This is a genomic window from Citrobacter sp. U14242, assembly GCF_046555775.1.
GTDB lineage: Bacteria > Pseudomonadota > Gammaproteobacteria > Enterobacterales > Enterobacteriaceae > Citrobacter.
On sequence record NZ_JBKGLW010000002.1, the window covers coordinates 1 to 53,277 of the forward strand.

The window sequence follows — 53,277 nt, forward strand, 5'->3', positions numbered from 1 at the left end:
CCTGAATTTCAGGATTTTTCTCTTCAACCGGACCGGCTGTTTGCGTGAAGTGATTCACATCCGCCGTGTCGATGGAGGCGCATTATAGGGATCCCATTTTTTAGCACAAGTGTTTTTTGGATCTTTTTTGCCGAATGCTTGTTTTTCACTCCTTTCGCTACATTCCTGTGCAATTTGGCTGATTTTTGATAACTAAATCACTTGCACAGTCTCAATAATCCAACCAAAGTCTTCATTACCGCCCTATTTTCATTGAGGTAAACATGTCTGATGTCCTGCGTCCTTATAAGGATCTTTTCCCACAGATCGGCGAACGCGTCATGATCGATAGTAGTAGTGTTGTCATTGGCGATGCTCGTCTGGCTGATGATGTCGGGATTTGGCCACTGGTTGCGATTCGTGGCGACGTGAACTACGTACAGATTGGCGCCCGTACAAACATTCAGGATGGCAGCGTGCTGCATGTCACACATAAATCCACATCTAATCCGCAAGGTAACCCTCTAATCGTAGGCGAAGATGTGACTGTAGGTCATAAGGTCATGCTGCACGGCTGCATCATTGGCAACCGCGTTTTAGTTGGTATGGGATCGATTTTGCTGGATGGCGTAGTAGTAGAAGATGACGTCATGATCGGAGCGGGAAGCCTGGTCCCGCAAAACAAGCGCCTGGAGAGCGGATATCTGTATCTGGGAAGCCCGGTTAAACAAATCCGCCCATTAACTGATGAAGAGAAAGCAGGCCTACAGTACTCTGCTAACAACTACGTAAAGTGGAAAGATGAGTATTTAAATCAGGGTAACCAGACCCATCCTTGATCGTCATCCTGCTGGGCCAGGATCAATGCTTCCGCCTCTTCTTCCAGATCCCAGCGATATTCGCGAAAAGTCTCAAGCCACTGTTCAGGCGTGTCGCCGCCAAAGCGATGCGCCAGTGTCTCTCCTTTTATGGCACATTTTAGCTGCATACCATGAACCATCGCCGGGAAGACGACGGAATTAATATCCGCCACCCACTCTTCCCTATCAGGAAATTGAATGGCCTGATTCATGCAGAAAGTTCCTGTTGCAGTGTTTTAATCACTGGCTCAATCTCCGGCAGTACACCATGCCAGAGCAAAACAGCATGTGCCGCTTGCCCCACCAGCATTCCTAAACCATCGGCACAATGTTTTGCACCATGTAATACGCACCAGGAAAGGAACGGGGTATTTCCCTTCTGGTAGAACATGTCGTAGCAATAGACCGAAGAGTGAATAAGCGATGCAGGAATGGCTGGAACATCGCCGCTAATACCACTGGAAGTAGCGTTGATGATCAGATCGAAAGTGTAATTATCCAGCTCATCCATTCCCACCGCCTGAACGCTACCGGTATGGGAGAAGATCTGCGCCAATTCTTCGGCACGCGAGGCGGTACGATTAACAATAGTCACCGCGCAATCCATAGACAGGAGAGGCAGCAACACACCGCGGGACGCACCACCAGCCCCAATCAGCAGTATGCGAGACCTGGGATGAATGAAAGACAAACGCTCAAGGTCGCTAAGCAGGCCGATACCATCGGTGTTATCACCCAGTAAACGCCCATCCTCAAGCCGTTTTAGGGTATTGACCGCTCCAGCCAACGATGCCCGCTCTGTTAGTTCATCAGCACGCGCAAATGCCTCTTCTTTAAAGGGAACGGTAATATTGGCGCCCTTCCCCCCATCAGCAAAAAAGGCATTGAGCGTATTCACAAAGTTATTGATGGGCGCCAGCATCCGACCATAAGAGTGATCAATCTTCAGTTGCCGGGCAAATTGCTGATGAATAAAAGGCGATTTGCTGTGCGCTACCGGATTACCAAAAACAGCATAGGCTTCTTTCATATTACCCCTGTCGAAACTGTTCACCCGTCAAAGCATCTCTGATTTCCGAGGGATTCAAACGTCCGCCGGTATTACCTTCAACCACTGGAAAATTTTCCCCGAACTGCGCTCGTACTTCCTCTACCGTTCGGCAGGGTGGCAGTCCACTCAGATTAGCACTGGTGGAAACTAATGGCTTGCCATAAGCCTGACACAATGCAACCACCAGCGGGTGATCCGTGACACGCACGGCGAGCGAATCAAAACGACCGGTCAGCCAACGCGGCGTTGTCACAGGTGCCGGGAAAACGAAGGTGACAGGGCCTGGCCAGCTCGCGAAAACAGCTTCACGTTGAGCATCTGTAAGCATGCTGTCATCAATATACGGTTTGAGTTGATCAAAATTTGCCGCAATCAAAATCAAACCTTTATCTATTGGACGTTGTTTGAGTTCCAACAGACGCGTTACTGCCGTTTCGCTGTCAGGATCACACCCGACACCAAAAACGGCTTCTGTTGGATAAGCGATGACATTTTCTTGTTGCAGAACCTCTATCGCGGCAGCGATGGGGTCCGTGGGCAGGTTTTTATTCACTTTTTTATTCCGCCGGGATCGGCTTTCCACATTGTTTACTGGCACAGAAATGCTTCACACCCTGCGCGGTTTTCTTTTCGATGAGTAGCGGATAGTGGCACTCTGGACACTCTCCGGCTAACGGTTTGAAGTTAATGACAAACTGACACTCCGGATAGCGATCGCAGGAGTAAAAGGTTTTGCCATAACGTGAACGCCGCTGAACCAAATGGCCCGTCTGGCATTGAGGGCATACTATTGCTGTTTCATCAGGCTTATCGATAAGCTCAGTGTGATCGCAGGCTGGGTAAACACTGCACCCAATAAACATACCGAATCTTCCCTGCCTCAGCACCAGTTCAGCACCACATGCAGGGCAGAATTTACCCTCCAGAACTTTGACTATATGTCCGTCCGCAGATGATTTCAGCGGACGGACATAATCGCATTCTGGATAGTGTGAGCAACCGAGAAACGGGCCGTGTTTCCCGGAACGAATAACCAGTTCAGCCCCACATTGTGGACAGGGCTCGTTTTTACGCACCGTAAACAGTGCTGATTTAGCCATAACAACTCATACTGAATGAAGATTGATTAATGCAGCATACCTTCATTCACCTCAAAGAGTAATTCTTCCATTTGCTGATAGGCATTTTCGCAGCCCGGAATGTTGAACAGAACCATCAGGATCACCCACTTCAGGTCTTCCAGATCAAACTCAGCCGTATCCAGCGCAAGTACGCGCTCTATCACCATTTCTCGCGTTTCGAGGTTTAGCACCTGAATCTGCTCCAGGAATAGCAGGAACCCCCGACAGCTCGCATCCAGCCGATCGCATTCTTCTGCAGTATAAATACGTACAGAAAGGGGATCTGATGCAAGCTGCATAGGTTCGGCAAGGCCGTCCTGATAATCAGCAAGCTTTTCCAGCCACAGTAACGCGTTGTAGATGTCTTCACGATCAAAACCAGCGTCGGTAAGATCCCGTTCCAGTTTGTCCTGATCCACACGCAGCTCAGCTTCGTTATGGATATATGTCTCAAACAAATACATTAGTACGTCGAACATGGCTTGCCCTCCTCAATCGGACATAGCCGCCGGGTACAGCTGCGATCCATCCTGCTAACTCCAGTTCGAGCAGTTGAGCCACTACCTCTGGCACAGGTTGGCCGGCACGTTCAGCGACGACGTCAACAGGTGTTACCTCATCTCCTACGTTAGCCAGGAGCTCTGAAAATGGCAATGCCACCTCTTCGTGATCCGGCGAATAAATTGATTTTTCAGGCTCATCTGGCAGCCATTGCAGCCCATATTGCAAACTTTCCAGTATTTCCTCTGGTGCTGTCACAAGCATGGCTCCCTGCTGAATAAGCCAATGGGGACCTTCACTTCCCGGGCTCCCTATCGGTCCAGGCAAAGCAAAAACATCCCGTCCCTGTTCCAGTGCACAGCGTGCAGTGACTAATGAACCGCTACGCTGTGCCGCTTCAACAACCAGTACTCCCTTACTTAGACCACTAATAATGCGATTTCGTCGGGGAAAATGACGCGGTAAAGGGAGCATATCCAAAGGAAATTCAGACACCAGCGCGCCTCCGGCCTCTATCAAATTTTCAGCAAGACGAACATGTTGTCGCGGATATATAGTTTTCAGACCATTTCCCAGTACCGCAATACTGGCCCCGTGTGTGTTTATCGCTGCAGTATGCGCCACACCATCAATCCCTTTAGCCAGTCCGCTAGTGATCGTCACACCACATGCTGCAAGCTTTTCACAGAACAACCGCGCCCATCGTTCGCCATACCAGGAGTGCTGCCGACTGCCGACAACAGCAACTTGAAATGAGTGAAGACACTCAGGGCGACCAGCAATGAAAAGTACGCCAGGGTAATCCTCAATAGCACGCAGCTGCGGCGGAAAATACTTACTGTCGGCAAAAACCAGATGATGATGGGGTAACTCAAGCCAACGCAGCGTTTTTTCCAGTGACTGCTCAGAAAAGGCCTGAAAACGTTCGACCTGGCGAGGAGTGAGCCCTGCATGCCGAAGTATCGTATTGTTAATACTCGGTTGAGCAATAAGCCAGTGCGCAATGCGCACCATCTCATCACCATACAGTTCATTCACTTGTGCTAAACGTAACCAAATCTCAATATGGGTCATCCCTGTTCCCCCTGCCACAAGCCGTCCTGGCAATCTTTGCGATTGGTCACTGATGCTGTCAATCGGAGGGGGTTTTGTCTAGAATAGAGGTAATAATCTTTCCAACTCCTGAACACAACTCTGGATAACTATGTCAGTTTTGCAAGTGTTACATATTCCGGACGAGCGTCTTCGCAAAGTCGCAAAACCGGTTGAAGAAGTGAATGCAGAAATTCAGCGTATCGTTGATGATATGTTCGAAACGATGTACGCCGAAGAAGGTATTGGTCTGGCCGCAACACAGGTCGATATTCATCAGCGCATCATTGTTATTGATGTCTCTGAAAACCGTGACGAGCGTCTGGTATTAATTAACCCAGAGCTGCTGGAGAAAGACGGCGAAACGGGCATTGAAGAAGGTTGCCTGTCTATTCCTGAACAACGTGCATTAGTACCGCGCGCTGAAAAAGTAAAAATTCGTGCGCTTGATCGCGACGGCAAACCTTTTGAACTGGAGGCCGATGGCCTGTTGGCTATCTGCATCCAACATGAAATGGATCACCTGGTCGGTAAACTGTTTATCGATTATCTGTCTCCGTTGAAGCAACAACGTATTCGTCAGAAAGTTGAAAAACTCGACCGCCTGAACGCCCGAGCTTAAGGACAAGAATCAACGTGTCAGACTCACTACGTATTATTTTTGCGGGTACACCTGACTTTGCAGCGCGTCATCTCGACGCGCTGTTGTCTTCTGGACATAACGTCGTTGGCGTGTTTACCCAACCGGACCGCCCTGCGGGGCGTGGTAAAAAGCTAATGCCCAGCCCGGTGAAAGTGCTGGCGGAAGAAAAAGGGATACCCGTATTCCAACCTGTATCTCTTCGTCCCCAGGAAAACCAACAACTGGTTTCTGATCTGCACGCAGATGTAATGGTGGTGGTGGCATATGGCCTGATTCTGCCAAAAGCCGTACTGGACATGCCGCGTCTGGGTTGTATCAACGTTCACGGTTCTCTGCTTCCACGCTGGCGTGGGGCCGCGCCGATCCAGCGTTCATTGTGGGCAGGCGACACCGAAACCGGTGTAACCATCATGCAGATGGATGTCGGTCTGGACACTGGCGATATGCTGCATAAGCTGTCCTGCCCAATTACGGCAGAAGATACCAGCGGTTCGTTATACGACAAGCTGGCAAATTTAGGGCCTCAGGGGCTGATTGAAACGCTAAAACAGCTTGCTGCTGGCACACTAAAACCAGTCGTTCAGGATGAATCTCTGGTTACGCATGCAGAAAAACTCAGCAAAGAAGAGGCCCGTATCGACTGGTCACTTTCGGCCGCTCAGCTGGAACGCTGTATCCGCGCCTTTAACCCGTGGCCAATGAGCTGGCTTGAAATAGAAGGTCAGCCAGTGAAAGTCTGGAAAGCTTCTGTTATTGCTACGGACACACAGGCTGCACCAGGCACCATCCTCGAGGCGACAAAGCAGGGCATCCAGGTCGCAACAGGCGACGGCATCCTGAATCTCATCGCTTTACAGCCTGCCGGCAAGAAAGCGATGAGCGCACAGGATCTGCTCAATTCGCGTCGGGAGTGGTTTGTGCCTGGGAATCGTCTGATCTGACGGTTCATCTCTTTTAAAGCCCGGAGCCTCCGGGCATTTTTATTTTTGCGCTTATGAAAAAACATCTTAATTTACGCAGTATGGCGGCCCAGGCTGTCGAACAGGTTGTCGAAAAGGGCCAATCGTTGAGTAACGTACTGCCCGCCATGCAGCAAAAAGTAGCCGACAAAGATAAGGCGCTGTTGCAGGAGCTTTGCTTCGGCGTCTTGCGAACGCTCTCCCAACTGGAGTGGATGATTCAACAGTTGATGGAACGTCCGATGACGGGCAAACAGCGCACGGTCCACTATCTGATTATGGTTGGCTTCTACCAGCTTTTGCATACTCGTATTCCGCCACATGCTGCGCTGGCTGAAACCGTCGAAGGTGCAGTCGTTATCAGGCGACCTCAGCTAAAAGGGTTAATTAACGGTGTATTACGCCAGTTTCAGCGCCGCCAGGAAGAACTGGTCACCGAATTTGCACAAAACGAACTGCGTTTTTTACACCCTTCATGGCTGGTTAAGCGTATCAAAAATGCCTATCCACAGCAGTGGGAAACGATTCTTGCAGCCAATAACCAGCGACCGCCGATGTGGCTACGTGTCAATCGTAACCACCATACGCGCGACGCCTGGCTGGATCTACTTACCGAAGCGGGATTAACCGGCTTCCCGCATCCGGAGTACCCGGATGCGGTGCGTCTGGAAACGCCGGCTCCTGTGCACGCCCTCCCAGGTTTTGACGAAGGCTGGGTGACCGTCCAGGATGCTTCTGCTCAAGGATGCGTGACCTATCTGTTACCGAAAGACGGCGAACAGATCCTCGACCTGTGCTGTGCGCCGGGCGGTAAAACCACTCACATTCTGGAAGTTGCCCCGCAAGCTAATGTGATGGCTGTCGATGTCGATGAAAAACGGCTGTCACGTGTCTATGACAACCTGAAACGCCTTGGTATGAAGGCAACCGTTAAACAGGGCGATGGTCGTTACCCCGAACAGTGGTGCGGCGAACAGCAGTTTGATCGCATTTTGTTAGATGCACCGTGCTCTGCCACTGGGGTCATCCGTCGCCATCCAGATATAAAGTGGTTGCGTCGCGATCGGGATATTGCTGAACTCGCCCAACTACAGGCAGAAATACTTAATGCGACCTGGGCACATCTGAAACCGGGTGGCACGCTGGTTTATGCAACCTGTTCTATTTTGCCTGAAGAGAACCAACAGCAAATCTCTGCCTTCCTGGCACGTACGCCAGACGCTCAATTAAGTGAAACGGGTACGCCGGAACAGCCAGGGTGTCAGAATTTACCGGGTGCAGAAGAAGGTGACGGTTTCTTTTACGCTAAGCTAATCAAGAAGTGATGAAATAACGGGTCGCAACTGATGAAAATTATCATTCTGGGCGCAGGGCAAGTTGGCGGTACGTTGGCTGAGAACCTGGTCGGAGAGAACAACGATATCACGGTAGTCGATACCAATGGTGAGCGTCTGCGCAGCCTGCAGGACAAGTTTGATCTCCGTGTTGTGCAAGGTCATGGTTCTCATCCCCGTGTACTGCGTGAAGCCGGAGCTGACGACGCCGATATGCTGGTTGCAGTGACCAGCTCAGATGAAACCAATATGGTTGCCTGCCAGGTAGCGTACTCACTCTTTAATACCCCCAATCGTATCGCCCGAATTCGCTCGCCGGATTATGTCCGCGATGCAGATAAACTGTTCCAGTCTGACGCAGTGCCTATCGATCACCTGATTGCGCCAGAACAGCTGGTTATCGATAGCATTTATCGACTGATTGAGTACCCAGGCGCGTTGCAGGTGGTAAATTTTGCCGAAGGTAAAGTCAGTCTGGCAGTGGTCAAAGCCTATTACGGCGGACCATTGATCGGCAATGCACTGTCGACAATGCGCGAGCATATGCCACACATCGATACCCGCGTTGCGGCGATATTCCGTCATGACAGGCCAATCCGTCCGCAGGGTTCCACCATTGTTGAAGCGGGTGATGAAGTATTCTTTATTGCAGCTTCACAGCACATTCGTGCTGTAATGAGTGAACTTCAGCGTCTGGAAAAACCCTACAAGCGTATTATGTTAGTGGGTGGCGGTAATATCGGTGCTGGTCTGGCCCGACGTCTGGAAAAAGATTACAGCGTCAAACTGATCGAGCGCAATCAGCAACGGGCATCCGAGCTTGCAGAGAAATTGCAAAATACGATCGTCTTTTTCGGCGATGCCTCGGATCAAGAGCTGCTAGCTGAAGAACATATTGATCAAGTTGATCTGTTTATCGCGGTAACCAACGACGATGAAGCTAACATTATGTCGGCCATGCTCGCCAAACGCATGGGCGCCAAGAAAGTCATGGTGCTGATCCAGCGTAGGGCATATGTTGATCTGGTCCAGGGTAGCGTGATTGATATTGCAATTTCACCGCAACAGGCCACCATATCTGCACTACTGAGCCATGTGCGCAAAGCTGATATTGTCGGCGTTTCTTCGCTGCGACGCGGTGTTGCGGAAGCGATTGAAGCTGTCGCGCACGGGGATGAAACGACATCACGAGTTGTCGGTCGCGCAATAGACGAAATTAAACTTCCACCCGGTACCATTATTGGTGCGGTAGTGCGAGGTAACGACGTGATGATAGCCAATGACAACCTTCGTATTGAGCAGGGTGATCACGTTATCATGTTCCTGACAGACAAAAAGTTTATTACTGACGTCGAACGACTATTCCAGCCAAGCCCCTTCTTCCTGTAAATATCTGGGCGCTTATATAGCGCCCATTTTATTTCCCTTTATTTTTCATGGTCTAATAAATTTTCCTTTCAGCAATACATAAATGGAAAATGTCTTAACATTTGTTAAACTTATAAACGTCAGCTGCATAGGGAGAATAAAATGAGCATTATTAAAGAATTTCGCGAATTCGCGATGCGCGGGAATGTTGTCGATTTGGCAGTAGGTGTCATTATTGGTGCGGCATTCGGTAAGATTGTTTCATCGCTGGTTGCCGATATCATCATGCCGCCACTGGGGTTGTTAATTGGTGGGATCGATTTTAAACAGTTTGCTTTGACATTACGCGATGCGCAGGGAGATATCCCGGCTGTCGTTATGCATTACGGTGTATTTATTCAGAACGTCTTTGATTTCATTATTGTGGCGTTTGCAATCTTTATGGCGATCAAACTGATCAACAAACTGAATCGTAAAAAAGAGGAAGAACCTGCAGCACCGCCAGCTCCCTCTAAAGAGGAAGTATTGTTAAGTGAAATTCGTGACCTGCTGAAAGAACAGAATAATCGTTCCTAAACGCTCACTAAAACAAGAAGGCCAGTGGTAAAAAAGTGATTCACTTTCTTGCCACTGGCCTCCCAGTTACCCCGATTGCCATGCTTACCTTTACGCAGATAACTACCTTTCCCTTTTTTATTCTTCTCAACACGCTGCCTGAAAAGTGGATCATGCAGAAGCGCCTCAATGGCGTTGTCCTTTATCTGCCCCTTAGTATGCTGATAACGGCTCATAATATCTCCAGCTTGTGGTAACAATTTACGCCGCGAGTGTAGACCCGCCCATTCAATAAATCAACAGCCTGCTATCGTGCCACTGGCACCTTGTTCAAGTGCCTCCAGAATAGAACAATAGACGCTGCTGTGTGCCTTTCCGCAACATGCATCATTCAATCGCTGCAACGATCGTTGCATCGTTTGAAGTTCGGCTATACGGGCTTCGACTTCCTGCAATCTATCCTGAACGATCCCTTTTGATTCCTGACAGGTATGGTGCTCCGGATCGACACGGATCGAAAGTAATTCACGAATAGACTCCAACGTAAAACCTAGCTGTCGCGCATAACGAATAAACTTAAGGCGTTGCAGATCACTTTCTGTATAGAGTCGAAATCCGCCTTCAGTACGTACTTCATGCTCCATCATCTGCTGCTTTTCATAGTAGCGGATAGTATCAGGTGTCACGTCGGCCAGTTTTGCTAATTCACCAATCCGGTACATACTTCCTCCGTTATTCAACATTAATTTTATGCAATAGTTTATCCGCGTATTCACCACGCAGAAACTCAGTGCTGAGTCCAGCCTGCCGAAGTTTGAGTTCAAGTAGCGACAGGCGCCGACTCACATCCTGATAACGAGGATCGTCCTGGCGAATACCTGCGAGTATATCAAGCAACTGTATCGCCTCTCTGCGTTGTTCGAGCTCAGGAGGAAGGCACCCAGAATTTTTTAATAAACGGTACCCGGCCCGAAGCTCCGGTGGGACATGAGAATCATCGTCGAGAGTAAGCGGCTCGCCTGTACCCGGTAAATCATCGAACTCGCCTTTAGATTGTGCATCAATGATATGGCGCTCTGCCCACTGGTCCAGTAACCACATACAACACCCCAGAGGATGAACAAAAAGAATACAGATATTGTAGATAAGTAGGGATCTTGCGGATATAAAAAAACCCGCCGAGGCGGGTTTTTTTACGTTACTACAGATTACTCTGCAGCAGCTTCTGCTTTCGATTCAGAGCGATCAACCAGCTCGATGTATGCCATCGGCGCGTTGTCACCTGCACGGAAGCCACACTTCAGAATGCGAGTGTAACCACCGGCGCGGCTCGCGAAACGCGGGCCCAGCTCGTTAAACAGTTTTGCCACGATCTCGTTATCACGAGTGCGGGCGAATGCCAGACGACGATTAGCTACGCTATCAGTCTTGGCAAGAGTAATCAGCGGCTCAACTACGCGACGCAGCTCTTTCGCTTTCGGCAGAGTCGTCTTGATGATTTCATGACGAACCAGTGAACCTGCCATATTGCGGAACATAGCCTGGCGATGGCTGCTGTTGCGGTTCAGTTGACGACCACTCTTACGATGGCGCATGACCTTATCCTTCTCAGTAAAACCTTAACCTGTGATCCGGTTACTCGTCAGCGATGCTTGCCGGTGGCCAGTTTTCCAGGCGCATGCCCAGAGACAGTCCACGGGAAGCCAGCACGTCTTTAATCTCGGTAAGAGATTTTTTACCAAGGTTAGGCGTCTTAAGAAGCTCAACCTCAGTACGCTGTACCAGATCACCGATATAGTGGATAGCTTCTGCTTTGAGGCAGTTAGCAGAGCGGACAGTCAATTCCAGATCGTCAACAGGGCGCAGCAGGATCGGATCGAATTCTGGTTTTTCTTCTTTCACTTCCGGCTGACGTACATCACGTAAATCAACGAAAGCTTCCAGTTGTTCAGCCAGAATGGTTGCCGCACGACGAATCGCCTCTTCAGGATCGATTGTGCCGTTGGTTTCCATTTCGATGACCAGCTTATCCAGGTCGGTACGCTGTTCTACACGCGCTGCTTCAACATTGTAGGCAATACGCTCTACAGGGCTGTAGCATGCGTCGACCAGCAGACGGCCGATTGGGCGCTCATCTTCTTCCGAATGAATTCGGGTAGAAGCCGGCACATAACCACGACCGCGCTGAACTTTGATACGCATGCTAATAGATGCATTCTCATCGGTCAGGTGGCAGATCACGTGCTGTGGCTTGACGATTTCGACATCCCCATCATGGGTAATGTCGGCTGCAGTCACAGGGCCAATGCCAGATTTATTCAAGGTAAGAATAACGTCATCTTTACCCTGAACTCTCACCGCCAGCCCTTTCAGGTTGAGCAGGATTTCCAGGATATCTTCCTGAACGCCTTCTTTGGTGCTGTACTCATGTAGTACACCATCAATCTCAACCTCGGTCACCGCGCAACCCGGCATCGATGAGAGCAGAATACGGCGCAGTGCGTTACCCAAAGTATGGCCAAAGCCACGCTCTAAAGGCTCAAGGGTCACCTTGGCGTGCGTCGAACTCACTTGCTCGATATCTACCAGGCGCGGTTTTAGAAACTCTGTCACAGAACCCTGCATTGTGTCCTCTCTTTGGTACTAAGCTTTACTTGGAGTAAAGCTCGACGATCAGGTGTTCGTTAATGTCCGCAGACAGATCAGAACGCTCCGGCTTACGCTTGAACGTACCTTCCATCTTGCCAGCATCAACTTCCAGCCAGGTTGGCTTTTCACGCTGCTCAGCCAGCTCCAGAGCGGCTTTCACGCGAGACTGCTTCTTCGCTTTCTCACGAATGCTAACAACGTCATTCGGACTAACCTGATAAGAAGCGATGTTAACAACACGACCGTTTACCATAATTGCTTTATGGCTGACCAGCTGACGTGCTTCTGCACGAGTGGCACCGAAGCCCATACGGTATACAACGTTGTCCAGACGACCTTCCAGCAGACCCAACAGGTTTTCACCGGTGTTGCCTTTCAGACGTGCTGCTTCTTTGTAGTAGTTACGGAACTGACGCTCCAGCACACCGTAGATACGGCGAACTTTTTGCTTTTCACGCAACTGCACACCATAGTCAGACAGACGCGGTTTACGCGCACCGTGCTGGCCAGGAGCTTGTTCAATTTTACACTTGGTATCGATCGCGCGAACGCCAGACTTAAGGAATAAGTCAGTGCCCTCACGACGGCTCAGCTTGAGCTTAGGACCCAAATATCTTGCCATTTTCTTTCTCCAACAATCCTAGAAACGACAGCGTTATACGCGACGTTTTTTCGGCGGACGACAACCGTTATGAGGGATCGGAGTCACATCAGTAATATTAGTGATGCGGAAACCAGCGGCGTTCAGAGCACGAACAGTAGATTCGCGACCTGGACCCGGTCCTTTGACCATAACTTCCAGATTCTTGATACCGTATTCTTTTACGGCGTCAGCGCAACGCTCTGCTGCAACCTGAGCTGCAAACGGAGTGGATTTGCGAGAACCACGGAAACCGGAACCACCGGCTGTTGCCCAACCCAGTGCGTTACCCTGACGATCAGTAATGGTAACGATGGTGTTGTTAAAAGAAGCATGGATATGAGCCACGCCGTCAGAGACTTGTTTTCTTACACGTTTACGTGCACGAATTGGTGCCTTTGCCATTATTCAATCACCCCGATTATTTCTTGATCGGTTTGCGCGGACCCTTACGGGTACGTGCGTTGGTCTTGGTACGCTGACCGCGAACCGGGAGACCACGACGATGACGCAAACCGCGATAGCAACCAAGGTCCATAAGGCGCTTGATGCTCATGCTAACTTCACGGCGCAGATCACCTTCAACGACAAATTTGGCAACTTCGTCACGCAGCGTGTCGATTTGTTCTTCAGACAGCTCACTGATCTTAACATCTTCAGCGATACCCGCTGCAGCCAGAATGGCTTTAGAACGGGTCTTGCCGACGCCGTAGATCGAAGTTAATGCGATCACAGCATGTTTCTGATCAGGAATGTTAATGCCTGCTATACGGGCCACTATGCACTCCTACTATTTAATATGTACGCACCATGCTGAAAAGCCCGTTTTCAGGATACTCAAATGGAAACGCACAGACATACAAAAGATTGGCTGGCTAATCTAGCCAGCTCAACCCAACTTTGCAAGAAAAATATGCGAATAAATCAGCCTTGGCGCTGTTTATGCTTCGGCTCGGCACTGCAAATCACACGGATGACACCATCACGCTTAACGATTTTGCAGTTACGGCATAATTTCTTGACGGAAGCACGAACTTTCATTTTTACTCTCCGTAACTTCTCGGGCGACTGTTAACGGCCGTAGCCTTTCAGATTCGCCTTCTTCAATGCAGACTCGTACTGACTGGACATCATCAGAGTTTGCACTTGAGCCATAAAGTCCATAATCACGACAACAACGATAAGCAGTGAGGTCCCACCGAAGTAGAACGGTACTTTCATTGCATCACGCATGAACTCCGGGATCAGGCAGATAAAGGTAATGTAGAGCGCACCAACCAAAGTCAGGCGGGTCATTACTTTATCGATATACTTCGCCGTTTGCTCTCCCGGACGAATTCCTGGTACAAATGCACCGGACTTCTTCAGGTTATCTGCTGTTTCACGCGGGTTGAAAACCAACGCCGTGTAGAAGAAACAGAAGAAGATGATTGCAGACGCATAGAGTAACACATAAAGCGGTTGCCCAGGCTGCAAATACAGCGAAATTGTTGTCAGCCAGTTCCAACCAGTCCCGCCCCCGAACCATGACGCGATGGTTGCCGGGAACAGAATAATACTGGAAGCGAAGATTGCCGGGATTACCCCCGCCATATTCACTTTCAGCGGTAAATGTGTGCTCTGTGCAGCATAGACACGACGACCTTGCTGACGTTTCGCGTAGTTTACCACAATACGGCGTTGACCACGCTCAACAAATACAACAAAGAACGTCACTGCAAATACTAATACTGCAACCAACAGCAACACGAGGAAGTGCAGGTCGCCTTGACGCGCTTGCTCGATAGTATGGGCAATGGCTGGCGGGAGTCCCGCGACAATACCGGCGAAGATAATGATTGAGATACCGTTGCCGATACCACGTTCAGTAATCTGTTCACCCAACCACATCAGGAACATAGTCCCTGTAACCAGACTTACAACAGCGGTGAAATAGAATGCAAAGCCTGGATTCATCACCAGGCCCTGCATACCAGGCATATTCGGGAGACCGGTAGCAATACCGATCGACTGGAATATTGCCAGCACCAGAGTACCGTAGCGGGTGTACTGGCTGATCTTACGACGACCAGACTCCCCTTCTTTCTTAATTTCTGCCAACGTGGGATGAACCACCGTCAGCAGCTGGATAATGATCGACGCCGAAATATACGGCATGATCCCCAGAGCAAAGATAGAAGCACGGCTGAGAGCACCACCAGAGAACATGTTAAACATTTCAATGATGGTGCCTCGCTGTTGCTCAAGCAGTTTGGCAAGTACAGCGGCATCAATACCAGGGATCGGAATGAAAGAGCCAATACGGAACACAATCAGCGCGCCGATTACAAACAGCAGTCTGCGTTTCAGCTCGCCTAAGCCACCTTTGGCACTTTGAAAATCTAATCCCGGTTGTTTAGCCATCTGCTACTTATTCCTCGATTTTACCGCCAGCAGCTTCGATAGCAGCACGAGCGCCTTTAGTAACACGCAGGCCACGAACAGTTACCGGAGTCGTTACTTCACCAGCCAGGATCACTTTCGCGAACTCGATCTGGATACCGATAATGTTAGCCGCTTTCAGCGTGTTCAGGTCTACAACACCGCCTTCAACTTTAGCCAGGTCAGACAGACGAACTTCGGCTGTAATCGCTGCTTTACGTGAAGTGAAGCCGAATTTCGGCAGACGACGGTACAGAGGCATCTGACCACCCTCGAAACCGCGACGTACGCCACCGCCAGAACGAGACTTCTGACCTTTGTGACCACGACCACCGGTTTTACCGAGGCCAGAACCGATACCACGACCCAGGCGTTTACCCGCCTTTTTGGAGCCTTCGGCCGGAGACAGAGTATTTAAACGCATCTCTTACTCCTCAACTTTAACCATGAAGGAAACCGCGTTGACCATACCACGAACAGCAGGAGTATCCTCGCGCTCTACGGTGTGACCAATACGACGCAGACCCAGGCCAAGCAGCGTTGCCTTGTGTTTCGGCAGACGACCGATTGCACTGCGGGTTTGAGTAATTTTAATAGTCTTTGCCATGGTTTATTTCCCCAGAATTTCTTCAACGGATTTACCACGCTTGGCAGCGACCATTTCCGGAGATTTCATATTTTCCAGACCATCGATAGTTGCACGAACCACGTTAATCGGGTTGGTGGAACCATACGCTTTAGCCAGAACGTTACGAACTCCAGCGACTTCCAGAACGGCGCGCATTGCACCACCGGCGATGATACCGGTACCTTCGGAAGCCGGCTGCATGAATACACGAGAACCCGTATGAGTACCCTTAACCGGGTGCTGCAGGGTGCCGTGGTTCAGCGCGACGTTAATCATATTGCGACGGGCTTTTTCCATCGCTTTCTGGATCGCTGCTGGAACTTCACGCGCTTTACCGTAACCAAAACCAACGCGACCGTTACCATCGCCAACTACAGTCAGAGCTGTGAAGGAGAAAATACGACCACCTTTAACGGTTTTAGATACGCGGTTTACCGCGATCAGCTTTTCCTGCAGTTCGCCAGCTTGTTTTTCGATGTGAGCCATCTTACACCTCTACCTTAGAACTGAAGGCCAGCTTCACGGGCAGCATCTGCCAGTGCCTGGACACGACCATGATATTGGAACCCGGAACGGTCAAAGGACACATCTTTGATGCCTTTTTCCAGAGCGCGTTCGGCGACAGCTTTACCCACAGCTGCTGCAGCGTCTTTGTTACCGGTGTACTTCAGTTGTTCAGCGATAGCTTTTTCTACAGTAGAAGCAGCTACCAGAACTTCAGAACCGTTCGGTGCAATTACCTGTGCGTAAATATGACGCGGGGTACGATGTACCACCAGGCGAGTTGCGCCCAGCTCTTTGAGCTTGCGGCGTGCGCGGGTCGCACGACGGATACGAGCAGATTTCTTATCCATAGTGTTACCTTACTTCTTCTTAGCCTCTTTGGTACGCACGACTTCGTCGGCGTAACGAACACCCTTGCCTTTGTAAGGCTCAGGACGACGGTAGGCGCGCAGATCTGCTGCAACCTGACCGATCAGCTGTTTATCAGCGCCTTTCAGCACGATTTCAGTCTGAGTCGGACATTCTGCAGTGATACCTGCCGGCAGCTGATGATCAACTGGATGAGAGAAACCTAAAGCAAGGTTTACTACATTCCCTTTGACCGCTGCACGATAACCTACACCAACCAGCTGCAGCTTCTTAGTGAAGCCTTCGGTAACACCGACAACCATTGCATTCAGCAGGGCACGCGCGGTACCAGCCTGAGCCCATCCATCAGCGTAACCATCACGCGGACCGAAGGTCAGTGCATTATCTGCATGATTTACTGCAACAGCATCGTTGAGAGTACGAGTCAGCTCGCCGTTTTTACCTTTGATCGTAATAACCTGACCGTTGATTTTTACATCAACGCCGGCAGGAATAACGACCGGTGCTTTAGCAACACGAGACATTTTTTCCTCCGATTAGGCTACGTAGCAGATAATTTCGCCACCAAGACCAGCCTGGCGCGCTGCACGATCAGTCATAACACCTTTAGAGGTAGAAACAACTGCGATACCCATGCCAGCCATAACTTTCGGCAGCTCGTCTTTACGCTTATAAATGCGCAGACCTGGGCGACTGACACGCTGAATGCTTTCTACAACAGCTTTACCCTGGAAATACTTGAGAGTAAGTTCCAGTTCCGGCTTGGTGTCGCCTTCAACTTTAAAATCTTCAATAAAACCTTCTTCCTTCAGCACGTTGGCAATTGCCACTTTCAGCTTGGAGGAAGGCATGGTGACCGCAGCTTTATTCGCGGCCTGACCGTTACGGATACGGGTCAGCATATCCGCGATCGGATCTTGCATGCTCATCTGTCTTTACTCCCGTGATTCAATTGGTAATTACCAGCTAGCCTTTTTCAAGCCTGGTACTTCACCGCGCATGGCGGCTTCACGCAGTTTGATACGGCTCAACCCGAACTTGCCCACATAGCCATGCGGACGACCTGTTTGACGGCAGCGGTTACGCTGACGGGACGGGCTGGAATCACGCGGCAGAGACTGCAGCTTGAGAACTGCGTTCCAACGATCTTCGTCGGTCGCGTTCACATCAGAGATAATAGCTTTCAGTTCAGCGCGTTTTGCGAAGTACTTATCAGCTAAAGCTACGCGCTTTACTTCGCGTGCTTTCATTGATTGCTTAGCCATTCAGTAACCCTACCTTACTTGCGGAACGGGAAGTCAAAGGCAGCCAGCAGAGCACGGCCTTCTTCGTCAGATTTCGCAGTAGTGGTAATGGTAATATCCAAACCACGCACGCGGTCGACTTTATCGTAGTCGATTTCTGGGAAGATGATCTGCTCACGGACACCCATGCTGTAGTTACCACGACCGTCGAAAGACTTAGCGGACAAGCCACGGAAGTCACGGATACGTGGAACAGCAATAGTGATCAGGCGCTCAAAGAACTCCCACATGCGTTCGCCACGCAGAGTTACTTTACAGCCGATCGGATAGCCCTGACGGATTTTGAAGCCTGCAACTGATTTGCGTGCTTTGGTGATCAGCGGTTTTTGACCGGAGATTGCTGTCAGGTCAGCTGCTGCGTTATCCAGCAGTTTCTTGTCAGCGATCGCTTCACCAACACCCATGTTCAGGGTGATCTTCTCGACCCGAGGGACTTGCATGACAGAATTGTAGTTAAACTCAGACATGAGTTTAGCGACTACTTCGTCTTTGTAGTAATCATGCAGTTTCGCCATCGTACTACTCCAAATTACTTGATAGTTTCGCTATTAGATTTAAAGAAACGGACTTTTTTGCCGTCTTCGAATCTAAAGCCTACACGGTCAGCCTTGCCGGTTGCCGCGTTGAAGATAGCAAGGTTAGAGATCTGAATAGCTGCTTCTTTCTCTACAATGCCGCCTGGTTGGTTCAGGGCCGGAACCGGCTTCTGATGTTTCTTAACCAGGTTGATACCTTCAACAATGACCTTGCCGGAAGACAGGACATTTTTTACTTTACCGCGTTTACCTTTATCTTTACCGGTTAACACGATAACTTCGTCATCACGACGGATCTTCGCTGCCATGATTCGCTCCTTAGAGTACTTCTGGTGCCAGAGAGATAATTTTCATGAACTTCTCGTTACGAAGTTCACGAGTTACCGGCCCAAAAATACGCGTACCGATAGGTTGCTCGCTGTTATTGTTTAAAATAACGCATGCATTACCATCGAAGCGAATGACAGAACCGTCCGGGCGACGAACACCCTTCTTGGTGCGCACCACTACCGCCTTCAGCACATCACCTTTTTTGACCTTACCACGCGGAATTGCTTCTTTGATGGTGATCTTGATGATGTCGCCGACGCCTGCGTAGCGACGGTGCGAGCCACCCAGAACCTTGATACACATTACGCGACGTGCACCGGAGTTGTCGGCGACGTTCAGCATAGTCTGTTCTTGGATCATTTTAGTGCTCCGCTAATGTCAACTACTACTGAGACCCGAAAATCAGGTCGTTAAAAAAGCCCCATATCGGGGGCGCGGCATTATAACACCGCTTAAACGATATGGGTAGAAAAAATAAACGGCTCATCGCTGAGCCGTTTATTCGTTGAGAATGCCTACTGTATTACAGAACAGCTTTCTCTACAACGCGAACCAGCGTCCAGGACTTAGTCTTGGACAGCGGACGGCATTCGCGGATTTCAACCACGTCACCAGTACCGCATTCGTTGTTCTCGTCATGTACGTGCAGTTTGGTCGTACGCTTAATGAATTTACCGTAGATCGGGTGTTTCACAAAACGTTCGATAGCAACAACAATGGATTTCTCCATTTTATCGCTAACAACGCGACCTTGCAGAGTACGGATTTTATCGGTCATTACGCACCCGCCTTCTCAGTCAGTAAAGTCTTAACGCGTGCGACATCACGACGCACTTGCTTCAACAGGTGAGACTGTTGCAGCTGGCCACTTGCAGCCTGCATACGCAGGTTGAACTGCTCACGCAGCAGATTCAGCAGCTCGGTGTTCAGCTCTTCAACACTCTTCTCACGCAGCTCTTTTGCTTTCATTACATCACCGTCTTAGTTACAAAGGTGGTTTTAATCGGCAGTTTCGCTGCTGCCAGCTTGAATGCTTCACGGGCCAGCTCTTCCGGTACGCCGTCCATTTCATACAGGACTTTACCCGGCTGAATCAAGGCAACCCAATACTCCACGTTACCTTTACCTTTACCCATACGCACTGCCAGCGGCTTTTCAGTGATCGGTTTGTCCGGGAATACACGGATCCAGATCTTACCTTGACGCTTAACTGCACGGGTCATAGCACGACGTGCTGCTTCGATCTGACGGGCAGTCAGACGACCACGGCCAACAGCTTTCAGACCGAAGCTGCCGAAGCTAACATCCGTACCCTGCGCCAGACCGCGGTTACGGCCTTTGTGCATTTTACGGAATTTTGTACGCTTTGGTTGTAACATCAGCGACGCTCCTTATTTACGGCCTTTACGCTGCTGCTTTTTAGGTTGCGCAGCCGGTTTTTCCGGTTGTTCAACAGCAGCCATACCACCCAGGATCTCGCCTTTGAAGATCCACACTTTAACGCCGATTACACCGTAAGTGGTGTGCGCTTCAGAGGTGTTGTAGTCGATGTCAGCACGCAGAGTGTGCAGCGGAACGCGACCTTCACGGTACCATTCGGTACGAGCGATTTCCGCGCCGCCCAGACGGCCGCTAACTTCAACTTTAATACCTTTAGCGCCCAGACGCATTGCGTTCTGTACAGCACGCTTCATAGCACGACGGAACATAACGCGACGTTCCAGCTGAGAAGTGATGCTGTCAGCAACCAATTTTGCGTCCAGTTCAGGCTTACGCACTTCGGCGATATTGATCTGAGCAGGAACGCCAGCAATATCCGCTACGACTTTGCGCAGTTTTTCTACGTCTTCGCCTTTCTTACCGATAACGATACCCGGGCGAGCAGTGTGAATGGTCACACGGATGCTCTTAGCCGGACGCTCGATAACGATACGAGATACAGACGCTTTCGCCAGTTCCTTAGTCAGGTACTGACGTACTTTAAAATCGCTGTCCAGGTTGTCAGCGAATTCTTTGGTGTTCGCAAACCAGGTTGAGTTCCATGGTTTTACAATACCCAGGCGAATACCATTAGGATGTACTTTCTGACCCATTGCTAGTCTCCAGAGTCTCAGCGATCGGACACAACCACAGTAATGTGGCTGGTGCGCTTCAGGATGCGATCTGCACGACCTTTTGCACGCGGCATAATGCGCTTCATGCTCGGGCCTTCGTCTACGAAAATTTTCGTAACTTTCAGATCGTCAATGTCAGCGCCATCGTTGTGTTCAGCGTTAGCAATGGCAGATTCCAGGACTTTCTTAACCAGTACAGCCGCTTTCTTATTGGTGTAGGTCAGAATATCAAGGGCCTGCGACACTTTCTTACCGCGAATCAGGTCTGCAACAAGGCGAACCTTCTGAGCAGAAGAACGAGCATGGCGATGTTGAGCTAAAGTTTCCATCTCTTCCTCCTACCTTATTTCTTCTTCGCTTTTTTATCAGCAGCGTGGCCGCGATAAGTACGAGTCGGTGCGAATTCACCCAGTTTGTGACCGACCATTTCGTCGGAAACAAATACCGGAACGTGCTGACGACCATTATGGACAGCGATGGTCAAACCGATCATGTTAGGAAAGATCGTTGAACGACGGGACCAAGTGCGCAGGGGCTTCTTGTCTCCGCTTTCCACCGCTTTCTCTACCTTCTTCAGCAAGTGCAGGTCAATAAAAGGACCTTTCTTGAGAGAACGTGGCATGGCTTATCCTCTAAAATTATTTGCTACGGCGACGTACGATGAATTTATCAGTACGCTTGTTGCTGCGGGTCTTCTTACCTTTGGTCTGAACGCCCCACGGAGTTACCGGGTGCTTACCAAAGTTACGACCTTCACCACCACCATGTGGGTGGTCGACTGGGTTCATCGCAGTACCGCGAACGGTAGGACGAACACCACGCCAGCGTGCAGCACCTGCTTTACCCAGAACGCGCAGCATATGCTCAGCATTGCCAACTTCGCCCAGAGTTGCACGGCAGTCTGCTTCGACTTTACGCATTTCACCAGAACGCAGACGCAGGGTGACATAAGCACCATCACGAGCAACGATCTGAACGTAAGTACCAGCGGAACGTGCCAGCTGACCGCCTTTACCTGGTTTCATTTCTACGTTATGAACGGTAGAACCAACCGGGATATTGCGCATCGGCAGGGTGTTACCTGCTTTGATTGCAGCATCAACGCCAGATTGAACCTGGTCGCCAGCTTTCAGGCCTTTAGGGGCCAGGATGTAACGGCGTTCACCGTCTTTGTACAGAACCAGCGCGATGTTCGCGGAACGGTTCGGATCGTACTCAAGACGTTCAACAACTGCCGGGATACCGTCTTTGTTGCGTTTGAAGTCAACAATACGATAAGCCTGCTTGTGACCACCACCGATATGACGAGTGGTGATACGGCCATTGTTGTTACGACCACCGGATTTGCTGTTTTTTTCAACCAGCGGAGCAAAAGGTTTGCCCTTGTGCAGCTCTGGGTTGACCACTTTAACGACGTGGCGACGACCCGGAGATGTCGGTTTACATTTAACAACTGCCATTGTATTACTCCTCCGACTTACTCAGCGCCGCCGACGAAGTCCAGATTCTGGCCTTCCTTCAGGGTGACGTAAGCTTTTTTCCAGTCGCTACGACGACCGATACGCTGTCCGTGACGTTTAACTTTCCCTTTAACTACCAGGGTGTTAACGACTTCGACTTCGACTTCAAACAGTTTCTGCACAGCAGCTTTGATTTCTGCTTTGGTCGCGTCTTTAGCAACTTTGAGAACGATGGTGTTAGTTTTTTCCATCGCAGTAGACGCTTTTTCAGAAACGTGCGGTGCACGCAGCACCTTCAGCAGACGTTCTTCACGAATCATGCCAGCATCTCCTCAACTTGCTTAACAGCATCAGCAGTCATTACGACTTTGTCGAAGGCGATCAGGCTAACCGGGTCGATACCAGTTGCATCGCGTACGTCAACCTTGTGCAGGTTGCGCGCAGCCAGGAACAGGTTCTCGTCCAGCTCACCGGTGATGATCAGCACATCTTCCAGAGCCATGTCTTTCAGTTTCTGTGCCAGCAGCTTAGTTTTAGGCGCTTCTACAGAGAATGATTCGACAACGATCAGACGATCCTGACGTACCAGTTCGGACAGAATGCTTTTCAGCGCGCCGCGGTACATCTTTTTGTTAACTTTTTGACTGTGGTCCTGCGGGCGAGCAGCGAAGGTCACGCCACCTGAACGCCAGATCGGGCTCTTGATAGAACCTGAACGCGCACGGCCGGTACCTTTCTGGCGCCACGGCTTTTTGCCTGAACCAGTTACTTCAGCACGAGTCTTCTGAGCACGAGTACCCTGACGAGCACCAGCTGCATAAGCAACAACAACCTGGTGAACCAGCGCTTCGTTGAAATCACGACCGAAGGTAGTTTCGGAAACAGTCAGCGCGCTCTGCGCGTCTTTCAATACTAATTCCATTGCTATCCCCTTACGCCTTCACAGCTGGTTTAACGATCAGGTCGCAACCGGTCGCACCCGGAACACCACCTTTAACCAGCAGCAGGTTGCGCTCAGCGTCAACACGTACTACGTCCAGGCTCTGAACGGTGACACGTTCGTTACCCAGCTGACCTGCCATTTTCTTGCCTTTGAACACTTTGCCCGGAGTCTGGTTCTGACCGATAGAACCCGGAACGCGGTGAGACAAGGAGTTACCGTGAGTAGCGTCCTGGGTACGGAAGTTCCAGCGCTTAACGGTACCAGCGAAACCTTTACCTTTAGAGGTACCGGTTACGTCAACTTTTTTAACGTCAGCAAACAGTTCAACGCTAATGCTCTGACCTACGGTGAATTCTTCACCATCCGCCAGACGGAACTCCCACAGGCCGCGGCCAGCTTCTACGCCAGCTTTAGCAAAGTGACCAGCTTCCGGCTTGGTTACACGGTTAGCTTTTTTAGCACCAGTGGTAACCTGAATAGCGCGGTAGCCATCGTTAGCCAGGTCTTTAACCTGAGTAACGCGGTTTGCTTCAACTTCGATTACGGTTACTGGGATAGATACGCCATCTTCAGTGAAGATGCGGGTCATACCCACTTTTTTACCGACTAAACCAATCATTGTATCAACCTCTCAATCGCTCGATGACCTGATTAACCCAGGCTGATCTGCACGTCTACACCGGCAGCCAGATCCAGACGCATCAGAGCATCAACGGTTTTCTCAGTTGGCTCAACGATGTCAACCAGACGCTTGTGAGTGCGAATTTCGTACTGATCACGCGCATCTTTGTTAACGTGCGGAGAGATCAGAACGGTAAAGCGCTCTTTGCGGGTCGGCAGCGGGATCGGACCACGGACTTGCGCACCAGTGCGCTTAGCAGTCTCGACGATTTCCGCGGTTGATTGATCGATCAGACGATGATCAAACGCTTTCAGGCGGATACGGATTCTTTGGTTCTGCATGAGACCAGAGCTCCAATTATTTTATAGACGAAATAGTTACTCCTCAAACCCATTACGATTGATGGGAGAGTGTAACCGTTCTTACAGAGTTCCCCAATTGGGAACATTGTCAGATAGTCAAATCGACTATCAGTGGTCCTGATTGAACCAGCCGTCAATTAAGACAAGCCAGCGCATTATACGTAAATATCAGCCTGACGCAAGTGCCGTGTAGAAATTAATCACTCTTACGCAGATGCGAGTGCTGTTCCACTCTGATTGTATGCACTTTCACGCGGCGTAAATTCCCTGGAAAGACGTCAGCAAAATGGATATCCGGGCATTGTACAGTTAGCGCTACTTACCTGAGAGTTACATCTTTATCGCACCGGATTAAGACATGAATACTGAACTTCCCTTTTTGCTGATTTATCTTTCTCTATCCGGGCTGCTTGGGGTTCAGGATTTGCGTACTGGCCTATTGCCCGACAAATTCACCTGCCCGCTTCTCTGGAGTGGTCTTCTTTTTCATCAATGTTGCAACCCCACACAGTTGTCCGATGCGCTTTGGGGTGCAATTGCAGGGTATGGTGTATTTTCTCTATTCTATTGGGGATACCGCGTGGCATGGCACCAGGAAGGATTAGGTTATGGGGACGTTAAATTTCTCGCCGCACTTGGCGCGTGGCATCGATGGGACTCATTACCCCTGTTGGTCTTACTTGCCGCCGGGCTGGCTTGCTGCATGACAGGCGTAGCATTTATAACGCACGGAAAAAAGAAACTAAAAAACCCGCTGCCTTTTGGGCCATATCTGGCGGCTGCGGGTTTTATTGTTGGCTGGCTAAATCTTATACAGGACGGTTAGTCGCTGACCTTAATTTGCGACTGCAGATAGTTTTGCAATCCAAGTTTTCCAATCAGATCCAACTCCGTTTCGAGCCAATCGATATGCCCTTCTTCTTCGGTCAGGATCTCAATCATCATGTCCCGGCTAACATAGTCATGAACGCTATCGGCATAGGCAATGGCTTCGCGTAAATCTTTCGCGCCATCAAGTTCGAGTCGAAGATCTGATTGCAGCATCTCTTCAACATCTTCACCAATCCCCAACTTGCCTAGATCTTGTAAGTTTGGGAGACCTTCTAAAAATAAAATACGCTCAATATATTTATCAGCGTGTTTCATCTCATCGATTGATTCATGGTACTCAACATCATTGAGGCGAGTCAGTCCCCAGTTTTTAAACATACGGGCATGAAGAAAATACTGGTTGATTGCGACAAGCTCATTTCCCAATAGTTTATTGAGATAATTTATGATTTTAACATCACCTTTCATTTTATAGTCCCTCCGCTTCCACTCTTAGAGCGTAGATGGGGCTACAGGGATGTCAAAAAAAAGAGTGTGACTTAGGCGATCTCTTTAAATTCTGGCATTTGAGTTAACTCATCCTGCATGACTTCACGCGCAGCCCGAATGCACTTACCGCATTGATTTCCCACAGGAATGAATTTGCGTAATTGCTGAAAGGACTGAGGATGAAACTGGCGAACAGCCTGACGAATTTTTTTATCACTTATTGCATTGCACAAACAAACGTACATGATCGCTCCCGTTCAATTTCTGCGCAAAGTGTAAATGAGAATAGTTATGATTACAATAGCACAATACTATTTACGCGATGGAAGAATGAACAAAAAATGCGAACAAATATGACAACGGTTAAATCACAGGTAGCAAAAAGGGCGCCTAAGCGCCCTTTTTAAGCTCAAAGCTAATTAATAAATAATTAGCTCATTACTTTAGCAACAACGCCCGCGCCAACGGTACGGCCGCCTTCACGGATTGCGAAACGCAGACCGTCGTCCATCGCGATCGGGTGGATCAGGGTAACAACCATTTTGATGTTGTCGCCCGGCATTACCATCTCTACGCCTTCCGGCAGTTCGATGGTACCCGTCACGTCAGTAGTACGGAAGTAGAACTGCGGACGGTAGCCTTTGAAGAACGGAGTATGACGGCCGCCTTCGTCTTTGGACAGAATGTACACTTCAGATTCGAACTTGGTGTGCGGCTTGATAGAGCCCGGCTTAGCCAGTACCTGACCACGTTCGATTTCTTCACGTTTGATACCACGCAGCAGAACACCAACGTTCTCACCAGCACGGCCTTCGTCCAGCAGTTTGCGGAACATTTCAACGCCGGTACAGGTAGACTTAGCAGTCTCTTTGATACCAACGATTTCAACTTCTTCACCAACTTTGATGATACCGCGTTCTACACGACCGGTAACAACGGTACCACGACCGGAGATGGAGAATACGTCTTCGATAGGCAGCAGGAACGGCTTGTCAATCGCACGCTCTGGTTCCGGGATGTAAGAATCCAGGAAGCCAGCCAGTTCGATGATTTTCGCTTCCCACTCAGCTTCGCCTTCCAGCGCTTTCAGAGCAGAACCACGAACGATCGGCGTGTCGTCGCCCGGGAAATCGTACTGAGACAGAAGTTCACGAACTTCCATTTCTACCAGTTCCAGCAGCTCTTCGTCATCAACCATGTCGCATTTGTTCAGGAACACGATGATGTACGGAACGCCTACCTGACGACCCAGCAGGATGTGCTCACGGGTCTGCGGCATCGGGCCGTCAGTCGCAGCAACAACCAGGATCGCGCCGTCCATCTGCGCAGCACCGGTGATCATGTTTTTAACATAGTCGGCGTGGCCCGGGCAGTCTACGTGCGCGTAGTGGCGAGTCGGGGTGTCATATTCAACGTGAGAGGTGTTGATGGTGATACCACGAGCTTTTTCTTCCGGAGCGTTATCGATCTGGTCGAAAGCACGAGCAGCACCGCCGTAGGTTTTAGCCAATACGGTGGTGATTGCAGCGGTCAGGGTAGTTTTACCGTGGTCAACGTGGCCGATGGTGCCGACGTTAACGTGCGGTTTTGTACGTTCAAATTTTTCTTTAGACACGGCTATATTCCTTACTATAGTGCTCTCCCCTTTGGAGAGAGCACGGGACTTAGGTTTTAATCCTGTGGCTTATTTACCACGGGCTTCAATAACGGCCTGAGCAACGTTGTTCGGCGCATCGTCGTACTTCAGGAACTCCATGGAGTAAGAAGCACGGCCTTTGGTCAGAGAACGCAGTTGGGTTGCATATCCGAACATTTCAGACAGCGGAACTTCAGCGTGGATAACAACGCCAGTGACGTTGGATTCCTGACCACGAAGCATACCACGACGGCGGCTCAAGTCACCGATAACGTCACCGGTATTCTCTTCCGGAGTCTCTACTTCAACCTTCATGATAGGCTCAAGCAGAACTGGTTTCGCTTTCTTAAAGCCATCTTTGAAGGCGATAGAAGCGGCCAGTTTAAACGCCAGCTCAGAGGAGTCAACGTCATGGTAAGAACCGAAGTGCAGACGCACGCCCAGATCAACAACCGGGTAACCAGCCAGCGGGCCGGATTTCAGCTGTTCCTGGATGCCTTTATCAACGGCCGGGATGTATTCGCCAGGAATTACACCACCTTTAATGTCGTTGATGAACTCGTAGCCTTTCGGGTTTGAACCCGGCTCCAGCGGGTACATGTCGATAACAACATGACCGTACTGACCGCGACCACCAGACTGCTTAGCGTGTTTACCTTCGATATCGGTAACTTTCGCACGAATCGCTTCGCGGTAAGCAACCTGAGGTTTACCGACGTTCGCTTCAACGTTGAATTCACGTTTCATACGGTCAACGATGATGTCGAGGTGCAGCTCACCCATACCAGCGATAATGGTCTGGTTAGATTCTTCGTCAGTCCATACACGGAAAGACGGGTCTTCTTTAGCCAGACGGCCCAGAGCCAGACCCATTTTTTCCTGGTCAGCTTTGGTTTTCGGTTCAACTGCGATGGAGATTACCGGCTCAGGGAATTCCATACGTTCCAGAATGATCGGGTGATCCGGGTCACACAGAGTGTCACCAGTGGTCACGTCTTTCAGACCGATTGCAGCCGCGATATCGCCCGCGCGAACTTCTTTGATCTCTTCACGTTTGTTGGCGTGCATCTGAACGATACGACCAAAACGCTCACGTGCAGTTTTCACGGAGTTCAGGATGGTGTCACCGGAGTTAACCACACCTGAGTACACACGGAAGAAGGTCAGGTTACCCACGAACGGGTCGGTAGCGATTTTGAATGCCAGAGCAGCAAACGGCTCGTCATCGCTAGCATGACGCTCAGCAGGAGTATCTTTACCGTCGTCCAGAATACCGTTGATCGCAGGTACGTCGACTGGGGATGGCAGGTAATCAATTACCGCATCCAGCATCGCCTGAACACCTTTGTTCTTGAACGCAGAACCACAGGTTACCAGGATGATTTCGTTGTTCAGAACACGCTGACGCAGAGCTTTTTTGATCTCTTCTTCAGTCAGTTCTTCACCACCCAGGTATTTCTCCATCAGCTCTTCTGAAGCTTCCGCAGCGGACTCGATCAGGTTCTGGTGCCATTCTTCAGCCAGTTCCTGCATGTCAGCCGGGATATCTTCATAAGTGAAGGTTACGCCTGCATCTTCTTCGTTCCAGTTGATGGCTTTCATTTTCACCAGGTCAACAACACCGGTGAACGCTTCTTCAGCGCCAATTGCCAGCTGCAGCGGAACAGGGTTCGCGCCCAGACGGGTTTTGATCTGACCAACAACTTTCAGGAAGTTCGCACCCATACGGTCCATTTTGTTAACGAACGCAATGCGCGGAACTTTATATTTGTTTGCCTGACGCCATACGGTTTCAGACTGAGGCTGAACACCACCAACTGCGCAGTAAACCATTACTGCACCATCAAGCACACGCATGGAACGTTCTACTTCGATAGTGAAGTCAACGTGCCCCGGGGTGTCGATGATGTTTACGCGATGCGGTTCGTACTGCTTAGCCATACCAGACCAGAATGCAGTAGTCGCTGCGGAGGTGATAGTAATACCACGTTCCTGCTCCTGCTCCATCCAGTCCATGGTGGCTGCGCCGTCATGAACTTCACCGATTTTATGGTTTACACCGGTGTAGAACAGAATACGTTCGGTAGTAGTGGTTTTACCGGCGTCGATGTGCGCACTGATACCGATGTTACGGTAGCGCGCGATGGGTGTTGTACGAGCCATTTGATTCCTCGTTTATCTTTTAGGCGTTCAATTTAAGTAGCCCAAAGCGGGCTGCTTACTAGAAGCGCCCGCCTGGTGACTAAAACTCCGAAGGGATTACCAACGGTAGTGTGCGAACGCCTTGTTGGCTTCTGCCATACGGTGAACGTCTTCACGTTTCTTAACTGCAGTACCTTTGTTTTCTGCAGCATCAGAAAGTTCGTTCGCCAGGCGCAGAGCCATGGATTTATCACCGCGTTTACGAGCAGCTTCAACGATCCAACGCATTGCCAGAGCATTACGACGGACCGGACGGACTTCAACTGGTACCTGATAAGTAGAACCACCAACGCGGCGAGACTTAACTTCGACAGTCGGGCGCACGTTTTCGAGAGCTACTTCGAAAGCTTCCAGTTCGTTTTTACCAGAACGCTGAGCCAGGGTCTCCAGCGCGCTGTATACGATAGTTTCGGCAGTAGATTTTTTACCATCTACCATCAGGATATTTACAAATTTAGCCAGCAGTTCTGATCCGAACTTCGGATCCGGCAGAATTTTACGCTGACCAATGACGCGACGACGTGGCATGGAAATACTCCGTTGTTAATTCAGGATTGTCCAAAACTCTAAGAGTTTAGTTTGACATTAATATAAAACGTTTGGCCTTACTTAACGGAGAACCATTAAGCCTTAGGACGTTTCACGCCATACTTGGAGCGTGATTGCTTACGGTCTTTAACGCCGGAGCAGTCAAGCGCACCACGAACGGTGTGGTAACGAACACCCGGGAGGTCTTTTACACGACCGCCACGGATCAGGATCACGGAGTGCTCCTGCAGGTTGTGACCTTCACCACCGATGTAGGAAGTCACTTCAAAACCGTTAGTCAGACGAACACGGCAAACTTTACGCAGTGCGGAGTTCGGTTTTTTAGGAGTGGTAGTATATACACGAGTACATACGCCACGTTTCTGCGGGCATGCTTCCAGCGCAGGCACGTTGCTTTTTGCAACTTTGCGTGCACGTGGTTTGCGTACCAGCTGGTTAACTGTTGCCATTAAATAGCTCCTGGTTTTAGCTTTTGCTTCGTAAACACGTAATAAAACGACCTCATACAATATGAGGACGCAGAATTTTAGGTCGGTGTCGAAAAGGTGTCAAGAAATATACAACGATCCCACAATTACCAGGTCATCTGGCTGAGATGCTTCACCGTAAGTCTGACGAAGTCAGTATAGCTAACCCTGACGACACTGTCTGAAATTTGACCACCCAACCCGCGAGCTTTAATGTCTTCTTCCAGTACATAGACCTTAATGGAGGCATTTTGCAGACTTTCAAGGAAACGACTGCCTTCTATTGCTGCAGTGACGCCATCCTGAAGCAGTAAAAGCTCGTCATCTTCAGCAATCAGACGCAGGAGGGAGGAGAAGTCGGTTAGCCACGCAGAGCGATGTAAAATGTGCAGCATGAGAGCCTTAAAACCTCAAAATGACGTCATAGTTGCCCAGCTCACGACGCAAATCTTCCGGTTCAAGCGCCGTCGCATCAACCACAAAATTAGTCCCTTCTGCAAGGCCCCGCTCACGCAATGAGGCCGCACAAAGCCAGCATTGTTCGATATCGTACAATCCTAACAGTTTGAAAGTAGCAACATAGTCTCGCGCCAGAATGACATCCGGTTGTTGCCCCTGAAGGATCTGGAAGACACCATCACCGATAAAGAACACGCCGAGATCTTCCGTTAACGCAGATGTCGCCAGTAAAGCATCCAGCCCTTCGCGGCCGGATGCGCTGCCGTGCGGCACAGTAGAAAAAACAAAGGCAACACGTTTCATTAAAACTGTACCACGCGATCGCACGTCAGGGATGCTTCAGCCAGCGATCCAAGACCACTGAGAGTAAATCCTGACTGTAAATTAGCACCAGACAACCCTAGCCGTGTTGCCTCAGTCTCATCAACGACGCCACGCCGCAAGGCTGCCGCAACACAGATATTCAGCGCCACGCCATGCTGTTGGTTAAGCTTTTGCCAGGCTCGTACTAAATCAAATTCATCGCTGGCGGGCGATGTCAGAACATTCGCGTTATACACGCCCTCACGATAGAAGAAGACGCTGCACAATTCGTGTCCTTCTTTGAGTAACGCGTGCGCAAATTGCAATGCGCTACTCGCTTGCTGTGTGCCGTAAGCGGGCCCGGTTACCATGATGGCAAAACGCATTACTTATCTTGCCCCTGGAAATCACCGCTTTTGAACTGGCGAATATAGAGGTAGACCGTGTGCTTGGAGATGTTCAGGCGATCGGCGACCTGATTGATCGCATCTTTAATATCGAAGATCCCTTTCTCATACAGGTTCAGGACAATCTGACGATTCTTGGCATTGTTAGAGACGTTACGATCGGCGTTCACTTCTTCAATGGTGAACTCCAGCGTCTGCGTCACCAGATCTTCGACTGAGGACGCGAAGTTTACGGCTGACCCCACTTCCGGGGTCTCCGGTGGGATAAAGGTATTCATTATCTGCGAGAAAGGGACATCAAGGTTCATGTTGATGCACAGCAGACCAATCACGCGATGCTCACGGTTGCGAATGGCAATCGTCACCGACTTCATCAAGACACCGCTTTTCGCGCGTGTGAAATAACACTTCGACACGCTGCTATCCGCACCCGTCATATCATGCAGCATACGCAACGCAAGGTCGGTAATCGGCGAGCCAATTTTACGACCCGTGTGTTCACCGTTAGCGATGCGAATGGCCGAGCATTTCAAATCCTGCAAAGAGTGCAATACGATTTCACAATGGGAACCAATGAGCATCGCCAACCCGTCCACTACCGCTTCATAGGATTTAAGGATATCGAAGTCGGTTTGATCGAAAGGACGTTGATCCAGCAAATCTAATTCACTGGTTTCGTTGGTTAAAAGCGACCTGGACATGAAAAAAAGCACTCCTTTTCAGGAGCCTGTCGTTATGTTGTCAGGGCAGGCTCATCACTATTATAGGGGCATCTAAAGTAATACAGCGCACAAGGCGCTTTCCAGTATTAATTATATCCTGCCGATAATAAAAAACCGCCGCCCTATGGGCGGCGGTTTCTAATCATTTACTTTTTGCTGCTGTCTGCAGCTTTATCAGCCGGCGCAGCATCTGGCTTCGCATCTGCTTTCGGTGCCGGTTTGATATCTAACAGCTCAACATCAAAAACCAGCGTGGAGTTAGCAGGGATGCCCGGAACGCCCGTTTTGCCGTAAGCCAGATCCGGTGGGATAACTAACTGGATTTTACCGCCTTTCTTGATATTTTTCAGGCCTTCAGTCCAGCCAGGGATCACACCATCCAGACGGAAAGAGAGCGGCTCGCCACGGGTATAAGAGTTATCAAACTCTTTACCATCGATCAGCGTACCTTTGTAGTTCACAACCACAGTATCGCTGTCTTTCGGTGCTTCACCGGTACCTTCTTTCTCTACTTTGTAGACCAGGCCAGTGGAAGAGGTTTTAACCCCTTTCTCTTTAGCAAACTTCTCGCGGTACACTTTACCTTTGGCTTCGTTGTCAGCCGCATCTTTTTCCATTTTCGCCTGAGCGGAAGTCTTCACGCGCGCTTCAAAGGCCTGCAGAGTTTGTTCGATTTCCTGGTCAGACAGTTTACTCTTATCTGCAAACGCATCCTGAACACCCGCGATCAACTGATCTTTATCCAGTTTGATGCCCAGTTTTTCCTGTTCTTTCAGGGAGTTTTCCATGTAACGACCCAGGGACGCGCCCAACGCATAAGCGGCTTTTTGGTCGTCATTTTTGAATGCTGCTTTGCTGTCAGCGGTAGCGGCTGGTTTCGCAGCATCAGCAGCGAAGGTGATCGGGGCATGCAGTGCAACGGCCATTGTGGTCGCCAGCAGCGTTACTTTAAACAGTGATTTCATCCATCTCTCCAGGGCCGGGGCATCTCACCCCAGGGTTAGCTAACATAAAAACGTACTATAAAGCGTTGTAGAACAAATCAACATACAGGCACGCCCTATTATCACCACTTTTCAGACACTTTTTGTTTAAATTAGTTTCGTTGCAGAGGAATGAGTGCTGTGCAAACAGGCAAAGTTAAGTAGAATTCGCCGCAGTCCGCGATCTGCCGGAAAAAAACAAAAGAGGTGAATCATGCAGGATACAACGATGGAAACTCGCCTGGCTGAGCTGGAGAGTCGCCTGGCGTTTCAGGAAATAACCATTGAAGAGCTGAACGTAACCGTAACCGCACATGAACTTGAAATGGCCAAACTGCGCGACCATCTGCGTCTGCTGACAGAAAAGCTCAAAGCCACTCAGCCGTCTCATATCGCGTCGCAGTCTGAAGAGACACCACCACCACATTATTGAGACGTAAAAAAAGCGGGGTTTCCCCGCTTTTTTGTGTCCGAAGGCGCTAACGCTTATCGGATCTACTCACATATACCCAAAGGATTTCAAATCACAGCAAGGCGGCAAGCTTGAGGAAGTCCTGGGAGCATAGATAACTATGTGACCGGGATTCGAAAGCGCAGCCAACACCGCTGTGGGTTGAAAGACGAAGGGTATTAGTGGCAACCGCAACCGCCGCCGTTACCTTTACCGCCACCGCCGCAGCAGCCTTCGCCGCCGTGCTCGTGACCGTGGTCGTGACCGTGACCACCGCAGCAACCATCGTGACCGTGGTCATGATCGTGGTCGTGGCCATGTGCGCCATGAACGTGGCCGTGGGCCAGCTCTTCTTCGGTCGCTTCACGGATAGCAACAACTTCTACGTTGAATTTCAGATTCTGGCCAGCCAGCATGTGGTTACCGTCAACCACAACGTGGTCGTCTTCCACTTCGGTAATTTCTACCGGTACCGGCCCCTGGTCAGTTTCAGCCAGGAAACGCATGCCAACCTGCAGTTCGTCAACGCCCATAAAGACGTCTTTCGGCACGCGCTGCACCAGGTTTTCATCATACTGACCGTAAGCGTCGTTTGCGCCTACAGCAACGTCGAATTTATCGCCAACTTCATGACCGTCCAGCGCTGTTTCCAGGCCAGAAATCAGGGAACCGTGACCATGCAGGTAGTCCAGCGGTGCACTCACCGGAGACTCATCAACCAACACACCGTCTTCTGTACGTACCTGATAGGCCAGGCTGACCACCAGGTCCTTTGCTACTTTCATGATATCTCCTGAGCATGGAAAGAATAGTGGCGCAGATTGTAGCGGAATTCTGCACCCGTGTACCCTCTAGCTTAAAAAAAGCTGCGGCATATCGCTAGTCCGGATGAAAAATCCCGATCACTTGCTCTTCTTTGCGAACGTGCTCGCGGGCCTCTTTATCGGCCTCGCGCATCTGATGACCGCACTTAACACACTCAACAATATCGATATTATTTTCACGCCACATCGCCAGCGAATCCTGCGTCTGGCAGGACGGACATTTTGCGCCTGCAATAAAACGTTTACGAATTGCCATGGTTATCCTCTACTCAAATTCATCCCAGCCATCAAGCTGGCGTCGCTCTCGCTGCATTTCACGCTGGAAAATCTCTTCCAGCTCGCGCCTGGCTTCCCGGGCACGAGAAATTTGTACCGTATCGGTGTGGATAGGGATCAGCTCACGCAACATGCTCATATCCAGCCGACGGAAATGCAACTGGGCACGCTGCGCCTGATGTGGGTGCATCCCCAACGACACCAACGTTTTTCGCCCCAGTTCCAGCGCGCTGGAGAAGGTTTCGCGAGAAAACTGCGTCACTCCAGCCTGTAATAACTCATGCGCCTCTACACGTCCGCGCGCGCGCGCAAGAATATGTAAATGCGGAAAATGCTGTTGGCACAATTCCACCAACTTCATCGTATCTTCCGGCTCGTTACAGGTAATGACAATCGATTGGGCTGCTTCTGCGCCAGCTGAACGTAAAAGCTCCACCTGCGTGGCATCGCCGTAATACACCTTATATCCGTATTTACGCATCAGGTTAACCGCGCTGATATCCCGCTCCAGTACGGTAATGCGCATTTTATTCGCCATCAACAAACGGCCAATAACCTGACCAAAGCGGCCAAACCCCACCACGATCACCTGCGGCTTATCGTCTTCCACCCAGGGCTGTTCATCTTCCTCATCCGGGCCGTTGAACTGGCGAGAGAGCCATTTATCAATCAGCTTCATCAACAAGGGCGTGGTCATCATCGACAGCGTGACAGTTACCAGCAAAAGTGCCATTTGATCGCCCTGAAACAGCCGCTGGGAAGATGCCGTTGAAAACAGCACAAACGCAAATTCTCCGCCCTGGCTTAGCACCCCCGCAAATTGCATCCGCTCCGAGCTTCTCATGCCGTTCAGCCGCGCCAACACATAGAGCACCAGCGTCTTCACGATGACCAGTACCATCACGCTCGCCACTACCCACAAAATATGGGTATAAAGCACGCCAAGGTTAAGTGACATCCCCACCGAGATGAAAAATAACCCGAGCAAAAGCCCTTTAAAGGGATCAATCGCCGTTTCCAGTTCATGTCGATATTCACTTTCCGCCAGCAGCACGCCAGCGATAAACGTTCCAAGCGCCATCGACAGGCCCAGCGCATCCATAAATAACGCAGAGCCCAATACCAGCAGCAGCGTGGCTGCGGTAAATACTTCTCGCACGCCGGACCCCGCAATAAAGCGAAATACCGGACGCAGCAGATAGCGTCCGCCAATCAACATGCCAGCAAAAGCCAACACTTTCATGCCCACTTTGATCCAGTCAAAATGCTCATCGGCTGATCCTGCTAACAGCGGAACCAGCGCCAGTGCGGGAATGACCGCCAGATCCTGAAACAGCAATACCGAAAAACCCAGCTGTCCGGATTCACTGCGGTTCATCCCCTTCTCTCGCATTAACTGGAGCGCCATTGCGGTTGATGACATCGCGAGGCCAATGCCGCCCACTACCGCCGCCTGCCAGGAAAAATTCGTCAGCATCAGCAGGCCGGCCAGAATCACCGCGCTGAGCATCACCTGCGCGGCCCCGACACCAAAGATAGAGCGTCGCAGTTGCCACAGTTTGGCGGGGTTAAGCTCCAGCCCAATAATGAACATCAGAAAAACCACGCCCAGCTCGGAGAAGTGCAGAATTTCATCCACGTCGCTGATGAATCCAAGTCCCCATGGGCCAATAGCGATTCCCGCCAGCAAGTAACCTAACACCGGTCCAATACCCAGCCGCGATGCCAACGGCACCGCAGCCACCGCCGCGAAAAGGAATAGCACTCCCGCAGTCAATAAATCAGAACCTTCCATCAGCGGCCTCCCACAGGAATCGGATTTGCCAGCCATTCACCATACGCTTTGGCATGGCTGTCCAGTTCCTGCTTCGTTTGCCGTCTGGCCCAGTAAACGATGATGGGACTCATCCAATGCATCCGGCACATACCGGCCGTTAGCTCAAAGGGGCGCAGCACATCGCTCATTGGATAGCGATTCAGCGCGTCATAGCGGTACGCACTTTCGGGCTCACCGGTGGTGATGACGCTCCGCCAGTACTTTCCCGCCAGCTGATTCCCTCCCTGCCCGCTGGCAAACCCACGGCTCAGCACGCGGTCAAACCACTCTTTAAGCAGCGCCGGGCAGCTATAGGTATACAACGGATGCTGAAAAACAATCACATCATGGTCACGCAGCAGCGCCTGCTCATGCGGGATGTCGATAAAAAAATCGGGATAGTGCGCGTAAAGATCGTGCACGGTAACATTACTGAGCTGCATGGCCGGTTTAAGCAGTACCCGGTTCGCAACCGAGTCCTGAGATTCCGGATGGGCATACAGCAGCAAAACTTTCGCTGGCTGGAACATCATCCCCCTCCCGGTTATGTCTTTGTCTATTTTCGACGTTTTGGGCTACCATTGCGCCTCGGTGCGGCAAACCGCCCACACATTACATTATCATAATGATAAATTAACATAGTCTGAACATACGGCGCCTTATGATTGTTTTCTCCTCGTTACAAATTCGTCGCGGTGTGCGCGTCTTGCTGGAAAATGCCACGGCCACCATTAATCCAGGCCAGAAAGTCGGTCTGGTGGGTAAAAATGGCTGCGGTAAATCTACCCTGCTGGCATTGCTGAAAAATGAAATCAGCGCTGACGCCGGAGGATTTACGTACCCTGGAAACTGGCAACTCGCGTGGGTGAATCAGGAAACGCCAGCATTACCACAGCCTGCGCTGGAGTACGTGATTGATGGCGACCGCGAGTATCGTCAGCTGGAAGCACAGTTAAACGATGCCAACGAACGTAACGATGGACATGCGATTGCCACCGTGCACGGCAAACTGGACGCCATAGACGCCTGGACCGTTCGCTCACGTGCCGCCAGCCTGCTGCACGGCCTCGGTTTCACTAACGAACAGCTTGAACGTCCGGTCAGCGACTTCTCCGGCGGCTGGCGTATGCGTCTCAACCTGGCCCAGGCGCTGATTTGCCGTTCAGATCTGCTGCTGCTCGATGAACCGACCAACCACCTCGATCTTGACGCCGTTATCTGGCTGGAAAGATGGCTGAAAAGCTACCAGGGTACGCTGATCCTGATCTCCCATGACCGTGACTTCCTTGATCCGGTGGTGGACAAAATTATTCATATCGAACAGCAAACCATGTTCGAGTACACCGGCAACTACAGCGCATTTGAAGTGCAGCGATCCACTCGCCTTGCACAACAACAGGCGATGTACGAAAGCCAGCAGGAGCGCGTGGCGCATCTGCAAAGCTATATCGATCGTTTCCGCGCGAAAGCAACCAAGGCAAAACAGGCGCAGAGCCGTATCAAAATGCTGGAGCGCATGGAGCTGATTGCCCCGGCTCACGTCGATAACCCGTTCCATTTCAGCTTCCGCGAACCGGAAAGCCTGCCTAACCCGCTGCTGAAAATGGAGAAGGTCAGCGCAGGTTATGGTGAGAACATTATTCTCGACTCGATCAAGCTGAACCTGGTGCCGGGTTCGCGCATCGGCCTGTTAGGGCGCAACGGTGCGGGTAAATCCACGCTGATTAAACTGCTGGCAGGAGAGCTGGCTCCGATAAGCGGCGAAATCGGTCTGGCGAAAGGCATTAAACTCGGTTACTTCGCCCAGCATCAGCTGGAATTTTTACGTGCAGATGAATCGCCGATTCAGCATCTGGCCCGCATGGCGCCGCAGGAGTTAGAACAGAAGCTGCGTGATTACCTCGGCGGCTTCGGCTTCCAGGGCGATAAAGTCACCGAACAGACTGCCCGCTTCTCGGGTGGTGAAAAGGCACGACTGGTGCTGGCACTGATCGTCTGGCAGCGTCCGAACCTGCTGCTGCTCGATGAACCGACCAACCACCTGGATCTCGACATGCGCCAGGCGCTGACTGAGGCGTTGATCGATTTCGAAGGCGCACTGGTTGTTGTGTCGCACGACCGTCACCTGATTCGCTCCACCACCGATGACCTCTATCTGGTGCACGACAAGAAGGTCGAACCGTTTGACGGCGATCTGGAAGATTATCAGCAGTGGCTGAGCGACGTGCAAAAACAAGAAAACCAGGGCGACGAACCGGCCAAAGAGAGCGTCAACAGCGCCCAGGCACGTAAAGACCAGAAACGCCGCGAAGCCGAGCTACGCAGCCTGACGCAACCGCTGCGTAAAGAGATTGCCCGTCTGGAAAAAGAGATGGAGAAGCTACACGCACAGCTGGCGCAGGCGGAAGAGATGCTCGGTGACAGCGAACTGTACGACCAAAGTCGCAAAGCCGAGCTGACCGCGTGTCTGCAACAGCAGGCCAGTGCGAAGTCGGGGCTGGAAGAGTGTGAAATGGCCTGGCTGGATGCGCAGGAACAGCTTGAGCAGATGCTGGCCGAGTAAACGTGATTGCCGGATGCGATGCTAAACACCTCATCCGGCATTTTTTCTTTTGAATCAATGCTGCGTCGCCAGACGCTGACGAATTTGCTCGAAGTGCTCACGGTTTAAAAGCTTACCGTTGAGAAAACGGGTTTTCAGCTCGCCTTCCTGCTCCTGTTCCCAACTCTGTTCATCATGCAGACGTAATTCACCCTGTTCATCACGCGTAACGCGCAGCAACCCGCGGGCAGAACGCTTCAGGCCATTATCGGTTTTCGGCTCCTTAAAGATGGTCCGTCCTTTGCCATTCACTTCTCCCCAGGTCGCCTTCATCGCAAAACCGAAGGTATCGCGCGTGTTGTACTGATAGGTAAACGATCCCACCCCGAACACCACGTTTGAGCTGGCAAATCCTTTGGCCTCCAGGCGACGCAGGATCTCATTCGCCCGCTCAAGGGTGATGGAATCGCCGTAAATCAGCCCGACATGTGGGTCGAGCACCTTATACCCTTTGGCGTTAATCGTACCGCCAAAAATCTCCCACAGCACCTCCACAGAGCCTTTCTCCTGCGGGGTGCGATCGGCGCTGTTATCATCATCCGCGCCGGTGCCGCACAGAATATCTACCGGGTTGCCGCTGTCCGGACGGAATACCACCCGCCCCTCACGCGCCAGAATGAGGCCCTTCAGTTCACGGGTATATTCCGTCAGCACCTGCCAGTAGTCCCAGGTATCGGAAACTATCGACACAAACCCCTGCGGATAGATATCGGCAATCAGGCGGCGGAAAGTCTCAATCTCGTGTTCACGCTCACCCATACACATCACGCTGTGCTCGGTGGCAGGAATGCTGGCGCCGATAAAATACGCCTCACCGTCGGTGTAGTAATCACGGGCGTACAACAGAGAGGGAATACTGTCAGTGCCTTTAAAGCTCAATAAATGCCCGCTACCCGCCTGCATGGAGTCCTGCAATCCGGACATGCCGCGAAACGAAAAGTCATGACACTGGAAATCAAGGTGCGTCAAATCGCTGCAGGTTTTTTCTGCCCAATGCGCGCAGATTTTGCGGTAGTGGTGGGCAATTGTCGCATTGGTTGACGCTTTCCACAGCTCCGCCGACAACACCGTCTCAAGGTAATTCACCAGCCAGAAAAACTCAGGTTGGGTGTTGATGATGGTTAATACTGGCACCGCCATTGGCACCTTGCTGCCTTCGTCCAGCGCCTTAATATGCAGCGGCAGATAACCCAACTGATGCAGCGCACGAATGTGATCGACCGCCACCGCATCTTTTCCCAGATAACCGTCCATCACCTGCTTGTATTCACTGACCACCTCTTCCTGCGGTCGGGCAAAGAACGCCTCGTTAAACAGATCGACCAGAAACCACTGCAAAAATCCCTGCAGACCAAAGAACACCAGCTTGCCATCCGGTAGCGGTGACGAGAAAAAGCGATCGCTGCGCGGAGTAAAGTTGGAATAGACCCGGCTGGTGCCCTGCGGATACTGCACGCGGTGAGACACTTTGTAGCCGTCGATAGCTAAAATTGGATTCATTTTCATAACACGTGTCTCCCTCAGGCGCGGTAAATCGCGTCAATATCGATAAGTTCAAGCTGCGGATGGGCCAACGTAGAAACCGCTAGCGACGTGGTGGTGTAGATGGCGTCAATACCGTTAGCAAACAGGTGCTCAACCCCCTTAGAGAAGATCCCGTGGGTGACGTACAGGCTGACGCTGCGGGCACCGGCATCACGCAATACCTGCGCAGAGCCAATGAACGTACCGCCGGCGTCACACAGGTCGTCGACAATCAGCACATCCCGACCCTTAACGTCACCTGCCACCAACGTAAAACCCGTCAGATTACCGCTGGCAACATCGCGTTTTTTGCTCAGAATGGCGTACTCTGCAACCCCTGCGGCTCTGGCAACAGCATCAATTTTCTTCAACGCGCCGGCATCAGGTGCCACCAGCATCAGCGCATTTTGCGTAAACTGGCGCTGCAAGGTCGTACTTTGCAGCAGGCAGACGTCCTGTGGAAGAGAGACAAAATTATCTATTGCTGCCGCCGCCGCGTCGCTGTGTGGGTCAAGCACTTTCACCTTGTCGAACTGCAGCGTATTAAGCTGACGGGCAAAGACCTTCAGCGCAAAGCTGTCGCCCGCAACCATATGTCGGTCCTGTCGCGCCCACGGCAGCCAGGGAAGTTCAAGGTGGCTGACCAGTACATCGGTTTGATGACGCACCGCCTCCACCAGCTGCGCCAGCAGCATAAAGTCATTCATGTCACGCATCGCCGTGGCGCGAATGCGCATCAGACGAGCGAAGGATGGCAACGCATCGGTGACTTTTAACCAGACGGCCCCATCAGGAAAAATGCCGCTGGTAATGGCGTAAGCCTGGTCATCCAGAGTTAATGCTAATTGTACGCTCATCTCGCTTCCCCTTTTAATTATGTCCCTTCGACACAATTAATAATGTCCTTAAGACACATATTAAGCAAGCAAAGAATGCATTCTTTTTGAATATGGCAATAATCTACTGATAAGCAACGAGAAAAAATCGCACCTTGCCCCCCGATGCCGGGCTGGTACACTTGGCGGCGTTACACATCATCGTGAGTACTTTATGACCACCGAAGCCGAATACCTGAATCAGTATGATGCCCGCCGCTTTCCCTCTCCGCTGGTGACGGTGGATAGCGTGTTATTTACCCTGCATCAACAGGCGCTCTGCGTGTTGCTGGTCGAACGGGCAAACCAGCCGCAAAAAGGATGTTGGGGATTACCCGGCGGCTTTATCGATATGGCACACGATGATTCCACGCGCGCCACAGCGCTACGAAAACTCACTGAAAAAACAGGTGTTTCACCTTCCTGGCTGGAACAACTGGACACATTTTCCGGGCCAGATCGTGACCCGCGCGGCTGGAGCCTGACGGTCACCTGGTTTGCACTTATCGCCTGGGTGGACTGCGAGCCGCATATCACCAGCGTCAGCGATGCCCGCTGGGTACCCGTGGATAAGCTTGCCGACTATCCGCTGGCCTTCGATCACCAAAACATCATTGAAGCCGCCCTGCACCGCTTGCGGCAAAAAACGATGTATTCTTTACTGCCCGTTTACTGTTTACCGGATACCTTTACCCATGGTCAGCTACAGGAAGCTACAGAAGTTATCCTCGGCCAGTCGATTCAGCGCAAAAGCCTGATCCGCCGCTTTGAAGCATCAGGTATGTTTGAAGATACCGGTGAAAGTATGGCGACAGGCACGCGAAAAGCCCGCCTGTGGCGACGTAAACCGGGCGTGGAAATTCATCTTTTTTCACGTAACCTGCTGGCCGAATAAGCACAAAATCACATATTGGCTAACCTGCACACGCTGTGCGCGGTATAGTTATTCTTTCCGATTATTAATTGCTCTGGTGTTATGGTTGAAATCACGTCCACAGAAATGACCCCACCTACTGACGATTCGCGAGAATTCCGCCCTATGCGTGGTATCAGTAACCGTCACCTACAGACGATGTTGCCACGTTTAATACGCCGTAAGGTGAAGTTCGACGCCCACTGGCAGCGTCTGGAATTACCCGACGGTGACTTTGTCGATCTGGCATGGAGCGAAGATCCACAGCAGGCCAAACATAAGCCGCGTCTGGTGGTTTTTCACGGTCTGGAAGGAAGCCTGAACAGCCCGTACGCCCACGGCCTGATTGAAGCGGCGCAAAAGCGCGGCTGGCTCGGTGTAGTGATGCATTTTCGTGGCTGTAGCGGCGAGCCAAATCGCCTGAATCGTATTTATCACTCTGGTGAAACAGAAGATGGCACCTGGTTTTTACACTGGCTGGAGCGCGAGTTTGGACGCGTGCCAACCGCTGCAGTAGGCTATTCGCTCGGCGGCAACATGCTGGCCTGCCTGCTGGCAAAAGAAGGCAACGACATTCCAATTGATGCCGCAGTGATTGTCTCTGCGCCTTTCGTACTGGAAGCCTGTAGTTATCATATGGAGAAAGGTTTCTCCCGCGTCTACCAGCGCTACCTGCTCAATCTGCTGAAAGCCAACGCCTCACGTAAACTGGAAGCATACCCGGGGTCGCTGCCAGTGAGCCTCGCGCAATTAAAATCCCTGCGTCGTATTCGCGATTTCGACGATTTGATCACGGCTAAAATCCACGGTTTTGCTGATGCTATAGATTACTATCGTCAGTGCAGCGCCATGCCACTGTTGAATCGGATCGCCAAACCGACGCTGATTATCCACGCCAAAGACGATCCGTTTATGGATAGCCATGTCATCCCACAACCCGAGAATCTGCCCCCGCAGGTGGAGTATCAACTCACCGAGCACGGTGGACACGTCGGATTTATTGGCGGCACGTTACGTCGCCCTGAGATGTGGCTGGAATCCCGTATTCCAGACTGGCTGACAACATATCTGGAGGCATCATCATGATGATTCCCTGGCAAGACATCTCCCCGGAAGCGCTGGACAACCTGATTGAAAGCTTTGTCTTGCGCGAAGGCACCGATTATGGTGAACATGAACGCTCGCTCGAACAAAAAGTCGCCGACGTCAGACGCCAGTTACAATCAGGTGAAGCTGTGCTGGTATGGTCCGAACTGCATGAAACGGTCAACATAATGCCGAGGAAACAGCTTCACAAGTAATCCGCTGCCGACGGCTGACTATAATAAAAAACCAACCTATTTATGGAGTTGTTATGTCTGCCAAACATCCGGTGATTGCGGTAACAGGATCCAGCGGCGCGGGGACCACCACCACCAGCCTCGCGTTTCGTAAAATTTTCGCACAGTTAAATCTGCGTGCCGCCGAGGTGGAAGGTGACAGTTTTCATCGTTATACCCGCCCGGAAATGGATATGGCGATCCGCAAAGCGCGCGACGCCGGACGACACATCAGCTACTTCGGCCCCGAAGCCAACGATTTCAGCCTGCTGGAACACACCTTCATCGAGTACGGTCAGTCGGGCAAAGGCCAGTCACGAAAATATCTGCACACGTATGATGAAGCCGTTCCGTGGAATCAGGTTCCGGGCACATTTACCCCCTGGCAGCCGCTGCCTGAACCGACGGACGTGCTGTTCTATGAAGGCTTGCACGGCGGTGTAGTAACCCCGCAACAAAATGTGGCGCGGCATGTCGATCTGCTTGTTGGTGTTGTCCCTATAGTGAACCTGGAGTGGATCCAGAAACTCACCCGCGATACCAGCGAACGCGGTCACTCCCGCGAGGCAGTAATGGACTCGGTCGTACGCTCAATGGACGATTATATCAATTACATTACGCCGCAGTTTTCCCGCACGCATATTAACTTTCAGCGTGTGCCCACCGTCGACACCTCCAACCCCTTTGCGGCAAAGAGTATTCCGTCGCTGGATGAGAGCTTTGTAGTGATTCATTTTCGTAATCTGGAAGGCATCGATTATCCCTGGCTGCTGGCTATGCTTCAGGGTTCATTCATTTCCCATATTAATACGTTAGTCGTGCCAGGCGGCAAGATGGGGCTGGCGATGGAGCTGATCATGCTGCCATTGGTGCAGAGGCTGATGGAAGGGAAGAAGATCGAGTAATGTGTTCTTTTGCCGAATGGCGGCTGATGCTTTATCCGGCCTACACGTTTATATCCTGTAGGCCTGATAAGTGTAACGCCATCAGGCATGGCATCACGAAGCAGCAATCACTTCATAGGAATGGGTGATATTCACCGCTTTTTCCAGCATCAACGCCACGGAGCAATATTTCTCAGCAGAAAGATCAACCGCCCGAGACACAGAGGCATCTTTCAGGTCGCGCCCCGTCACGATGAAATGCAGATTGATGTGGGTAAACAGACGCGGTGCTTCTTCACGACGCTCAGAGGTGAGCTTCACTTCGCAGTTGGTGACATCCTGGCGACCCTTTTGCAGGATCGACACGACATCAATGGCGCTACACCCCCCTGCCGCCATTAATACCATCTCCATCGGGCTCGGCGCTTTATCACCAGAGTTACCGTCCATCAAAATTTGGTGGCCTGAGGCGGACTCACCGAGGAAGGTTAACCCCTCAACCCACTTTACACGCGCTTGCATATTTCGTAACTCCAATGTTTCAATTTTCCTGACAGATTACGCGTACATAACAATTCTCGCAACGGAAGGCGACCTGCGTCATGCTGAAGCGAGACACCAGGAGACACACGGCGAAAGCTATGCTAAAACAGTCAGGACGCTACAGTAATACATTGGCGTACTGCAGGTATGCAGAGGACATCACATTACAGGCTGCAGTTCACTTTTTAGCAGCCCCTTTCCCAGGTAGCGGGAAGCATATTTTTGCAACCCCAGAGGCAGCGTCGTTTTCTGGCTCTGGAGACAGCTTATAACAGAGGATAACCGCGCATGGTGCTTGGCAAACCGCAAACAGACCCGACTCTCGAATGGTTCTTGTCTCATTGCCATATTCATAAGTACCCATCGAAGAGCACGCTGATTCACCAGGGTGAAAAAGCGGAAACGTTGTATTACATCGTTAAAGGCTCAGTGGCAGTGCTGATCAAAGATGAAGAAGGGAAAGAAATGATCCTTTCTTATCTGAATCAGGGCGATTTCATTGGTGAACTAGGCCTGTTTGAAGAAGGCCAGGAACGTAGCGCCTGGGTACGAGCCAAAACCGCATGTGAAGTCGCTGAAATTTCATACAAAAAATTTCGTCAATTAATCCAGGTTAACCCGGATATTCTGATGCGCCTGTCTTCTCAGATGGCTCGTCGTCTGCAGGTAACGTCTGAAAAAGTGGGCAACCTTGCCTTCCTCGACGTAACCGGTCGTATCGCCCAGACTCTGCTGAACCTGGCGAAACAGCCTGACGCGATGACCCACCCGGACGGCATGCAGATTAAAATCACCCGTCAGGAAATTGGCCAGATCGTTGGCTGTTCCCGTGAAACCGTTGGTCGTATCCTGAAGATGCTGGAAGATCAGAACCTGATCTCCGCGCATGGTAAGACCATCGTCGTCTACGGCACGCGTTAATCCCATCGACATGGCGTGTTACGCAGTAATGCGCCATTTTTGTTTGCTCCGATGTGGCGAAGACTGATTTATCACCCCGAGATCAACTACGCACTACGACAGACGCTGGTGCTATGTTTACCTGTGGCTGTCGGTCTTATCATTGGTCAGCTTCATTTGGGACTGCTTTTCTCCCTCGTCCCCGCCTGCTGCAACATTGCCGGTCTTGATACCCCGCATAAGCGCTTTTTCAAACGCTTAGTTATTGGCGCCTCGCTGTTTGCCGGCTGCAGCCTGATCATGCAGTTACTGCTGGCACAAACGATACCGCTGCCGCTGATCCTCACCGGCCTGACGCTGATTCTCGGTGTGACCGCCGAGCTAAGCCCGTTGCATGCACGACTTCTGCCCGCCTCACTGATCGCGGCGATTTTCACACTGAGTCTGGCCGGGAACATGCCCGTCTGGGAACCACTGCTGATCTACGCGTTGGGGACAGTATGGTACGGCCTGTTTAACTGGTTCTGGTTCTGGATGTGGCGTGAACAACCGCTGCGCGAATCACTCAGTTTGTTGTACCGCGAATTAGCCGATTACTGTGAGGCCAAATACAGCATGTTGACCCAGCATACCGATCCCGAAAAAGCACTACCGCCCCTGCTGGTCCGTCAACAAAAAGCCGTGGATCTGATTACCCAGTGCTACCAGCAAATGCACATGCTGTCGGCACATCACAATAATGAATACAAACGCTTGCTACGTGTTTTCCAGGAAGCGTTGGATTTACAGGAACATATTTCCGTCAGCCTGCATCAACCCGAAGAAGTGCAGAAGCTTGTTGAACGCAGTCATGCTGAACAGGTGATTCGCTGGAACGCTCGCACCGTTGCCGAACGCCTGCGCGTACTGGCTGATGACATTTTGTACCACCGCTTGCCAACGCGTTTTTCGATGGAAAAGCAGATAGGCACCCTGGAGAAGATTGCCCGGCAGCACCCGGATAATCCGGTGGGACAATTTTGCTACTGGCATTTCAGCCGCATTGCCCGTGTGCTGCGTACCCAACGCCCACTATATGCCCGGGATTTGATGGCTGATAAACAGCGTCGATTACCGTTAATTCCGGCACTGAAAAACTATTTGTCGTTGAAATCTCCGGCGCTGCGTAACGCCGGACGCATCAGCGTCATGTTGAGTATCGCCAGCCTGATGGGTAGCGCTTTACACCTGCCAAAACCTTACTGGATCCTGATGACGATACTGTTCGTCACTCAGAATGGCTACGGCGCAACCCGGGTGCGTATTTTACACCGCTCGGTGGGCACGCTTGTCGGACTGGTGATTGCGGGTGTTACGTTGCACTTTCATATTCCTGAGGGCTTCACGCTGGCAGCTATGCTGCTGATAACCCTGGTGAGCTATCTGATCATCCGCAAAAACTATGGCTGGGCCACCGTGGGCTTTACGGTCACGGCGGTATATACCCTGCAGTTACTGACGTTGAACGGGGAACAGTTTATCGTGCCCCGATTTGTCGACACCGTGATCGGCTGTTTGATCGCCTTTGGCGGTACGCTCTGGCTGTGGCCGCAATGGCAGAGTGGTTTACTACGTAAGAACGCTCACGATGCACTAGGAGCAGATCAAGAAGCCATCCGCCTAATCCTCAGCAACGATCCGCAAGCCACACCGTTGGCGTATCAGCGCATGCGGGTCAACCAGGCGCAAAACACGCTGTTTAACTCATTAAACCAGGCCATGCAGGAACCCGGGTTTAACTCGCACTATCTGGCAGATATGAAACTGTGGGTTACACACAGCCAGTTCATCGTCGAGCACATCAATGCAATGACTACCCTGGCAAGAGAGCACACGATGTTGACGCCGGATCTGGCGCAGCGATATCTGGAATCCTGCGAAATTGCGCTCCAGCGCTGTCAACAGCGGCTGGAATATGACGGGCCGGGAAGTTCAGGTGATGTGAATATTCTCGAATCACCAGAGATGCTCTCACACGGCCCATTAAGTACGCTTGAGCAGCATCTACAACGAATACTGGGGCATCTTAATACCATGCACACCATCTCTTCTGTTGCCTGGCGCCAGCGACCGCACCACGGTATCTGGCTTAGCAGGCGGCTGCGGGATATGAAAGGTTAAGAGGTTTGCCGGATGGCGGCACAAGCGCCTTATCCGGCAAACAGGCGATCAACCCACCACTTTCTCGACCGCCTGCGCGAAGCGCTGCATCCCTTCATCGATATCAGCCTGCTCTACCACCAGCGACGGCGCAAAACGCATCACGTCCGGCCCGGCATTCAGCACCATCACCCCTTCGTGAGCAGCAGCGTAGAGGAAATCACGCGCACGACCTTTAAATTGCGGCTTCAATTCAGCGCCAATCAGCAGCCCCATGCCGCGAATATCGCTGAAAATATCAAACTGCTGATCAATTTTCTGCAAATGCTGCACAAAGGCATGGCGTTTGGCCTGAATACCTTCCAGCACTTCCGGGGTATTAATGATATCGAACGCCGCTCCTGCAACCGCGCAGGCCAGCGGGTTACCGCCGTAGGTCGAACCGTGCGAGCCAACATGGAATGCGGAGGCTATCTCCAGCGTCGTCAGTACCGCGCTCACCGGGAATCCACCACCAAGAGCTTTAGCGCTGGTCAGGATATCCGGCGTCACGCCGTAGTGCATATAGGCAAACAGGTCACCGGTACGCCCCATCCCACACTGCACTTCATCAAACACCAGCAATGCCTGATGCTGATCGCACAGTTCGCGCAACCCCTGCAGGAATTCTGGCGTGGCAGCACTAACCCCTCCCTCCCCCTGAATAGGCTCAACCACCACGGCACAGGTATGATCGTCCATCACCGCTTTTACCGCATGCAGGTCGTTAAACGGCACATGGATGATATCCGCGGGCTTTGGGCCAAAGCCGTCGGAATATTTCGGCTGCCCGCCCACGGAAACAGTAAACAGCGAGCGACCGTGAAACGCATTATGGAAGGCGATGATTTTAGTTTTGAATGGGCTATGACGTACACAAGCGTAATGCCGCGCCAGCTTAAAGGCGGTTTCGTTAGCTTCGGTACCGGAGTTCATGAACAACACGCGTTCGGCGAAAGTGGCATCAATGATTTTGCGACCTAAACGCAACGCCGGCTCATTGGTGAACACGTTACTGGTATGCCACAGCGTTTCACCCTGGGTTTTTAATGCCTCGACCAGTGCCGGATGGCAATGCCCTAACGCGGTCACTGCAATGCCGCCCGCGAAATCAACATACTCTTTACCCTGCTGATCCCAGACTCGACTTCCTTTCCCCTTTACCGGGATAAACTCTGCCGGTGCATAAATCGGCAGAATCACTTCATCGAATGTTGCGCGCGTAATTGCAGTTTGTTCAGTTGCCATGTCATTACCACCCTGTTAAGCAGAAATGCTAGTGAAATTATAATCACAAAATATGAATAAAAAATCACTGAATAGCAACCACAAATCACCGGTTAAGGAAATTAGCCAGCAGCTGATGCCCCTGATCGCTGAGGATGCTCTCCGGGTGAAATTGCACACCTTCCACATCCCAATCCCGGTGACGAATGCCCATAATCTCCTGCGTTTCACTCCACGCCGTCACTTCAAAGCATTCAGGCAACGTCTCAGGTGCGACCACCAACGAATGGTAGCGCGTCACCGTTAGCGGGTTTGCCAATCCCTGAAAAACACCTTGCCCGGTATGCGTAATGGGTGAAGTCTTACCGTGCATCACTTTTGCCGCCCGCACGACGGTCGCGCCAAAGGCTTGTGCCATCGCCTGATGGCCCAGACAAACGCCCAGCATAGGGATCTTACCCGCATAAAGACGAATGACATCCAGCGAGATGCCCGCATCATCCGGCGTGCATGGCCCCGGGGAAATGACGATTTTCTGCGGATTCAGCGCATCAATTTGCGCCAGCGTCAGCTCGTCGTTACGTCTGACAAGGACATCTGCGCCCAGTTCGCAGAAGTATTGATACAGGTTCCAGGTAAAAGAATCGTAGTTATCGATAAGCAGGATCATGGCGGCTCCGGTACAGAAGAACCGCGCTATTCTACTCAGTTTCCGGAGCTTCGCTTACCACTTTACGAAATATCGCCTGCAGTGCGGACAGGTTACCCATGGCGCCGCTTTGATTTGCCTGGTTCCACTCCTCAACCTGGATGCCCTCCCAGTTGAGTATATACCCGGCATGAATAGCCAACTGTTCGAAGAAAATACGCTGCGCCAGACCGCTGCCAATACGAAACGGGTGTAACACATTAATTTCACAATAATAATGCGCAAGTCGGTCGACAAATTTGTCTTCCGGCAGTCCCACCAGCCAGGACTCGTCTTCCAGGTCCTGCATCAGCACATTGCCCTCTTTCTCTATCCAGGCAAAATGGCAGAAAGGTGTGTCGCCCTGATAAATATCGACTTCGCGTAGCTTGCCCGCCCAGTCGAAAATATCCTGATAAAGTTGGCGATGAATAGCGCACAGGTAGGGTAAACCACGAACTAACGGCCCCAGTTCAATTGTGGCGGCACGTAGCGCCGTCAATTCATAAGCTGCCTGCGCCAGACGCTGCGCCTGATGAACCCCCAGCCGGTTACGCATGACGTTCAAACCAGGATACAAATAGGGGTCACGTCCATCACCGAATTTATCGCTCATAGTGCCTCCGCAATTCTTCAAGACGCACCAGGGCGTCTTCAGCGCTCAGAGTAACCCGTGGAATATCCACGCCTTCCAGTCGCCGGCTTGCCTGGAAATTGGCATTTCGCAGTTGCGCCCAGAGCCTGGACTTTTGTTTATCGGTGAGTTTTTTCACGTGACCTCCCTGAATGAGCCGACACTTGCCACAAGTATAAGCAGCAATTTCGGGTTACGCAGAGAAGGGGAAGAACGCGGGCAGGAACTACCCGCGCAAAATAGGCTTACGGCAGGACTTTAGCGGAAAGGATAACAATCGGTTTTGACGGAACATTCTGGTAAGGACCGACATCGTGGGTCTGTACCTGCGCAATCTTGTCCGCAACATCCATACCTTTCACAACTTTACCGAACACGGCGTAACCAAAGTCACGCTGGCCATGATCGAGGAATGCATTGTCCGCAATGTTGATAAAGAACTGGCTGGTCGCACTGTCTTTATCCGCAGTACGCGCCATAGCAATAGTGCCTCGGGTGTTACGCAGCCCGTTATCCGCTTCATTCTTGATTGGCGGGTTAGGTTTTTTCTGCTGCATCTGCTCATTAAACCCACCACCCTGCACCATAAATCCCGGGATCACACGGTGGAATGTGGTGTTGTTATAGAAACCGCTGTTGACATAATCGACAAAGTTTTGCACTGAAACCGGGGCTTTCTGGCTGTTCAGTTCCAGTTCAATGTTACCGGCAGAGGTTGTCAGCAGAACGTGCGGATCCCCTTTCGCTGCCAACGCTGCGGGAGAGATAGCAGAAAGAGCGAAAACAGCTGCAACAGCCGCCAGAGTCGATTTGAGCATGAGATTTCCTTAAACAAGAGCAGAAACTAGAGCAAGTGGATTGATTCTAAAGAGCCTTCATGAACAAGGCCATCCCTTTACCTAATTTTACGTACTTGAAACAAATGTAACCTCATAGCTGTAAATATCTATGTGATCATGATCACATTCAAAAATGTAACAGACTCAGTAATTACCAAAAAATATTTAATTACATCACTAAAACGCCTAAAATCTGCCCGCTCACGGCACAGTTAATGTGCCTTACACTTCTATACAGGCCAGTCATGACTAACAGCAATCGCATTAAGCTCACATGGATTAGCTTTCTCTCCTACGCCCTGACAGGTGCGTTGGTAATTGTCACCGGGATGGTGATGGGAAACATCGCGGATTATTTCCATTTGCCCGTTTCCAGTATGAGTAACACCTTCACCTTCCTGAACGCAGGTATCCTGATCTCTATTTTTCTGAATGCCTGGCTGATGGAAATCGTGCCGCTGAAAACGCAATTGCGTTTTGGCTTCATCTTGATGGTATTAGCAATCGCCGGACTGATGCTCAGCCATAGCCTGGCGTTGTTCTCTGCGGCAATGTTTGTGCTGGGCCTGGTGAGTGGTATCACCATGTCGATTGGTACTTTCCTGGTGACTCAGATGTATGAAGGTCGCCAGCGTGGCTCCCGTCTGCTGTTTACCGACTCCTTCTTCAGCATGGCGGGCATGATTTTCCCCATGGTCGCGGCTTTCCTGCTCGCGCGCAGCATTGAATGGTACTGGGTCTATGCTTGTATCGGCCTGGTGTATGTCGCGATTTTCCTTCTGACCTTCGGCTGTGAATTCCCGGCGCTGGGCAAACATGCACAGCAATCAGACACACCGATCGTTAAAGAAAAATGGGGCATTGGCGTACTGTTCCTGGCGATTGCGGCACTGTGCTACATCCTCGGTCAGCTTGGCTTTATCTCCTGGGTACCGGAATATGCCAAAAGCCTCGGCATGAGCCTGAACGATGCGGGTAAACTGGTTAGCGACTTCTGGATGTCTTACATGGTCGGCATGTGGGCGTTTAGCTTTATTCTGCGTTTCTTCGATTTGCAGCGTATTCTGACCGTACTGGCGGGACTGGCCACCGTTCTGATGTATCTGTTCATCACCGGTACACCAGAACATATGCCGTGGTTCATTCTGACGCTGGGCTTCTTCTCCAGCGCGATTTATACCACCATTATTACCCTTGGTTCTCAGCAGACCAAAGTTGCCTCACCTAAACTGGTTAACTTTGTGCTGACCTGCGGTACCATTGGTACCATGCTCACCTTCGTGGTCACTGGCCCTATCGTAGCGCACAGTGGTCCATTGGCCGCATTACAGACTGCGAACGGACTGTATGCCGTGGTGTTCGTGATGTGCTTTATCCTTGGGTTCGTCACG

Annotated in this window: 75 protein-coding genes and 1 pseudogene (1 of these 76 only partly in view); 16 read left to right on the forward strand and 60 right to left on the reverse strand. The window is 51.1% G+C overall.

The features are described from left to right. Positions 1-263 precede the first annotated feature (263 nt). Entirely contained in the window at positions 264-818 is a 555-nt protein-coding gene (locus ACLJXE_RS02655) for a gamma carbonic anhydrase family protein (RefSeq protein ID WP_410750026.1), read from the forward strand. Here the strand turns inward: ACLJXE_RS02655 and ACLJXE_RS02660 are convergent. Genes ACLJXE_RS02660 through dprA form a run of 6 tightly spaced genes read right to left on the reverse strand, consistent with a single transcriptional unit; the run spans position 794 to position 4,586 of the window. Further along, positions 794-1,051: a DUF1488 domain-containing protein gene (locus ACLJXE_RS02660; RefSeq protein ID WP_286631013.1), complete on the reverse strand. Its 258-nt coding sequence runs from the start codon at positions 1,049-1,051 to the stop codon at positions 794-796. The genes ACLJXE_RS02655 and ACLJXE_RS02660 overlap by 25 nt on opposite strands. Continuing rightward, a complete protein-coding gene (aroE, locus tag ACLJXE_RS02665; protein ID WP_410750027.1) occupies positions 1,048-1,869 on the reverse strand; it encodes a shikimate dehydrogenase in 822 nt (273 codons plus the stop codon). Before aroE ends, ACLJXE_RS02660 begins: the two co-directional genes overlap by 4 nt. Position 1,870: 1 nt before the next feature. Then, entirely contained in the window at positions 1,871-2,443 is a 573-nt protein-coding gene (gene tsaC, locus ACLJXE_RS02670; RefSeq protein ID WP_410750028.1) for an L-threonylcarbamoyladenylate synthase type 1 TsaC, read from the reverse strand. Between the two features lie 4 nt (positions 2,444-2,447). Next, the gene (locus ACLJXE_RS02675) at positions 2,448-2,990 is read right to left on the reverse strand and encodes a type I DNA topoisomerase (protein WP_286631010.1); all 543 of its coding nucleotides are present in this window, start codon (positions 2,988-2,990) and stop codon (positions 2,448-2,450) included. Positions 2,991-3,016: 26 nt separating this feature from the next. Continuing rightward, positions 3,017-3,490, reverse strand: a complete 474-nt coding sequence (gene smg, locus ACLJXE_RS02680) for a DUF494 family protein Smg (RefSeq protein WP_005134083.1) — start codon at positions 3,488-3,490, stop codon at positions 3,017-3,019. Then, on the reverse strand, positions 3,462-4,586 hold the full coding sequence (dprA, locus tag ACLJXE_RS02685) for a DNA-protecting protein DprA (protein WP_410750029.1): 1,125 nt from the start codon (positions 4,584-4,586) through the stop codon (positions 3,462-3,464). Before dprA ends, smg begins: the two co-directional genes overlap by 29 nt. 130 nt (positions 4,587-4,716) lie before the next feature. Here dprA and def point away from each other — a divergent pair, with 130 nt between their 5' ends. The 5 genes from def (at position 4,717) to mscL (ending at position 9,484) form a co-directional block, all read left to right on the forward strand. After that, entirely contained in the window at positions 4,717-5,226 is a 510-nt protein-coding gene (gene def / locus ACLJXE_RS02690; RefSeq protein WP_040232019.1) for a peptide deformylase, read from the forward strand. A gap of 14 nt (positions 5,227-5,240) precedes the next feature. Next, entirely contained in the window at positions 5,241-6,188 is a 948-nt protein-coding gene (gene fmt, locus ACLJXE_RS02695) for a methionyl-tRNA formyltransferase (protein ID WP_410750030.1), read from the forward strand. Positions 6,189-6,241: 53 nt separating this feature from the next. Next, entirely contained in the window at positions 6,242-7,531 is a 1,290-nt protein-coding gene (gene rsmB, locus ACLJXE_RS02700) for a 16S rRNA (cytosine(967)-C(5))-methyltransferase RsmB (protein WP_410750031.1), read from the forward strand. Between the two features lie 21 nt (positions 7,532-7,552). Further along, positions 7,553-8,929, forward strand: coding sequence for a Trk system potassium transporter TrkA (gene trkA, locus ACLJXE_RS02705; protein ID WP_115601380.1), 1,377 nt, complete (start codon positions 7,553-7,555; stop codon positions 8,927-8,929). Positions 8,930-9,070: 141 nt separating this feature from the next. Beyond that, a complete protein-coding gene (mscL, locus tag ACLJXE_RS02710; protein ID WP_137383643.1) occupies positions 9,071-9,484 on the forward strand; it encodes a large-conductance mechanosensitive channel protein MscL in 414 nt (137 codons plus the stop codon). Here mscL and arfA read toward each other — a convergent pair. The 31 genes from arfA to rpsJ all read right to left on the reverse strand — a co-directional run bounded on the left by arfA (position 9,481) and on the right by rpsJ (position 24,324). Next, positions 9,481-9,699: an alternative ribosome-rescue factor ArfA gene (arfA, locus tag ACLJXE_RS02715; RefSeq protein WP_271442361.1), complete on the reverse strand. Its 219-nt coding sequence runs from the start codon at positions 9,697-9,699 to the stop codon at positions 9,481-9,483. The genes mscL and arfA overlap by 4 nt on opposite strands. Before the next feature lie 60 nt (positions 9,700-9,759). Further along, positions 9,760-10,185 (reverse strand): Zn(2+)-responsive transcriptional regulator, encoded by a 426-nt coding sequence (zntR, locus tag ACLJXE_RS02720; protein ID WP_410750032.1) that lies wholly within the window; start codon positions 10,183-10,185, stop codon positions 9,760-9,762. A gap of 10 nt (positions 10,186-10,195) precedes the next feature. Then, a complete protein-coding gene (locus ACLJXE_RS02725; RefSeq protein ID WP_410750033.1) occupies positions 10,196-10,564 on the reverse strand; it encodes a DUF1992 domain-containing protein in 369 nt (122 codons plus the stop codon). Between the two features lie 107 nt (positions 10,565-10,671). Next, positions 10,672-11,058, reverse strand: coding sequence for a 50S ribosomal protein L17 (gene rplQ / locus ACLJXE_RS02730; protein WP_001216372.1), 387 nt, complete (start codon positions 11,056-11,058; stop codon positions 10,672-10,674). A 40-nt stretch (positions 11,059-11,098) separates the two neighbouring features. Then, entirely contained in the window at positions 11,099-12,088 is a 990-nt protein-coding gene (locus ACLJXE_RS02735) for a DNA-directed RNA polymerase subunit alpha (protein ID WP_003031139.1), read from the reverse strand. Positions 12,089-12,113: 25 nt separating this feature from the next. Beyond that, on the reverse strand, positions 12,114-12,734 hold the full coding sequence (rpsD, locus tag ACLJXE_RS02740) for a 30S ribosomal protein S4 (protein WP_003031138.1): 621 nt from the start codon (positions 12,732-12,734) through the stop codon (positions 12,114-12,116). A gap of 33 nt (positions 12,735-12,767) precedes the next feature. After that, positions 12,768-13,157 carry a 30S ribosomal protein S11 gene (rpsK, locus tag ACLJXE_RS02745; RefSeq protein ID WP_260861814.1) on the reverse strand — a complete coding sequence of 130 codons (390 nt, stop codon included), beginning with the start codon at positions 13,155-13,157 and terminating at the stop codon, positions 12,768-12,770. A gap of 16 nt (positions 13,158-13,173) precedes the next feature. Then, a complete protein-coding gene (gene rpsM, locus ACLJXE_RS02750) occupies positions 13,174-13,530 on the reverse strand; it encodes a 30S ribosomal protein S13 (RefSeq protein ID WP_003031135.1) in 357 nt (118 codons plus the stop codon). Positions 13,531-13,676: 146 nt separating this feature from the next. Further along, on the reverse strand, positions 13,677-13,793 hold the full coding sequence (gene rpmJ / locus ACLJXE_RS02755; protein WP_000868187.1) for a 50S ribosomal protein L36: 117 nt from the start codon (positions 13,791-13,793) through the stop codon (positions 13,677-13,679). Positions 13,794-13,823: 30 nt separating this feature from the next. After that, complete coding sequence (gene secY / locus ACLJXE_RS02760) at positions 13,824-15,155, reverse strand: preprotein translocase subunit SecY (protein ID WP_001118864.1); 1,332 nt, start codon at positions 15,153-15,155, stop codon at positions 13,824-13,826. 7 nt (positions 15,156-15,162) lie between these two features. Further along, a complete protein-coding gene (gene rplO / locus ACLJXE_RS02765) occupies positions 15,163-15,597 on the reverse strand; it encodes a 50S ribosomal protein L15 (RefSeq protein WP_001238917.1) in 435 nt (144 codons plus the stop codon). Between the two features lie 3 nt (positions 15,598-15,600). After that, positions 15,601-15,780, reverse strand: coding sequence for a 50S ribosomal protein L30 (gene rpmD / locus ACLJXE_RS02770; RefSeq protein ID WP_001140434.1), 180 nt, complete (start codon positions 15,778-15,780; stop codon positions 15,601-15,603). A gap of 3 nt (positions 15,781-15,783) precedes the next feature. Next, positions 15,784-16,287 (reverse strand): 30S ribosomal protein S5, encoded by a 504-nt coding sequence (gene rpsE / locus ACLJXE_RS02775; protein ID WP_003031131.1) that lies wholly within the window; start codon positions 16,285-16,287, stop codon positions 15,784-15,786. Between the two features lie 14 nt (positions 16,288-16,301). After that, positions 16,302-16,655 carry a 50S ribosomal protein L18 gene (rplR, locus tag ACLJXE_RS02780; protein ID WP_000358956.1) on the reverse strand — a complete coding sequence of 118 codons (354 nt, stop codon included), beginning with the start codon at positions 16,653-16,655 and terminating at the stop codon, positions 16,302-16,304. Positions 16,656-16,664: 9 nt separating this feature from the next. Further along, entirely contained in the window at positions 16,665-17,198 is a 534-nt protein-coding gene (gene rplF / locus ACLJXE_RS02785) for a 50S ribosomal protein L6 (protein WP_006687355.1), read from the reverse strand. Positions 17,199-17,210: 12 nt separating this feature from the next. After that, on the reverse strand, positions 17,211-17,603 hold the full coding sequence (rpsH, locus tag ACLJXE_RS02790) for a 30S ribosomal protein S8 (RefSeq protein WP_003031127.1): 393 nt from the start codon (positions 17,601-17,603) through the stop codon (positions 17,211-17,213). A 30-nt stretch (positions 17,604-17,633) separates the two neighbouring features. Continuing rightward, the gene (rpsN, locus tag ACLJXE_RS02795; RefSeq protein WP_003031125.1) at positions 17,634-17,939 is read right to left on the reverse strand and encodes a 30S ribosomal protein S14; all 306 of its coding nucleotides are present in this window, start codon (positions 17,937-17,939) and stop codon (positions 17,634-17,636) included. A 14-nt stretch (positions 17,940-17,953) separates the two neighbouring features. Next, positions 17,954-18,493, reverse strand: a complete 540-nt coding sequence (gene rplE, locus ACLJXE_RS02800; RefSeq protein WP_064541635.1) for a 50S ribosomal protein L5 — start codon at positions 18,491-18,493, stop codon at positions 17,954-17,956. A gap of 14 nt (positions 18,494-18,507) precedes the next feature. Further along, positions 18,508-18,822 carry a 50S ribosomal protein L24 gene (gene rplX / locus ACLJXE_RS02805; protein WP_003031122.1) on the reverse strand — a complete coding sequence of 105 codons (315 nt, stop codon included), beginning with the start codon at positions 18,820-18,822 and terminating at the stop codon, positions 18,508-18,510. Positions 18,823-18,832: 10 nt separating this feature from the next. Further along, positions 18,833-19,204, reverse strand: a complete 372-nt coding sequence (rplN, locus tag ACLJXE_RS02810) for a 50S ribosomal protein L14 (protein ID WP_000613954.1) — start codon at positions 19,202-19,204, stop codon at positions 18,833-18,835. Positions 19,205-19,367: 163 nt separating this feature from the next. Further along, a complete protein-coding gene (gene rpsQ, locus ACLJXE_RS02815) occupies positions 19,368-19,622 on the reverse strand; it encodes a 30S ribosomal protein S17 (RefSeq protein ID WP_003031120.1) in 255 nt (84 codons plus the stop codon). Beyond that, positions 19,622-19,813: a 50S ribosomal protein L29 gene (rpmC, locus tag ACLJXE_RS02820; RefSeq protein ID WP_000644742.1), complete on the reverse strand. Its 192-nt coding sequence runs from the start codon at positions 19,811-19,813 to the stop codon at positions 19,622-19,624. Before rpmC ends, rpsQ begins: the two co-directional genes overlap by 1 nt. Continuing rightward, a complete protein-coding gene (rplP, locus tag ACLJXE_RS02825; RefSeq protein ID WP_000941212.1) occupies positions 19,813-20,223 on the reverse strand; it encodes a 50S ribosomal protein L16 in 411 nt (136 codons plus the stop codon). Before rplP ends, rpmC begins: the two co-directional genes overlap by 1 nt. A gap of 12 nt (positions 20,224-20,235) precedes the next feature. Next, on the reverse strand, positions 20,236-20,937 hold the full coding sequence (rpsC, locus tag ACLJXE_RS02830) for a 30S ribosomal protein S3 (protein WP_000529945.1): 702 nt from the start codon (positions 20,935-20,937) through the stop codon (positions 20,236-20,238). Positions 20,938-20,954: 17 nt separating this feature from the next. Next, on the reverse strand, positions 20,955-21,287 hold the full coding sequence (gene rplV / locus ACLJXE_RS02835) for a 50S ribosomal protein L22 (protein ID WP_000448832.1): 333 nt from the start codon (positions 21,285-21,287) through the stop codon (positions 20,955-20,957). A gap of 14 nt (positions 21,288-21,301) precedes the next feature. Then, entirely contained in the window at positions 21,302-21,580 is a 279-nt protein-coding gene (rpsS, locus tag ACLJXE_RS02840) for a 30S ribosomal protein S19 (RefSeq protein ID WP_001138115.1), read from the reverse strand. A gap of 16 nt (positions 21,581-21,596) precedes the next feature. Beyond that, a complete protein-coding gene (gene rplB, locus ACLJXE_RS02845; protein ID WP_016154746.1) occupies positions 21,597-22,418 on the reverse strand; it encodes a 50S ribosomal protein L2 in 822 nt (273 codons plus the stop codon). Positions 22,419-22,435: 17 nt separating this feature from the next. Continuing rightward, on the reverse strand, positions 22,436-22,738 hold the full coding sequence (rplW, locus tag ACLJXE_RS02850) for a 50S ribosomal protein L23 (RefSeq protein WP_000617546.1): 303 nt from the start codon (positions 22,736-22,738) through the stop codon (positions 22,436-22,438). Next, entirely contained in the window at positions 22,735-23,340 is a 606-nt protein-coding gene (rplD, locus tag ACLJXE_RS02855) for a 50S ribosomal protein L4 (protein WP_003031119.1), read from the reverse strand. The genes rplW and rplD overlap by 4 nt, the downstream gene beginning before the upstream one ends. A 10-nt stretch (positions 23,341-23,350) precedes the next feature. After that, complete coding sequence (gene rplC / locus ACLJXE_RS02860) at positions 23,351-23,980, reverse strand: 50S ribosomal protein L3 (protein ID WP_045448329.1); 630 nt, start codon at positions 23,978-23,980, stop codon at positions 23,351-23,353. Between the two features lie 32 nt (positions 23,981-24,012). Then, entirely contained in the window at positions 24,013-24,324 is a 312-nt protein-coding gene (gene rpsJ / locus ACLJXE_RS02865; RefSeq protein ID WP_001181005.1) for a 30S ribosomal protein S10, read from the reverse strand. Between the two features lie 379 nt (positions 24,325-24,703). Here rpsJ and ACLJXE_RS02870 point away from each other — a divergent pair, with 379 nt between their 5' ends. Further along, on the forward strand, positions 24,704-25,171 hold the full coding sequence (locus tag ACLJXE_RS02870) for a prepilin peptidase (protein WP_410750034.1): 468 nt from the start codon (positions 24,704-24,706) through the stop codon (positions 25,169-25,171). Here ACLJXE_RS02870 and bfr read toward each other — a convergent pair. The 11 genes from bfr to fkpA all read right to left on the reverse strand — a co-directional run bounded on the left by bfr (position 25,168) and on the right by fkpA (position 33,375). Continuing rightward, a complete protein-coding gene (gene bfr, locus ACLJXE_RS02875; protein WP_040232010.1) occupies positions 25,168-25,644 on the reverse strand; it encodes a bacterioferritin in 477 nt (158 codons plus the stop codon). The two genes, ACLJXE_RS02870 and bfr, sit on opposite strands and share 4 nt — an antisense overlap. A gap of 71 nt (positions 25,645-25,715) precedes the next feature. Further along, the gene (gene bfd / locus ACLJXE_RS02880; RefSeq protein WP_003031111.1) at positions 25,716-25,910 is read right to left on the reverse strand and encodes a bacterioferritin-associated ferredoxin; all 195 of its coding nucleotides are present in this window, start codon (positions 25,908-25,910) and stop codon (positions 25,716-25,718) included. Positions 25,911-26,095: 185 nt separating this feature from the next. Beyond that, on the reverse strand, positions 26,096-27,280 hold the full coding sequence (gene tuf / locus ACLJXE_RS02885) for an elongation factor Tu (protein WP_003031109.1): 1,185 nt from the start codon (positions 27,278-27,280) through the stop codon (positions 26,096-26,098). A gap of 69 nt (positions 27,281-27,349) precedes the next feature. Continuing rightward, positions 27,350-29,464, reverse strand: a complete 2,115-nt coding sequence (gene fusA / locus ACLJXE_RS02890; protein WP_003023659.1) for an elongation factor G — start codon at positions 29,462-29,464, stop codon at positions 27,350-27,352. Between the two features lie 96 nt (positions 29,465-29,560). Continuing rightward, positions 29,561-30,031 carry a 30S ribosomal protein S7 gene (gene rpsG, locus ACLJXE_RS02895; protein WP_003023657.1) on the reverse strand — a complete coding sequence of 157 codons (471 nt, stop codon included), beginning with the start codon at positions 30,029-30,031 and terminating at the stop codon, positions 29,561-29,563. Between the two features lie 95 nt (positions 30,032-30,126). Further along, positions 30,127-30,501 carry a 30S ribosomal protein S12 gene (rpsL, locus tag ACLJXE_RS02900; RefSeq protein ID WP_003023654.1) on the reverse strand — a complete coding sequence of 125 codons (375 nt, stop codon included), beginning with the start codon at positions 30,499-30,501 and terminating at the stop codon, positions 30,127-30,129. A gap of 125 nt (positions 30,502-30,626) precedes the next feature. Further along, a complete protein-coding gene (gene tusB, locus ACLJXE_RS02905; protein ID WP_137381129.1) occupies positions 30,627-30,914 on the reverse strand; it encodes a sulfurtransferase complex subunit TusB in 288 nt (95 codons plus the stop codon). 7 nt (positions 30,915-30,921) lie between these two features. Further along, positions 30,922-31,281 carry a sulfurtransferase complex subunit TusC gene (tusC, locus tag ACLJXE_RS02910; protein WP_410750035.1) on the reverse strand — a complete coding sequence of 120 codons (360 nt, stop codon included), beginning with the start codon at positions 31,279-31,281 and terminating at the stop codon, positions 30,922-30,924. Continuing rightward, the gene (gene tusD, locus ACLJXE_RS02915) at positions 31,281-31,667 is read right to left on the reverse strand and encodes a sulfurtransferase complex subunit TusD (protein ID WP_410750036.1); all 387 of its coding nucleotides are present in this window, start codon (positions 31,665-31,667) and stop codon (positions 31,281-31,283) included. Before tusD ends, tusC begins: the two co-directional genes overlap by 1 nt. Then, positions 31,667-32,389, reverse strand: coding sequence for a transcriptional regulator (locus ACLJXE_RS02920; protein ID WP_003023643.1), 723 nt, complete (start codon positions 32,387-32,389; stop codon positions 31,667-31,669). Before ACLJXE_RS02920 ends, tusD begins: the two co-directional genes overlap by 1 nt. A gap of 167 nt (positions 32,390-32,556) precedes the next feature. Next, positions 32,557-33,375: an FKBP-type peptidyl-prolyl cis-trans isomerase gene (gene fkpA, locus ACLJXE_RS02925; RefSeq protein ID WP_286629795.1), complete on the reverse strand. Its 819-nt coding sequence runs from the start codon at positions 33,373-33,375 to the stop codon at positions 32,557-32,559. A gap of 232 nt (positions 33,376-33,607) precedes the next feature. On the opposite strand from fkpA, the gene ACLJXE_RS02930 reads away from it, so the two are divergent. Beyond that, the gene (locus ACLJXE_RS02930; protein WP_003023639.1) at positions 33,608-33,826 is read left to right on the forward strand and encodes a protein SlyX; all 219 of its coding nucleotides are present in this window, start codon (positions 33,608-33,610) and stop codon (positions 33,824-33,826) included. 197 nt (positions 33,827-34,023) lie between these two features. Here ACLJXE_RS02930 and slyD read toward each other — a convergent pair whose 3' ends face one another. The 4 genes from slyD to kefG form a co-directional block, all read right to left on the reverse strand. Further along, positions 34,024-34,629 (reverse strand): peptidylprolyl isomerase, encoded by a 606-nt coding sequence (gene slyD / locus ACLJXE_RS02935; protein WP_003023634.1) that lies wholly within the window; start codon positions 34,627-34,629, stop codon positions 34,024-34,026. Between the two features lie 94 nt (positions 34,630-34,723). After that, a complete protein-coding gene (locus ACLJXE_RS02940) occupies positions 34,724-34,924 on the reverse strand; it encodes a YheV family putative zinc ribbon protein (protein WP_286629796.1) in 201 nt (66 codons plus the stop codon). Positions 34,925-34,933: 9 nt separating this feature from the next. Next, entirely contained in the window at positions 34,934-36,739 is a 1,806-nt protein-coding gene (kefB, locus tag ACLJXE_RS02945; protein WP_410750037.1) for a glutathione-regulated potassium-efflux system protein KefB, read from the reverse strand. Then, positions 36,739-37,290: a glutathione-regulated potassium-efflux system ancillary protein KefG gene (gene kefG / locus ACLJXE_RS02950; RefSeq protein WP_410750250.1), complete on the reverse strand. Its 552-nt coding sequence runs from the start codon at positions 37,288-37,290 to the stop codon at positions 36,739-36,741. The genes kefB and kefG overlap by 1 nt, the downstream gene beginning before the upstream one ends. A 131-nt stretch (positions 37,291-37,421) precedes the next feature. Here kefG and ACLJXE_RS02955 point away from each other — a divergent pair, with 131 nt between their 5' ends. Then, complete coding sequence (locus ACLJXE_RS02955; protein WP_410750038.1) at positions 37,422-39,323, forward strand: ABC transporter ATP-binding protein; 1,902 nt, start codon at positions 37,422-37,424, stop codon at positions 39,321-39,323. Between the two features lie 54 nt (positions 39,324-39,377). Here the strand turns inward: ACLJXE_RS02955 and ACLJXE_RS02960 are convergent, their stop codons facing one another. Both ACLJXE_RS02960 and prs read right to left on the reverse strand, forming a co-directional pair. Continuing rightward, positions 39,378-40,868, reverse strand: a complete 1,491-nt coding sequence (locus tag ACLJXE_RS02960; RefSeq protein ID WP_410750039.1) for a nicotinate phosphoribosyltransferase — start codon at positions 40,866-40,868, stop codon at positions 39,378-39,380. A 14-nt stretch (positions 40,869-40,882) separates the two neighbouring features. After that, positions 40,883-41,743, reverse strand: coding sequence for a ribose-phosphate diphosphokinase (gene prs / locus ACLJXE_RS02965; RefSeq protein ID WP_410750040.1), 861 nt, complete (start codon positions 41,741-41,743; stop codon positions 40,883-40,885). Positions 41,744-41,936: 193 nt separating this feature from the next. On the opposite strand from prs, the gene ACLJXE_RS02970 reads away from it, so the two are divergent. From ACLJXE_RS02970 to ACLJXE_RS02985, 4 genes and pseudogenes are all read left to right on the forward strand, one after another. Continuing rightward, a complete protein-coding gene (locus ACLJXE_RS02970) occupies positions 41,937-42,656 on the forward strand; it encodes an NUDIX hydrolase (RefSeq protein WP_410750041.1) in 720 nt (239 codons plus the stop codon). Positions 42,657-42,691: 35 nt separating this feature from the next. Next, positions 42,692-43,760, forward strand: a pseudogene (locus tag ACLJXE_RS02975) (hydrolase). Continuing rightward, positions 43,757-43,975: a YheU family protein gene (locus ACLJXE_RS02980; RefSeq protein ID WP_410750042.1), complete on the forward strand. Its 219-nt coding sequence runs from the start codon at positions 43,757-43,759 to the stop codon at positions 43,973-43,975. The pseudogene ACLJXE_RS02975 and the gene ACLJXE_RS02980 overlap by 4 nt, the downstream one beginning before the upstream one ends. 53 nt (positions 43,976-44,028) lie before the next feature. Continuing rightward, positions 44,029-44,898 (forward strand): phosphoribulokinase, encoded by an 870-nt coding sequence (locus tag ACLJXE_RS02985; protein WP_410750043.1) that lies wholly within the window; start codon positions 44,029-44,031, stop codon positions 44,896-44,898. 93 nt (positions 44,899-44,991) lie between these two features. Here ACLJXE_RS02985 and ACLJXE_RS02990 read toward each other — a convergent pair whose 3' ends face one another. Next, positions 44,992-45,399: an OsmC family protein gene (locus ACLJXE_RS02990; protein WP_286629805.1), complete on the reverse strand. Its 408-nt coding sequence runs from the start codon at positions 45,397-45,399 to the stop codon at positions 44,992-44,994. Between the two features lie 309 nt (positions 45,400-45,708). Here ACLJXE_RS02990 and crp point away from each other — a divergent pair, with 309 nt between their 5' ends. Beyond that, positions 45,709-46,341, forward strand: coding sequence for a cAMP-activated global transcriptional regulator CRP (gene crp / locus ACLJXE_RS02995; protein WP_000242758.1), 633 nt, complete (start codon positions 45,709-45,711; stop codon positions 46,339-46,341). Between the two features lie 51 nt (positions 46,342-46,392). Further along, a complete protein-coding gene (locus ACLJXE_RS03000) occupies positions 46,393-48,480 on the forward strand; it encodes a YccS/YhfK family putative transporter (protein ID WP_286630080.1) in 2,088 nt (695 codons plus the stop codon). A gap of 48 nt (positions 48,481-48,528) precedes the next feature. Here the strand turns inward: ACLJXE_RS03000 and ACLJXE_RS03005 are convergent, their stop codons facing one another. The 5 genes from ACLJXE_RS03005 to ppiA form a co-directional block, all read right to left on the reverse strand. Further along, entirely contained in the window at positions 48,529-49,746 is a 1,218-nt protein-coding gene (locus ACLJXE_RS03005) for an aspartate aminotransferase family protein (protein WP_410750044.1), read from the reverse strand. Positions 49,747-49,831: 85 nt separating this feature from the next. After that, positions 49,832-50,395, reverse strand: coding sequence for an aminodeoxychorismate synthase component 2 (gene pabA, locus ACLJXE_RS03010; RefSeq protein ID WP_286629807.1), 564 nt, complete (start codon positions 50,393-50,395; stop codon positions 49,832-49,834). 31 nt (positions 50,396-50,426) lie between these two features. Beyond that, positions 50,427-51,029 (reverse strand): putative adenosine monophosphate-protein transferase Fic, encoded by a 603-nt coding sequence (locus ACLJXE_RS03015; protein ID WP_410750045.1) that lies wholly within the window; start codon positions 51,027-51,029, stop codon positions 50,427-50,429. Then, the gene (locus ACLJXE_RS03020; protein WP_410750046.1) at positions 51,019-51,186 is read right to left on the reverse strand and encodes a YhfG family protein; all 168 of its coding nucleotides are present in this window, start codon (positions 51,184-51,186) and stop codon (positions 51,019-51,021) included. Before ACLJXE_RS03020 ends, ACLJXE_RS03015 begins: the two co-directional genes overlap by 11 nt. 106 nt (positions 51,187-51,292) lie before the next feature. After that, positions 51,293-51,865: a peptidylprolyl isomerase A gene (gene ppiA / locus ACLJXE_RS03025; RefSeq protein ID WP_137381141.1), complete on the reverse strand. Its 573-nt coding sequence runs from the start codon at positions 51,863-51,865 to the stop codon at positions 51,293-51,295. A 266-nt stretch (positions 51,866-52,131) separates the two neighbouring features. On the opposite strand from ppiA, the gene tsgA reads away from it, so the two are divergent. Then, a protein-coding gene (tsgA, locus tag ACLJXE_RS03030; protein WP_286629809.1) for an MFS transporter TsgA crosses the window boundary here: on the forward strand, positions 52,132-53,277 show its 5' portion. Its footprint extends 36 nt past the window's final position; 1,146 of the gene's 1,182 nt are visible here — the first part of the coding sequence; it begins with the start codon at positions 52,132-52,134; its stop codon lies off the right edge, out of view.

Excerpts from the sequence above, each read along its gene's own strand:
- rplN (WP_000613954.1), bottom strand. The coding sequence starts at position 19,204 with ATGATCCAAGAACAGACTATGCTGAACGTCGCCGACAACTCCGGTGCA.
- crp (WP_000242758.1), top strand. The coding sequence starts at position 45,709 with ATGGTGCTTGGCAAACCGCAAACAGACCCGACTCTCGAATGGTTCTTG.
- rpsK (WP_260861814.1), bottom strand. The coding sequence starts at position 13,157 with ATGGCAAAGGCACCAATTCGTGCACGTAAACGTGTAAGAAAACAAGTC.
- ACLJXE_RS02970 (WP_410750041.1), top strand. The coding sequence starts at position 41,937 with ATGACCACCGAAGCCGAATACCTGAATCAGTATGATGCCCGCCGCTTT.
- trkA (WP_115601380.1), top strand. The coding sequence starts at position 7,553 with ATGAAAATTATCATTCTGGGCGCAGGGCAAGTTGGCGGTACGTTGGCT.
- rpsD (WP_003031138.1), bottom strand. The coding sequence starts at position 12,734 with ATGGCAAGATATTTGGGTCCTAAGCTCAAGCTGAGCCGTCGTGAGGGC.
- rplV (WP_000448832.1), bottom strand. The coding sequence starts at position 21,287 with ATGGAAACTTTAGCTCAACATCGCCATGCTCGTTCTTCTGCTCAGAAG.
- rplW (WP_000617546.1), bottom strand. The coding sequence starts at position 22,738 with ATGATTCGTGAAGAACGTCTGCTGAAGGTGCTGCGTGCACCGCACGTT.
- rplX (WP_003031122.1), bottom strand. The coding sequence starts at position 18,822 with ATGGCAGCGAAGATCCGTCGTGATGACGAAGTTATCGTGTTAACCGGT.
- kefG (WP_410750250.1), bottom strand. The coding sequence starts at position 37,290 with ATGTTCCAGCCAGCGAAAGTTTTGCTGCTGTATGCCCATCCGGAATCT.
- arfA (WP_271442361.1), bottom strand. The coding sequence starts at position 9,699 with ATGAGCCGTTATCAGCATACTAAGGGGCAGATAAAGGACAACGCCATT.
- rpsH (WP_003031127.1), bottom strand. The coding sequence starts at position 17,603 with ATGAGCATGCAAGATCCGATCGCGGATATGCTGACCCGTATCCGTAAC.
- ACLJXE_RS02870 (WP_410750034.1), top strand. The coding sequence starts at position 24,704 with ATGAATACTGAACTTCCCTTTTTGCTGATTTATCTTTCTCTATCCGGG.
- ACLJXE_RS02735 (WP_003031139.1), bottom strand. The coding sequence starts at position 12,088 with ATGCAGGGTTCTGTGACAGAGTTTCTAAAACCGCGCCTGGTAGATATC.
- rplP (WP_000941212.1), bottom strand. The coding sequence starts at position 20,223 with ATGTTACAACCAAAGCGTACAAAATTCCGTAAAATGCACAAAGGCCGT.
- def (WP_040232019.1), top strand. The coding sequence starts at position 4,717 with ATGTCAGTTTTGCAAGTGTTACATATTCCGGACGAGCGTCTTCGCAAA.
- rsmB (WP_410750031.1), top strand. The coding sequence starts at position 6,242 with ATGAAAAAACATCTTAATTTACGCAGTATGGCGGCCCAGGCTGTCGAA.
- ACLJXE_RS02940 (WP_286629796.1), bottom strand. The coding sequence starts at position 34,924 with ATGGCAATTCGTAAACGTTTTATTGCAGGCGCAAAATGTCCGTCCTGC.
- ACLJXE_RS02660 (WP_286631013.1), bottom strand. The coding sequence starts at position 1,051 with ATGAATCAGGCCATTCAATTTCCTGATAGGGAAGAGTGGGTGGCGGAT.
- mscL (WP_137383643.1), top strand. The coding sequence starts at position 9,071 with ATGAGCATTATTAAAGAATTTCGCGAATTCGCGATGCGCGGGAATGTT.
- ACLJXE_RS02960 (WP_410750039.1), bottom strand. The coding sequence starts at position 40,868 with ATGAAAATGAATCCAATTTTAGCTATCGACGGCTACAAAGTGTCTCAC.
- rpsJ (WP_001181005.1), bottom strand. The coding sequence starts at position 24,324 with ATGCAGAACCAAAGAATCCGTATCCGCCTGAAAGCGTTTGATCATCGT.
- ACLJXE_RS02725 (WP_410750033.1), bottom strand. The coding sequence starts at position 10,564 with ATGTGGTTACTGGACCAGTGGGCAGAGCGCCATATCATTGATGCACAA.
- rplR (WP_000358956.1), bottom strand. The coding sequence starts at position 16,655 with ATGGATAAGAAATCTGCTCGTATCCGTCGTGCGACCCGCGCACGCCGC.
- smg (WP_005134083.1), bottom strand. The coding sequence starts at position 3,490 with ATGTTCGACGTACTAATGTATTTGTTTGAGACATATATCCATAACGAA.
- ACLJXE_RS02980 (WP_410750042.1), top strand. The coding sequence starts at position 43,757 with ATGATGATTCCCTGGCAAGACATCTCCCCGGAAGCGCTGGACAACCTG.
- tusB (WP_137381129.1), bottom strand. The coding sequence starts at position 30,914 with ATGCTGCACATTTTACATCGCTCTGCGTGGCTAACCGACTTCTCCTCC.
- rplQ (WP_001216372.1), bottom strand. The coding sequence starts at position 11,058 with ATGCGCCATCGTAAGAGTGGTCGTCAACTGAACCGCAACAGCAGCCAT.
- rpmC (WP_000644742.1), bottom strand. The coding sequence starts at position 19,813 with ATGAAAGCAAAAGAGCTGCGTGAGAAGAGTGTTGAAGAGCTGAACACC.
- ACLJXE_RS02985 (WP_410750043.1), top strand. The coding sequence starts at position 44,029 with ATGTCTGCCAAACATCCGGTGATTGCGGTAACAGGATCCAGCGGCGCG.
- ACLJXE_RS02930 (WP_003023639.1), top strand. The coding sequence starts at position 33,608 with ATGCAGGATACAACGATGGAAACTCGCCTGGCTGAGCTGGAGAGTCGC.
- ACLJXE_RS02655 (WP_410750026.1), top strand. The coding sequence starts at position 264 with ATGTCTGATGTCCTGCGTCCTTATAAGGATCTTTTCCCACAGATCGGC.
- rpsQ (WP_003031120.1), bottom strand. The coding sequence starts at position 19,622 with ATGACCGATAAAATCCGTACTCTGCAAGGTCGCGTTGTTAGCGATAAA.
- rplB (WP_016154746.1), bottom strand. The coding sequence starts at position 22,418 with ATGGCAGTTGTTAAATGTAAACCGACATCTCCGGGTCGTCGCCACGTC.
- rpsN (WP_003031125.1), bottom strand. The coding sequence starts at position 17,939 with ATGGCTAAGCAATCAATGAAAGCACGCGAAGTAAAGCGCGTAGCTTTA.
- rpsL (WP_003023654.1), bottom strand. The coding sequence starts at position 30,501 with ATGGCAACAGTTAACCAGCTGGTACGCAAACCACGTGCACGCAAAGTT.
- rpsS (WP_001138115.1), bottom strand. The coding sequence starts at position 21,580 with ATGCCACGTTCTCTCAAGAAAGGTCCTTTTATTGACCTGCACTTGCTG.
- rpmD (WP_001140434.1), bottom strand. The coding sequence starts at position 15,780 with ATGGCAAAGACTATTAAAATTACTCAAACCCGCAGTGCAATCGGTCGT.
- ppiA (WP_137381141.1), bottom strand. The coding sequence starts at position 51,865 with ATGCTCAAATCGACTCTGGCGGCTGTTGCAGCTGTTTTCGCTCTTTCT.
- bfd (WP_003031111.1), bottom strand. The coding sequence starts at position 25,910 with ATGTACGTTTGTTTGTGCAATGCAATAAGTGATAAAAAAATTCGTCAG.
- ACLJXE_RS02675 (WP_286631010.1), bottom strand. The coding sequence starts at position 2,990 with ATGGCTAAATCAGCACTGTTTACGGTGCGTAAAAACGAGCCCTGTCCA.
- rpmJ (WP_000868187.1), bottom strand. The coding sequence starts at position 13,793 with ATGAAAGTTCGTGCTTCCGTCAAGAAATTATGCCGTAACTGCAAAATC.
- ACLJXE_RS03000 (WP_286630080.1), top strand. The coding sequence starts at position 46,393 with ATGTGGCGAAGACTGATTTATCACCCCGAGATCAACTACGCACTACGA.
- ACLJXE_RS03005 (WP_410750044.1), bottom strand. The coding sequence starts at position 49,746 with ATGGCAACTGAACAAACTGCAATTACGCGCGCAACATTCGATGAAGTG.
- dprA (WP_410750029.1), bottom strand. The coding sequence starts at position 4,586 with ATGACCCATATTGAGATTTGGTTACGTTTAGCACAAGTGAATGAACTG.
- pabA (WP_286629807.1), bottom strand. The coding sequence starts at position 50,395 with ATGATCCTGCTTATCGATAACTACGATTCTTTTACCTGGAACCTGTAT.
- rplF (WP_006687355.1), bottom strand. The coding sequence starts at position 17,198 with ATGTCTCGTGTTGCTAAAGCACCGGTCGTTATTCCTGCCGGCGTTGAT.
- prs (WP_410750040.1), bottom strand. The coding sequence starts at position 41,743 with ATGAGCGTACAATTAGCATTAACTCTGGATGACCAGGCTTACGCCATT.
- tusD (WP_410750036.1), bottom strand. The coding sequence starts at position 31,667 with ATGCGTTTTGCCATCATGGTAACCGGGCCCGCTTACGGCACACAGCAA.
- rpsG (WP_003023657.1), bottom strand. The coding sequence starts at position 30,031 with ATGCCACGTCGTCGCGTCATTGGTCAGCGTAAAATTCTGCCGGATCCG.
- ACLJXE_RS02955 (WP_410750038.1), top strand. The coding sequence starts at position 37,422 with ATGATTGTTTTCTCCTCGTTACAAATTCGTCGCGGTGTGCGCGTCTTG.
- secY (WP_001118864.1), bottom strand. The coding sequence starts at position 15,155 with ATGGCTAAACAACCGGGATTAGATTTTCAAAGTGCCAAAGGTGGCTTA.
- ACLJXE_RS02990 (WP_286629805.1), bottom strand. The coding sequence starts at position 45,399 with ATGCAAGCGCGTGTAAAGTGGGTTGAGGGGTTAACCTTCCTCGGTGAG.
- rpsC (WP_000529945.1), bottom strand. The coding sequence starts at position 20,937 with ATGGGTCAGAAAGTACATCCTAATGGTATTCGCCTGGGTATTGTAAAA.
- bfr (WP_040232010.1), bottom strand. The coding sequence starts at position 25,644 with ATGAAAGGTGATGTTAAAATCATAAATTATCTCAATAAACTATTGGGA.
- rplE (WP_064541635.1), bottom strand. The coding sequence starts at position 18,493 with ATGGCGAAACTGCATGATTACTACAAAGACGAAGTAGTCGCTAAACTC.
- zntR (WP_410750032.1), bottom strand. The coding sequence starts at position 10,185 with ATGTACCGGATTGGTGAATTAGCAAAACTGGCCGACGTGACACCTGAT.
- rplO (WP_001238917.1), bottom strand. The coding sequence starts at position 15,597 with ATGCGTTTAAATACTCTGTCTCCGGCCGAAGGCTCCAAAAAGGCGGGT.
- tusC (WP_410750035.1), bottom strand. The coding sequence starts at position 31,281 with ATGAAACGTGTTGCCTTTGTTTTTTCTACTGTGCCGCACGGCAGCGCA.
- rplC (WP_045448329.1), bottom strand. The coding sequence starts at position 23,980 with ATGATTGGTTTAGTCGGTAAAAAAGTGGGTATGACCCGCATCTTCACT.
- ACLJXE_RS03015 (WP_410750045.1), bottom strand. The coding sequence starts at position 51,029 with ATGAGCGATAAATTCGGTGATGGACGTGACCCCTATTTGTATCCTGGT.
- ACLJXE_RS02920 (WP_003023643.1), bottom strand. The coding sequence starts at position 32,389 with ATGTCCAGGTCGCTTTTAACCAACGAAACCAGTGAATTAGATTTGCTG.
- aroE (WP_410750027.1), bottom strand. The coding sequence starts at position 1,869 with ATGAAAGAAGCCTATGCTGTTTTTGGTAATCCGGTAGCGCACAGCAAA.
- fkpA (WP_286629795.1), bottom strand. The coding sequence starts at position 33,375 with ATGAAATCACTGTTTAAAGTAACGCTGCTGGCGACCACAATGGCCGTT.
- rpsE (WP_003031131.1), bottom strand. The coding sequence starts at position 16,287 with ATGGCTCACATCGAAAAACAAGCTGGCGAACTGCAGGAAAAGCTGATC.
- fusA (WP_003023659.1), bottom strand. The coding sequence starts at position 29,464 with ATGGCTCGTACAACACCCATCGCGCGCTACCGTAACATCGGTATCAGT.
- rplD (WP_003031119.1), bottom strand. The coding sequence starts at position 23,340 with ATGGAATTAGTATTGAAAGACGCGCAGAGCGCGCTGACTGTTTCCGAA.
- slyD (WP_003023634.1), bottom strand. The coding sequence starts at position 34,629 with ATGAAAGTAGCAAAGGACCTGGTGGTCAGCCTGGCCTATCAGGTACGT.
- kefB (WP_410750037.1), bottom strand. The coding sequence starts at position 36,739 with ATGGAAGGTTCTGATTTATTGACTGCGGGAGTGCTATTCCTTTTCGCG.